The sequence below is a fragment of the Pseudokineococcus sp. 5B2Z-1 genome (genome assembly GCF_037482305.1).
Lineage (GTDB): Bacteria > Actinomycetota > Actinomycetes > Actinomycetales > Quadrisphaeraceae > Pseudokineococcus.
Genome location: NZ_JBBHZG010000002.1, coordinates 731859 through 789529, shown reverse-complemented (window position 1 = coordinate 789529; position 57671 = coordinate 731859). Strand labels below are relative to the sequence as shown.

General features: G+C 76.7%; 48 protein-coding genes, 1 tRNA gene and 2 pseudogenes (1 of these 51 only partly in view). 22 read left to right on the top strand and 29 right to left on the bottom strand.

Translation table 11 applies throughout. The features are described from left to right. From WDV85_RS07700 to WDV85_RS07690, 3 genes are all read right to left on the bottom strand, one after another. Positions 1-1671 carry the 5' portion of a PP2C family protein-serine/threonine phosphatase gene (locus tag WDV85_RS07700; protein ID WP_339570076.1) on the bottom strand. Its footprint begins 231 nt before the window's first position, so only the first 1671 of its 1902 coding nucleotides appear in the window; its start codon is at positions 1669-1671; its stop codon lies off the left edge, out of view. A 33-nt stretch (positions 1672-1704) separates the two neighbouring features. After that, positions 1705-2160, bottom strand: coding sequence for a MaoC family dehydratase (locus tag WDV85_RS07695; protein WP_339570075.1), 456 nt, complete (start codon positions 2158-2160; stop codon positions 1705-1707). A 153-nt stretch (positions 2161-2313) separates the two neighbouring features. Beyond that, entirely contained in the window at positions 2314-2868 is a 555-nt protein-coding gene (locus tag WDV85_RS07690) for a beta-class carbonic anhydrase (protein WP_445263214.1), read from the bottom strand. A gap of 45 nt (positions 2869-2913) precedes the next feature. On the opposite strand from WDV85_RS07690, the gene WDV85_RS07685 reads away from it, so the two are divergent. Then, positions 2914-3618 (top strand): HAD family hydrolase, encoded by a 705-nt coding sequence (locus WDV85_RS07685; RefSeq protein ID WP_339570074.1) that lies wholly within the window; start codon positions 2914-2916, stop codon positions 3616-3618. Between the two features lie 39 nt (positions 3619-3657). On the opposite strand, the gene WDV85_RS07680 is transcribed toward WDV85_RS07685, so the two are convergent. After that, positions 3658-4914, bottom strand: coding sequence for an acetyl-CoA C-acetyltransferase (locus WDV85_RS07680; RefSeq protein ID WP_339570073.1), 1257 nt, complete (start codon positions 4912-4914; stop codon positions 3658-3660). A gap of 72 nt (positions 4915-4986) precedes the next feature. After that, positions 4987-5376, bottom strand: coding sequence for a hypothetical protein (locus tag WDV85_RS07675; protein ID WP_339570072.1), 390 nt, complete (start codon positions 5374-5376; stop codon positions 4987-4989). Between the two features lie 99 nt (positions 5377-5475). Here WDV85_RS07675 and WDV85_RS17100 point away from each other — a divergent pair. Continuing rightward, positions 5476-5970: pseudogene (locus WDV85_RS17100) on the top strand (trimeric intracellular cation channel family protein); the annotation flags it as partial. A gap of 216 nt (positions 5971-6186) precedes the next feature. On the opposite strand, the gene WDV85_RS07670 reads toward WDV85_RS17100, so the two are convergent. The 8 genes from WDV85_RS07670 to WDV85_RS07635 all read right to left on the bottom strand — a co-directional run bounded on the left by WDV85_RS07670 (position 6187) and on the right by WDV85_RS07635 (position 14474). Beyond that, positions 6187-6708 (bottom strand): mycothiol transferase, encoded by a 522-nt coding sequence (locus WDV85_RS07670; RefSeq protein ID WP_339570071.1) that lies wholly within the window; start codon positions 6706-6708, stop codon positions 6187-6189. A 63-nt stretch (positions 6709-6771) separates the two neighbouring features. Then, the gene (locus WDV85_RS07665; protein WP_339570070.1) at positions 6772-6948 is read right to left on the bottom strand and encodes a hypothetical protein; all 177 of its coding nucleotides are present in this window, start codon (positions 6946-6948) and stop codon (positions 6772-6774) included. A gap of 158 nt (positions 6949-7106) precedes the next feature. Then, positions 7107-8135, bottom strand: coding sequence for a hypothetical protein (locus WDV85_RS07660; protein ID WP_339570069.1), 1029 nt, complete (start codon positions 8133-8135; stop codon positions 7107-7109). 92 nt (positions 8136-8227) lie between these two features. Beyond that, a complete protein-coding gene (locus WDV85_RS07655) occupies positions 8228-10075 on the bottom strand; it encodes a glycoside hydrolase family 13 protein (RefSeq protein ID WP_339570068.1) in 1848 nt (615 codons plus the stop codon). A gap of 90 nt (positions 10076-10165) precedes the next feature. Then, on the bottom strand, positions 10166-11110 hold the full coding sequence (locus WDV85_RS07650) for an exopolyphosphatase (protein WP_339570067.1): 945 nt from the start codon (positions 11108-11110) through the stop codon (positions 10166-10168). 175 nt (positions 11111-11285) lie between these two features. Continuing rightward, positions 11286-12179, bottom strand: coding sequence for an alpha/beta hydrolase (locus tag WDV85_RS07645; protein ID WP_339570066.1), 894 nt, complete (start codon positions 12177-12179; stop codon positions 11286-11288). 70 nt (positions 12180-12249) lie between these two features. Further along, entirely contained in the window at positions 12250-13011 is a 762-nt protein-coding gene (locus WDV85_RS07640; protein WP_339570065.1) for an SDR family oxidoreductase, read from the bottom strand. After that, entirely contained in the window at positions 13008-14474 is a 1467-nt protein-coding gene (locus tag WDV85_RS07635) for an FAD-dependent oxidoreductase (protein WP_339570064.1), read from the bottom strand. Before WDV85_RS07635 ends, WDV85_RS07640 begins: the two co-directional genes overlap by 4 nt. Positions 14475-14628: 154 nt before the next feature. Here WDV85_RS07635 and WDV85_RS07630 point away from each other — a divergent pair, with 154 nt between their 5' ends. The 3 genes from WDV85_RS07630 (at position 14629) to WDV85_RS07620 (ending at position 16905) form a co-directional block, all read left to right on the top strand. Continuing rightward, the gene (locus WDV85_RS07630; RefSeq protein WP_339570063.1) at positions 14629-14844 is read left to right on the top strand and encodes a hypothetical protein; all 216 of its coding nucleotides are present in this window, start codon (positions 14629-14631) and stop codon (positions 14842-14844) included. A 137-nt stretch (positions 14845-14981) separates the two neighbouring features. Beyond that, the gene (locus WDV85_RS07625) at positions 14982-15398 is read left to right on the top strand and encodes an ATP-binding protein (protein ID WP_339570062.1); all 417 of its coding nucleotides are present in this window, start codon (positions 14982-14984) and stop codon (positions 15396-15398) included. Between the two features lie 67 nt (positions 15399-15465). Then, positions 15466-16905 (top strand): MFS transporter, encoded by a 1440-nt coding sequence (locus WDV85_RS07620; RefSeq protein WP_339570061.1) that lies wholly within the window; start codon positions 15466-15468, stop codon positions 16903-16905. Positions 16906-16983: 78 nt separating this feature from the next. Here WDV85_RS07620 and WDV85_RS07615 read toward each other — a convergent pair whose 3' ends face one another. After that, the gene (locus WDV85_RS07615; protein ID WP_339570060.1) at positions 16984-18117 is read right to left on the bottom strand and encodes an alkene reductase; all 1134 of its coding nucleotides are present in this window, start codon (positions 18115-18117) and stop codon (positions 16984-16986) included. 189 nt (positions 18118-18306) lie between these two features. Here WDV85_RS07615 and WDV85_RS07610 point away from each other — a divergent pair, with 189 nt between their 5' ends. The 3 genes from WDV85_RS07610 (at position 18307) to WDV85_RS07600 (ending at position 21515) form a co-directional block, all read left to right on the top strand. Continuing rightward, a complete protein-coding gene (locus WDV85_RS07610; protein ID WP_339570059.1) occupies positions 18307-19092 on the top strand; it encodes an SDR family oxidoreductase in 786 nt (261 codons plus the stop codon). 32 nt (positions 19093-19124) lie between these two features. Then, the gene (locus WDV85_RS07605) at positions 19125-20171 is read left to right on the top strand and encodes a Gfo/Idh/MocA family protein (RefSeq protein ID WP_339570058.1); all 1047 of its coding nucleotides are present in this window, start codon (positions 19125-19127) and stop codon (positions 20169-20171) included. 126 nt (positions 20172-20297) lie between these two features. Further along, on the top strand, positions 20298-21515 hold the full coding sequence (locus tag WDV85_RS07600) for a phytanoyl-CoA dioxygenase family protein (protein WP_339570057.1): 1218 nt from the start codon (positions 20298-20300) through the stop codon (positions 21513-21515). Positions 21516-21522: 7 nt separating this feature from the next. Here WDV85_RS07600 and WDV85_RS07595 read toward each other — a convergent pair whose 3' ends face one another. The 6 genes from WDV85_RS07595 to WDV85_RS07570 all read right to left on the bottom strand — a co-directional run bounded on the left by WDV85_RS07595 (position 21523) and on the right by WDV85_RS07570 (position 29889). Then, positions 21523-22704, bottom strand: coding sequence for a uroporphyrinogen-III synthase (locus tag WDV85_RS07595; protein ID WP_339570056.1), 1182 nt, complete (start codon positions 22702-22704; stop codon positions 21523-21525). Between the two features lie 76 nt (positions 22705-22780). After that, positions 22781-23146, bottom strand: a complete 366-nt coding sequence (locus tag WDV85_RS07590; RefSeq protein ID WP_339570055.1) for a Rieske (2Fe-2S) protein — start codon at positions 23144-23146, stop codon at positions 22781-22783. Between the two features lie 5 nt (positions 23147-23151). Next, complete coding sequence (nirB, locus tag WDV85_RS07585; RefSeq protein ID WP_339570054.1) at positions 23152-25830, bottom strand: nitrite reductase large subunit NirB; 2679 nt, start codon at positions 25828-25830, stop codon at positions 23152-23154. Then, positions 25830-26177: a molybdopterin oxidoreductase gene (locus WDV85_RS07580; RefSeq protein ID WP_339570053.1), complete on the bottom strand. Its 348-nt coding sequence runs from the start codon at positions 26175-26177 to the stop codon at positions 25830-25832. Before WDV85_RS07580 ends, nirB begins: the two co-directional genes overlap by 1 nt. Continuing rightward, positions 26174-28516: a molybdopterin oxidoreductase family protein gene (locus WDV85_RS07575; RefSeq protein WP_339570052.1), complete on the bottom strand. Its 2343-nt coding sequence runs from the start codon at positions 28514-28516 to the stop codon at positions 26174-26176. The genes WDV85_RS07580 and WDV85_RS07575 overlap by 4 nt, the downstream gene beginning before the upstream one ends. 5 nt (positions 28517-28521) lie before the next feature. Continuing rightward, complete coding sequence (locus WDV85_RS07570; protein ID WP_339570051.1) at positions 28522-29889, bottom strand: MFS transporter; 1368 nt, start codon at positions 29887-29889, stop codon at positions 28522-28524. Between the two features lie 202 nt (positions 29890-30091). Here WDV85_RS07570 and WDV85_RS07565 point away from each other — a divergent pair, with 202 nt between their 5' ends. Together WDV85_RS07565 and WDV85_RS07560 are read left to right on the top strand one after the other, a co-directional pair. Continuing rightward, a complete protein-coding gene (locus tag WDV85_RS07565) occupies positions 30092-30712 on the top strand; it encodes a tetratricopeptide repeat protein (RefSeq protein ID WP_339570050.1) in 621 nt (206 codons plus the stop codon). Positions 30713-30839: 127 nt separating this feature from the next. Then, positions 30840-33281 carry an HNH endonuclease signature motif containing protein gene (locus tag WDV85_RS07560; RefSeq protein WP_339570049.1) on the top strand — a complete coding sequence of 814 codons (2442 nt, stop codon included), beginning with the start codon at positions 30840-30842 and terminating at the stop codon, positions 33279-33281. A 266-nt stretch (positions 33282-33547) separates the two neighbouring features. Here the strand turns inward: WDV85_RS07560 and WDV85_RS07555 are convergent, their stop codons facing one another. From WDV85_RS07555 to WDV85_RS07545, 3 genes are all read right to left on the bottom strand, one after another. After that, complete coding sequence (locus tag WDV85_RS07555; RefSeq protein WP_339570048.1) at positions 33548-34480, bottom strand: aldo/keto reductase; 933 nt, start codon at positions 34478-34480, stop codon at positions 33548-33550. A gap of 3 nt (positions 34481-34483) precedes the next feature. Then, positions 34484-35344 (bottom strand): aldo/keto reductase, encoded by an 861-nt coding sequence (locus WDV85_RS07550; protein ID WP_339570047.1) that lies wholly within the window; start codon positions 35342-35344, stop codon positions 34484-34486. A 67-nt stretch (positions 35345-35411) separates the two neighbouring features. Then, the gene (locus tag WDV85_RS07545) at positions 35412-36038 is read right to left on the bottom strand and encodes a TetR/AcrR family transcriptional regulator (protein WP_339570046.1); all 627 of its coding nucleotides are present in this window, start codon (positions 36036-36038) and stop codon (positions 35412-35414) included. A gap of 96 nt (positions 36039-36134) precedes the next feature. Here WDV85_RS07545 and WDV85_RS07540 point away from each other — a divergent pair, with 96 nt between their 5' ends. From WDV85_RS07540 to WDV85_RS07530, 3 genes are all read left to right on the top strand, one after another. Further along, positions 36135-37742 carry a flavin-containing monooxygenase gene (locus WDV85_RS07540; RefSeq protein ID WP_339570045.1) on the top strand — a complete coding sequence of 536 codons (1608 nt, stop codon included), beginning with the start codon at positions 36135-36137 and terminating at the stop codon, positions 37740-37742. Between the two features lie 80 nt (positions 37743-37822). Further along, positions 37823-38689 (top strand): 3-hydroxyacyl-CoA dehydrogenase, encoded by an 867-nt coding sequence (locus tag WDV85_RS07535; protein ID WP_339570044.1) that lies wholly within the window; start codon positions 37823-37825, stop codon positions 38687-38689. 69 nt (positions 38690-38758) lie between these two features. After that, positions 38759-39718 (top strand): alpha/beta hydrolase, encoded by a 960-nt coding sequence (locus WDV85_RS07530; RefSeq protein WP_339570043.1) that lies wholly within the window; start codon positions 38759-38761, stop codon positions 39716-39718. A 289-nt stretch (positions 39719-40007) separates the two neighbouring features. On the opposite strand, the gene WDV85_RS07525 is transcribed toward WDV85_RS07530, so the two are convergent. After that, positions 40008-40080: transfer RNA gene (locus WDV85_RS07525), tRNA-Thr, on the bottom strand. A 47-nt stretch (positions 40081-40127) separates the two neighbouring features. On the opposite strand from WDV85_RS07525, the gene WDV85_RS07520 reads away from it, so the two are divergent. Next, positions 40128-40580: an HIT family protein gene (locus tag WDV85_RS07520; RefSeq protein WP_339570042.1), complete on the top strand. Its 453-nt coding sequence runs from the start codon at positions 40128-40130 to the stop codon at positions 40578-40580. Positions 40581-40670: 90 nt separating this feature from the next. Here WDV85_RS07520 and WDV85_RS07515 read toward each other — a convergent pair whose 3' ends face one another. Then, the gene (locus tag WDV85_RS07515) at positions 40671-41237 is read right to left on the bottom strand and encodes a hypothetical protein (RefSeq protein ID WP_339570041.1); all 567 of its coding nucleotides are present in this window, start codon (positions 41235-41237) and stop codon (positions 40671-40673) included. A gap of 326 nt (positions 41238-41563) precedes the next feature. On the opposite strand from WDV85_RS07515, the gene WDV85_RS07510 reads away from it, so the two are divergent. Both WDV85_RS07510 and cynS read left to right on the top strand, forming a co-directional pair. Further along, positions 41564-42478 carry a formate/nitrite transporter family protein gene (locus tag WDV85_RS07510; protein ID WP_339570040.1) on the top strand — a complete coding sequence of 305 codons (915 nt, stop codon included), beginning with the start codon at positions 41564-41566 and terminating at the stop codon, positions 42476-42478. Between the two features lie 43 nt (positions 42479-42521). Next, positions 42522-42998, top strand: coding sequence for a cyanase (gene cynS, locus WDV85_RS07505; RefSeq protein ID WP_339570039.1), 477 nt, complete (start codon positions 42522-42524; stop codon positions 42996-42998). A gap of 57 nt (positions 42999-43055) precedes the next feature. On the opposite strand, the gene WDV85_RS07500 is transcribed toward cynS, so the two are convergent. Next, positions 43056-44570, bottom strand: a complete 1515-nt coding sequence (locus WDV85_RS07500) for a GntP family permease (protein ID WP_339570038.1) — start codon at positions 44568-44570, stop codon at positions 43056-43058. Positions 44571-44846: 276 nt separating this feature from the next. Here WDV85_RS07500 and WDV85_RS07495 point away from each other — a divergent pair, with 276 nt between their 5' ends. Continuing rightward, positions 44847-45617: an SDR family NAD(P)-dependent oxidoreductase gene (locus WDV85_RS07495; RefSeq protein ID WP_339570037.1), complete on the top strand. Its 771-nt coding sequence runs from the start codon at positions 44847-44849 to the stop codon at positions 45615-45617. A 59-nt stretch (positions 45618-45676) separates the two neighbouring features. Here WDV85_RS07495 and WDV85_RS17095 read toward each other — a convergent pair whose 3' ends face one another. Together WDV85_RS17095 and WDV85_RS17090 are read right to left on the bottom strand one after the other, a co-directional pair. Continuing rightward, positions 45677-46714 carry a glycoside hydrolase family 76 protein gene (locus WDV85_RS17095; RefSeq protein WP_445263261.1) on the bottom strand — a complete coding sequence of 346 codons (1038 nt, stop codon included), beginning with the start codon at positions 46712-46714 and terminating at the stop codon, positions 45677-45679. Positions 46715-47686: 972 nt separating this feature from the next. Then, positions 47687-50035, bottom strand: a pseudogene (locus WDV85_RS17090) (GH92 family glycosyl hydrolase); the annotation flags it as partial. A gap of 271 nt (positions 50036-50306) precedes the next feature. Between WDV85_RS17090 and WDV85_RS07485 the strand changes: the two are divergent. The 5 genes from WDV85_RS07485 (at position 50307) to WDV85_RS07465 (ending at position 56772) form a co-directional block, all read left to right on the top strand. After that, positions 50307-51242 (top strand): polysaccharide deacetylase family protein, encoded by a 936-nt coding sequence (locus tag WDV85_RS07485; protein WP_339570035.1) that lies wholly within the window; start codon positions 50307-50309, stop codon positions 51240-51242. Further along, the gene (locus tag WDV85_RS07480) at positions 51239-52576 is read left to right on the top strand and encodes an MFS transporter (protein ID WP_339570034.1); all 1338 of its coding nucleotides are present in this window, start codon (positions 51239-51241) and stop codon (positions 52574-52576) included. Before WDV85_RS07485 ends, WDV85_RS07480 begins: the two co-directional genes overlap by 4 nt. Then, positions 52573-53343 (top strand): SDR family NAD(P)-dependent oxidoreductase, encoded by a 771-nt coding sequence (locus tag WDV85_RS07475; protein ID WP_339570033.1) that lies wholly within the window; start codon positions 52573-52575, stop codon positions 53341-53343. Before WDV85_RS07480 ends, WDV85_RS07475 begins: the two co-directional genes overlap by 4 nt. Before the next feature lie 115 nt (positions 53344-53458). Continuing rightward, positions 53459-55702 (top strand): 2-dehydropantoate 2-reductase, encoded by a 2244-nt coding sequence (locus WDV85_RS07470; RefSeq protein WP_339570032.1) that lies wholly within the window; start codon positions 53459-53461, stop codon positions 55700-55702. Further along, the gene (locus WDV85_RS07465) at positions 55699-56772 is read left to right on the top strand and encodes an Lrp/AsnC family transcriptional regulator (protein WP_339570031.1); all 1074 of its coding nucleotides are present in this window, start codon (positions 55699-55701) and stop codon (positions 56770-56772) included. The genes WDV85_RS07470 and WDV85_RS07465 overlap by 4 nt, the downstream gene beginning before the upstream one ends. Positions 56773-56819: 47 nt before the next feature. Here the strand turns inward: WDV85_RS07465 and WDV85_RS07460 are convergent. After that, a partial coding sequence (locus WDV85_RS07460) for an NADP-dependent oxidoreductase (RefSeq protein ID WP_339570030.1) occupies positions 56820-57671 on the bottom strand: 852 nt, incomplete at its 5' end.

Here is a 57671-nt window from a genome sequence, read left to right as displayed (position 1 = left end):
GGGGTTGCGCTGCGTCGTCGGCCGGACGCCGAGGAGCAGGTCGTGGGTCGTCGCGGGGACCTCCGCGCGCCCGCCCGCGCGGAGCACGACGGGCGGGGGGTGGCCGGCGTTGGACCACACGAGCCGCCACCCCCGTGGCCCGAGGTCGTCGAGGCGACCGACCAGCGCGGTCGCCGTCGTGGCGAGGCCCAGGCCCGCCATCGCGGCGTCGGTCCGCGCGAGGACGGCGTCCGGCGGCTCGTCCGTCGTGTACGCGATCCCCCGCAGCAGGCTCCGCAGCTGGCCCATGGCGGCCGCGGCCTCGACGTCGTGGCCCATGACGTCGCCGATGACGACGACCGGCGAGCCCGTGGGCTGGACGAGGACGTCGTACCAGTCCCCGCCCACCTCGACGCGGCGCGCCGACGGCTCGTAGCGCACCGCCACCTCGAGCCGCTCCAGGCGCGGCGGCGGGGTGAGCATGCTGCGCTGCAGGCCCTCCGCGAGCCGCTTCTGCGCGCGGAAGAGGGCCGCGGCGTCGAGGGCGGCCCCGGCGCGGCGCGCCACCTCCGTCGCCGTCTCCACCTCGGCGGCGGTGTGCGCCCCGCGCTCGCCGGTCGTCACGAGGAGCATCGACCCGACGGTGCGCCCGCGGACGCCGAGCGGCAGCACGACGGTGCCGTGCGGCTCCAGCGCGCGGAAGGCCGCGGCGGTCGCCGCGTCGGGCAGGGCGGCCCGCAGCACCTCCTCCGTCATCCGCTCGACGACGAGCGGGCGCCGCGAGCGCACCGGGTCGCTCAGGGCCGCCCCCACGCCGCGGCCCCGGACGGTGGCGCGGCCCAGGGCGGCCACCTCGCCGGAGCGGGCGGGGTCGCGGTGGGCCGCGCCGCCCTCGCGCCAGCGACCGTGCTCGTCCACGAGCAGCACGAGGCACCAGTCGGCGAGCGCGGGGACGACGAGGCGCGCCAGCTCGCCCACCGAGCGGTCCACGGCGGCGGTCTCGAGCACCTCGGAGTCGGCCAGCGGGGCGTCCGCCCACGCCGTCGTCCCCTCGCCGCCGGTGCTCGTGGCGGCGGCGAGGACGCGCCCGACCTCGGAGAGGACGCCGAGGCGCGCCCGCGCGTCCTCGACGTCCGCGAGCGCCCGGTCGCGCTGCTCGTCGGCCGCCACGCGGGCGAGCGCCTGCGCGGCCAGGGCGCCGAGCGCCTCGAGGAGCACGGCGGCCTCGTCGGGCGGCGGAGCGGTCCACGTGGCCCGCAGAGCCCCCAGGACCGCTCCCCGCACCCGCAGCGGGACGGCGGCCACGGCGGCCCCCTCGGCGGCGACGCGGGGGAAGCGGCGGGCGACCTCGGCCGCGGTCACGGCGGCGACCACCCGGCCGGTGCGCGCGCTGGCGCACTCGGGCAGGTCGCCGTCCGGCGGCGGGGCGGCACCGAGGTCGAGGGTCTCCGGCGCGGCGCCGGGCGCCGACCACCGCAGCGCGGGCGCCTCCTCCCCCGGCCCGCCCAGCAGCACGGCCCCGCCGGTGGCCCCCGTCGTCCGCAGGCCGGCCCGCAGGACCCGCTGCACCACCTCGGCGCGGGTCGTCGCGCCGACCAGCGCGGTGGCGACGTCGAGCAGCGCCCACGACGGCGGCGGCCCGGCGGCGTCGGCGGGTCCCCCGGGGCGGTCCGGCCCGTACGGCGGCGTCATGGCGGGGACGGCTGCGTCACGGGCGCCGGCGCCTCAGGCCAGGTGCCGGAAGACGACGTCCGCTGCCAGCACGGGCCGCTCGCCGCCCTCGCGCTCCCCGAGCAGGGAGAGCACCACCTGCACCCCGCCGTCCACCTCGGTCGCCGCGGCGAGGGTGCCGGTGAGCCGCAGGCGGGACCCGACGGGCAGCGGGGCGGGGAAGCGGACGCGGTCGAGGCCGTAGTTGAGCACCATGGTGGAGCGCTCGACCCGCAGCAGGTCGTGGCTCAGCGGCACGACGAGCGACAGGGTCATGTAGCCGTGGACGATCGTCGCGCCGAAGGGGCCCGCGGCCGCCCGCTCGGCGTCGACGTGGATCCACTGCTCGTCGTGGGTGGCGCGGGCGAAGGCGTCGACCTCCGGCTGCACCACCTCGTGCCACCGGCTCGCGCCGAGGTCCTCCCCCACGTGCTGCAGGAGGTCGGCCGGGGTCTCCACGACGAGCGCCACGGGGACAGGTCTACCGCAGGGCCCCCCTCCCGCGCGCCCCTGCGGGCCAGACCGTGACCTGGCCGCCCCGCGCGGCCCAGCGGGTTGCCCCGACGGGGCGCAGGAGCGGCCCCGGGGCCGGGCCGGCGGGGGCGGTGGCCGGGCGCGCGGGGGTCAGGCCTCGGGGACGAGGACGTCGAGCCGGCCGGAGCGGACGTCGTAGACGCACCCGGCGACGGGCAGCCCCGCCGGCAGGTAGGGCGAGCTGCGGATGCGCTGGACGTCGTGCTCGAGGGTCGCCCGCTGGTCGGGGATGGTGCGGAACTCGAGGCTGCGGGTGTCGAGCCCGGCGCTCTCGGCGATGGTCGCGTGCACCTGCTCGTCGGTGGCCTTCGTCATGCGGCAGTCGGTGTGCGCGACGACGAGGACGCGCTCCACCCCGAGCAGGTGGGTGGCGAGGACGAGCGTGCGCAGCACGTCGCCCGTCACGCGGGCACCGGCGTTGCGGAGGATCTTGGCGTCGCCGGGCTGCAGGCCGAGCATGTCCAGCGGCGAGATGCGCGAGTCCATGCACATCACGAGGCCGAGGCCCCGAGCCGCGCGCCCGGCCATGCCGGTGTCCGTGTAGGTGCGTGCGTGCTCGGCGTTCGCGGCGAGCACGTCGTCGAAGGAGGTCACGGCAGGGCATCCCACCAGGTCGCGGCGCGGCGCGGGGCGGCGGCCCGGCATCCGGGCGGCTGGAGGGAGGCGGGGCGGGGCGGCAGGCTGCGCCCGGTGGCGCACCTCCTCGTCCTCCTCGACCTCGACGGCACGCTGCTCGACCACCGCGGGTCGGTCGAGCGCGCGCTGCGGGCCTGGACCGCCCGGCTGGCGCCCCCGCGGGCGCCCGCGGACCTGCTCGGGGCGTGGCTGGCCGCCGAGCGCCGGCACCTCCCCGCCTGGCGCGACGGGACGGCGTCCTTCGCCGAGCAGCGCCGTCGCCGGCTGCGCGACGTGCTGCCGCTGCTCGGGCTGCCCGTCGGCGGCGACGCCGCCCTCGACGCCGTCTTCGCGGGCTACCTCGAGGCGTACGAGGCGGCCTGGACGGCCTTCGACGACGTCGAGGACGCCCTGGCCGAGCTCGCCGGCGCCGGGCTGGCGACGGCCGTGCTGACCAACGGCGTCGAGGAGCAGCAGCGGGCGAAGCTGGCCCGGCTGGGGCTCTCCGGGCGCGTGGGCCCCCTGCTCACCGCGGAGGCCCTGGGCGTCGCCAAGCCGGACCCCCGCGTCTTCACCCTCGCGTGCGAGCGCCTCGGACGGTCTCCGGCGCAGGTCGTCTCGGTCGGCGACGACCACGCCCTCGACGTCCTGGCCGCCCGCGCGGCGGGCCTGCGGGCGGTCCACCTCGACCGCCTCGGTGAGGGTCCTCCCGGCGAGCGGGCGCGCACGACGACGCTGCGCGGGCTCGCCGCGCTCGTGCTCGACGCCGGGCCCGCGTAGTCCCGGCCCAGCCGTACGGACCGGAGGAGCGAGCGGGCCTCAGGACAGGCGCTCGACCACCATCGCCATGCCCTGGCCGCCGCCGACGCACATCGTCTCGAGGCCGAGGGTCCCGTCCCGCTCCTGCAGCCCGTGGACGAGCGTCGAGGTCATCCGCGCGCCCGTCATGCCGAAGGGGTGGCCGACGGCGATGGCCCCGCCGTGGACGTTGAGGCGGTCCTCGTCGACGCCCAGCTCGCGGGCGGCGGGCACCACCTGGGCCGCGAAGGCCTCGTTCAGCTCGACGAGGTCGAGGTCGCCCACCGAGAGGCCCGCGAGGGCGAGCGCGCGGCGGCTGGCCTCGACCGGACCCATGCCCATGACCTCGGGCGACAGCGCCGAGACGCCGGTCGAGACCACCCGCGCCAGCGGCGTGACGTCCAGCTCGCGCGCCCGGACGTCGCTCATGACGACGAGGGCGGCCGCACCGTCGTTGAGGGGGCAGCAGTTGCCGGCCGTGACGGTGCCGTCGGGGCGGAAGACGGGCTGGAGCCCGGCGAGCGCCTCCGCCGTCGTCCCGGGCCGCGGGGACTCGTCGGCGTCCATGACCGAGCCGTCCGGCAGCACGACGGGCGTGGTGTCGCGCGCCCAGAAGCCGGAGGCCGTGGCGGCGGCCGCGCGCTGCTGCGAGCGCAGCGCGTAGGCGTCCTGCTCCTCGCGGCTGACCCCCCAGCGCTGGGCGACGTTCTCGGCCGTGTGCCCCATGGCGACGTACGCGTCCGGCAGCAGGCCGTCCTCGCGGGGGTCGCGCCACGTCGGCGCGCCGCCGGCGGCCCGCTCGGCGGTGCGCGCCCGGGCCTCCTCGAACCGCGGGTTGGTCCACGGGTTCGCCCCGCCGGGCGTCGCCGCAGGGGCGTCGGCGGGGGGCGCGTCGCTCGAGCCGCGGCCGAAGCGGCTGACCACCTCGACGCCGGCCGAGACCACGACGTCGGCCTCTCCGGCGCGGATCGCGTGCATCGCCATCCGCGTCGTCTGCAGGCTCGAGGAGCAGTAGCGCGTCACCGTGGCGCCGGGGACCTCGTCGAGGCCGAGGAGGACGGCGACGACGCGGGCGAGGTTGAAGCCCTGCTCGCCGCCGGGCATGCCGCAGCCCACGAGGAGGTCGTCGACCGAGCGGGGGTCGAGCTGCGGCACCGCCTCCAGCGCCGCGCGCACCACCTGGGCGGTGAGGTCGTCGGCCCGCGTCCCCGCCAGGGCGCCCTTGCCGGCGCGGCCGATGGGAGAGCGGGCCAGGGAGACGATGACGGCGTCGGGCACTTCGGGCTCCTCGGCGGTGAGGACGGGTGGGGTGCTGGTGCTGGTGCTGCAGGGGCGCTCGAGGAGAGCTCCTCAGGAGGCGGGCTCGCAGGTGACGTCCGGCGCCACGTCGACCTCGATGTCACCCTCGGCGATGGACGACTCCTCGACGGCCTGCTCGCCCTGGGCCCACTCGGCCGTGGCGGCCTGCTCCTCGCTGCCCGCGCAGAGCACGGTGAGCATGTAGACCCCGTCGTCGGTGCGGTCCTCCTGCAGGTCCGCGACGAGGGACTGGACACCGAGCTCGACGGGCGTCTCCGGCACCTCGACGGTGATGTCGGTGCCGTCCTCCTCGACCACGTCGTACTCGGGGGCCTGGGAGATGATCTCGGGGTCGGTCTCCGTCCCCGTCTCGGTGGACGCGCTGCACGCGGCGAGCAGGAGGAGCAGCGGTGCGGCGGGAGCGAGGTGGCGGACGCGCATGCCAGGGACAGTGCCACGGCCTCCGCGGCGGCGCACCGCGGACCCGGGCGATCCCGGCGGCGACGACGCGCCCCGGCGGACGGCCCCTAGCCTCGCGGCGTGGACGCGACCGTGCTCTCGCTCGTCCTCGACCTGTCGGGCGTCTTCGTGTTCGCCCTCGCCGGCGCGCTGGCCGCCGTCCGCGCCCGCTTCGACGTCATCGGCCTCGTCGTCGTCGCGATGGTCTCCTCGATCGGCGGAGGGCTCGTGCGCGACGTCCTCCTGGGCACGGAACCGCCTCTGGCGCTCCAGGACTGGAGGTACCTGGCGGTGCCGACGGCGGCCGCGGGCCTCGCCTGGTGGCTGCACCCCCGGCTCGCCCGCCTGCGGCGCTCGGTGCGTGTGGCGGACGCCTTCGGCCTCGGCTTCTTCTCCGTCTCGGGGACGGCGACGGCCCTCGCGGCCGGCCTGGCGCCGCCGTCCGCATGCCTGCTCGGGGTGCTGACGGGCGTGGGCGGGGGCGTCATCCGCGACGTGCTGCTCCGCGAGGTGCCGCTCGTGCTCTCGGACGGGCAGTTCTACGCGCTGGCGGCCCTGGCCGGGGCGCTCCTCGTCGCCGTCACCTGGCACCTGCAGGTCTACGGGCTCGTGGCCGCCGGGGCCGGCGTCGCCCTCGTCGTGGCGCTGCGCCTGCTGACCCTGCGGCTGCGGTGGCGGCTGCCCGTCCCCGCCGACCGCCGGCCCGGACGGGCTGAGCGGGCTGAGCGGGCCGGGGGGGGGGGGGGGGGGGGGGGGGGGGGGGGGGGGGGCGGGGTGGTCCCGCGCCCGCCGTCAGCGGCCGAGGAGGCCCCGCACGTAGGAGGCCTGCCCGAGGTGCTGCAGGCAGTCGGAGGCGACGCTGGCCAGGCGCACGCCGTAGGTGACGGGCGGGTCCCACCCCTCGTCCACGACGCGGTCGAGGTCCTGCTCGCCCAGCCCGGCGACGACGGCGTCGGCGCGCTCCCCCACGGCGCGGGCGTAGCCGGCGAGGTCCTCCGCGCTCGCCCGGACGCGCGCGACCTCGTCGGCGGTGTGGCCGTAGCCGGTGTCCTCGCGGGGCAGGTCCAGCGCCAGCCGGTCGGCCCAGGCCTCCCCGCCGCCGTCCACCGGCGACGTCCAGACCTGCTCGAGCCCGGCGGCGTCCGCGAGGTGGTCGTCCATGACCCGCGCCTGGTGCCACACCAGCCAGGCGACGGTGTTCGCCCCCGGCTGCGGCGCCCGCGCCAGGTCCTCCTCGGAGAGACCGTCGACGACCGTGGGCGCGAGGGCGCTCGCGCGGCCCAGCACCTCCTGCAGCAGCTGGCTGACGTCCATGGCCGCCACGCTAGGCACGGCGCCGCGCGGGCGCCCGCGGGCGCCGAGGGCGGAGTCGGCAGGTCAGGGACGGGCGGCCGGGCCGACGGCCGCCAGGCGCTCGTCGAGGAGCCGGTCGATGACGTCGGCCAGCACCCGCGCGGCCCGCGGCCGGGCGAGCTGGTCCGCCCGCGCGTGGGCGATGAGCGCGTCGAGCACGTGGGGCTCACGGGGGCTCGGGATCCGGGCGGGAGAGGTCACGTCGGCCTCCGACGGGTGGGGCGGGGCCGTCCCCCGCGTGCACGCTGCGTCGACGGGCGCCAGGGCCGCCTGCAGCGCTCACCCGTCCGGCGCCCCCGGTCTCACCCGCTCGGACCAGCGCTCCGTCCCGACCAGCGCCTGCCGAGCCGCGGCAGGGGTCAGCGGGCGCGGACGGCGGCGTCCAGGCGCCGGCGCACGCTCGGCCAGGAGTCGCCGTGGGCGGCGACGAGCGCGGGCGTCGCCCAGCGCAGCACCCCGCCCTCCGACGACGCGTCGGTGCCGCCGACGAGCTCGACGTGGCCGCCCGGGCGGCGGTCGGCCCGCACGACGGGCGGCGCGCCCGAGCCGTCGAGCCGGGCCCCGCGACCGGCGGAGGACGCCATGGCCCACAGCTCGAGGGCGAGGCTCCCGGCGGTCTGCACGACGACGGCGTCGCCCCCGCGCCCGGTCGTCGCGGGAGCCCCGGCGCTGGGCCGCAGCGAGCGCTCGGGGCGCAGGCGACCCCCGACGTCGACGAGGACCTGGCGCCCCGCGGCGGGGACGGGCAGGCGCAGGTGCAGGCCGCGCAGCCGCACCGCGGACCCGGGCAGCACGTGCGCGGTCGCACCGAGGTGGAGCACCCCGACGGCGTCGAGCCCCAGCACCACCTCGACGGCCACCCCGAGCACCGGGTCCTCCGAGCTCACGACGAGCCGCTGCGTCCCGTCACCGGCGACGCCCAGCGACGCCGAGCGCCGCACGGGGGCCGGCTCCCGCTCCGCCGGGACCACGCGCAGGCCCCCACCGACCTCCGGGCCCCCGCCCGGGCCCGTGCCCCGGCCGACGTCCGGGTCGGGGTCCACGGCGGCGGGCCCCGTGGCGCCCGCCGGACCGGCGGCGAGGAGGACGGGCGAGCCCGGCGGGTGCCCGTCGGCGCGGTCGGAGGAGGCCGCGAGCGCCAGCGCCTCGGTCTCGTCGACGGACAGGTCCCCGAGGTCGCCGCCCCAGTGCAGGACCCGCGGCGCGCCGGGGGCGTCCGTGAGCAGCAGGAGGCTGGCACCCGCGGCGCGCAGGTGGACGACCGACGGGACGCCCCAGGGGTCGTCCACGCCGTCCGGGCCGCCCCGGGGGCCGCCCGCGCCCTCCGCTCCCGGGCGGCGCCCGTCGTCGCGCCCGCCGGCCGCGTCGCCGGGTGGCCTGCTCGCCATGCCCCGATGCTGCCAGCCGCGGCGCCCCGGGGCGCGGGGGTCCGCCGGACCGAGGGCCGAGCCGTCGTCCGGGTGGGGACCCGGCGCAGGGATCAGCCCCGGCGCAGGACGCGGGCCTCCCAGGGGGCGAGCACGGGGTCGGCGGCGACGTCGGCGTCGTCGCCCCCTCCGTCGCCGGGCACGGTGCCGAGGACGAGCTCGAGGTCGCGCCCGGGCCCGGCGACGGCCTCGGGGAGGAGGTCGGTCAGGTCCACCGGCGAGGACCCGACGTTGGCGACGACGAGCAGCTCGTCGGCCGCGGGCGCCCCGTCCGGGCCCTCCCCCTCGAGGCGGCGGGTGAAGGCGTACACCTGCTCGTGCTCGGGGACGAGCATCGTGAAGTCGCCGAGCGCGACCACGGGCCAGTCGTGGCGCAGCGCCACCAGGCGCCGGTAGTGCGCCAGCACCGACGTCGGGTCGTCGGCCTGGTCGGCGACGGTCCACCCGCGGGCGTGGTCGGGGTTGACGGCGATCCACGGCTCGCCGGTCGTGAAGCCCGCCGACGGCGAGGCGTCCCACTGCACGGGCGTCCGCGCGTTGTCCCGGCTGGAGACGGCCACCCGGGAGAGCACCTCGGCCGGGTCGCCGCCGTGGCCGACCTCCTCGGCGAGGTGGTTGACGCTCTCGATGTCGCGCAGCTGCTCGGCCGAGGCCCACGGGAAGTTCGCCATCCCGATCTCCTCGCCCTGGTAGACGTACGGCGTCCCCCGGTGCAGGTGCAGCAGCGTGCCCAGGCACCGCGCCGACGCCGCGCGGTGCTCCGGGGAGTCGTCGCCCCACCGCGACACGATCCGGGGCTGGTCGTGGTTGTTCCAGTACAGGCTGTTCCACCCCCGCTCGGCCAGGCCCGCCTGCCAGCGCCCGGAGGAGGCCTTGAGCGCGAGCAGGTCCAGGGGCACGGGGTGCCACTTGCTGCCGTCGTGGTCGAGGTCGACGTGCTCGAACTGGAAGACCATGTCGACCTCCGCGCTCGCGGGGTCGGTGAAGCGCTGCGCGTCGGCGACCGTGACGCCCGGCATCTCCCCCACCGTCAGCAGCGCCTCCGGGCGCCCGGCGAAGACCTCGGCGTGCATCTCGGCGAGGTACTCGTGGATGCGCGGCCCGCACAGGTAGTGCTCGCCGCCCCCGGCCAGGCCGGTGCGGGGGTCGGCGTCGCGCCCGTCCGGCAGCGAGCCGTCCGCCGCGACGTCCTTGCTCACCATGTTGATGACGTCCATGCGGAAGCCGTCGACCCCGCGGTCGAGCCACCACCGCATCATCTCGTGCACCGCCGCCCGCACGTCCGGGTTCTCCCAGTTGAGGTCCGGCTGCTTGCGGGAGAAGAGGTGCAGGTAGTACTCGCCGCTGGCCTCGTCGAGGCTCCACGCCGGGCCGGAGAACGCCGACCGCCAGTTCGTCGGCTCGGCGCCGGGGGCCCCGCCCTCCATGCCCTCGCGCGGGCCGCGCCACCAGTACCAGTCGCGCTTCGCGCTCGACGGCGAGGTGCGGGACTCGACGAACCACGGGTGCTCGTCGCTCGTGTGGTTGACCACGAGGTCCATGACGAGCTTCATGCCGCGCGCGTGCAGGGCGTCGGTCAGCTCCTCGAGGTCCTCGAGCGTCCCGAAGGTCGGGTCCACGGCCCGGTAGTCGCTGATGTCGTAGCCGTTGTCGTCCTGCGGCGAGGCGTAGACGGGCGAGAGCCAGACGACGTCGACGCCGAGGTCGACGAGGTGGTCCAGGCGCGAGGTGATGCCGCGCAGGTCCCCCACCCCGTCGCCGTCGGAGTCCGCGAAGGACCGCGGGTAGACCTGGTAGACGACCGCGCTGGCCCACCACGGCGCCGGACCGGGGCCCGGGCCGGCGCCGTCGGGGGCCGTCGTGACCCGGGGCCGCAGGGGACTGGCCGTCGTCGTGCTCATGGGCGCGGATCCTGCCAGCGGCTGACGTGCCGGGCGGAGGTGGCCGCCCGCCGCCGCCTCCGCCCCTCCGGAGCCGCTGCGCGCGCGGTGTCAGCCGGCGACGAGCGCCCCCCGCTCGGTCCCGACGGCGTCGACCACCTCGGCGAGCACGCGCTCGGCGTCCTCGTGCGCCACCTGGCAGGTGCCGGCCGCCTGGTGGCCGCCGCCGCCGTGGCGCAGGCAGACCGCGCCGACGTCGACTAACGAGGTGCGGTCGACGATCGACTTCCCCACCGCCAGCACGGTGTTGAGCTTCTCGCGGCCCCACAGCACGTGGACCGAGACCCGCGCCGTCGGGAAGAGGGCGTAGACGACGAAGCGGTTGCCGGCGTGGATGACGTCCTCGCCGCGCAGGTCGACGACGACGACGTCGCCGCGCTGGGTGCTGCAGCGGCGCAGCTGCTCCTCGAAGAGGGCCTGCTGGGAGCGGTACAGCTCGACGCGCTCGGCGACGTCGGGCAGGGCGAGGATCTCCTCGACGTCCTGGTGGGCGCTGCAGGCGTCGACGAGCTGCATCATCAGCTGGTAGTTGGACACGCGGAACTCGCGGAAGCGGCCGAGCCCGGTGCGGCTGTCCATGAGGACGTTGAGCAGCGTCCAGCCGCGGGGGTCGAGGACCTCGTCGATGCCGTAGGCCGCCGAGTCGGCGCGGTCGACGGCGTCCATGAGCTCGGGCGAGACGTCGGGGAAGCGCTCGGCGCCGCCGAAGTGGTCGTAGACGACGCGGGCCGCCGAGGGGGCGCCCGCGTCGATGACGTGGTTGGCGCGCTCGCCGTCCAGGCGCAGGGTCTCGGAGTGGTGGTGGTCGACGACGAGGTGCGCGCGGGGGGCGTACGGCAGGTTCGTCAGGACGTCGCGCTCGGTGATCTCGACGACGCCGTCCTGGACGTCCTTGGGGTGGACGAAGGTGATCTCGTCGACGAGGCCGATCTGGCGCAGCAGGACCGCGCAGACGAGGCCGTCGAAGTCGCTGCGGGTCACGAGGCGGTGCGGCACGGGGGCTCCTGCGGGGTCGGCGGGGCGCCCCGGGGCGCGGGGCGGTGGCTCGTCCTCTCCCGTCGGCGCCCGCGCCCGCGACTTGAGCGACGGCGCGTCCTCTCCTCCGCCCGCCCCGCCCTCGCGCGCCCCCGCCCGCGCCCCCTCCCCCGCGCCCCCTTCCCCGTGCGCCCGCCTACCCCTGCGCCGCGGCGCGCTGCTGCAGCCAGTCGACGACGAGGGCCGTCGTCGCGTCGCGGTCGGTCTCGTTGAAGACCTCGTGCCGGGCGCCGTGGCGCAGCTCGAGGGTGACGTCGCGCAGGCCGGCGTCGCGGTAGCGCTCCGCGAGGCGGCGGACGAGCGCCCCGCCGGGCCCGCCGACCGGGTCCTCGTCGCCGCTGACGACGAGGACGGGGAGGTCGTCGCGGACGCCGGCGAGCGCCTCGGGGTCCGACGTCCGGCCCGCCGTCGCGAGCACGCCCCCGAGGACGGCGTCCTCGGTGGCGAAGCCGCACAGGGGGTCGGCCACGTACGCGTCCACCTCGGCCTCGTCGCGGCTCAGCCACTCGAAGCCGGTGCGGGAGGGGAAGGGCGCGTTGAAGCCCTCGAGGCCGGCGTCCGGCGGCAGGGCGCTGACGACCTCCACGAGCCCGTCGACGGCGGTCGAGCCGGACAGCACCACCCCCGCCCACAGCTCGTCGTGGTCGAGGAGGGCGTTCTGCGCGGCCATCGAGCCCAGGGAGTGGCCGAGGAGGAAGCGCGGCAGGTCGGGGTGCTCGTCCCGCAGCAGCTCGCCGAGGCGCACGACGTCGCCCACGAAGCCCGCGGCGCCCGCCGCGCCGAAGGAGCCGAGCGGCACCTGCTCCGACGTCGAGGCGCCGTGCCCGCGGTGGTCGCACGCCACGACGACGAAGCCGGCGTCGACGAGCGCCCCGGCGAGGCGCGCGTAGCGGCGCCCGTGCTCGGCGAGCCCGTGCGCGACCTGCACGACGCCCCGCGCCGGGCCGTCCACGGGCTCCCAGCGGTAGGTCGCGACGGCCAGCCCGTCGGAGGGCGAGGCGAAGCTGCTCGTGCGGGGCTCGGCGGTCATGGCGTCCTCCGGGGGGCCGGTCCGGTCGGGTCGTCGGGCAGGTGGGGCGGGCGGCTCGGGGCGCGGCGGGTCACGCCGGCACCCACGCGTCGAGCAGCCAGCTGTCGAAGGTGGTGGGCGTCAGGACCGCTCCGGGGCCGGGCAGCAGCACCTCGCCGGCGGCCTCGACGCCGAAGGGCGTGCCGCGCCAGCTCGCGCGCAGCTCGAGGGGCTCGCGCCGCGCCGACAGGGTCCGCCGCGCCATGTCGACCAGGTCCTCGGTGCTCGGGCCCGCCACCTCGAGCAGGCCCCGCGGCGGGCCGACGGCGACGCGGGCGAGCTCGGCGGCGAGGTCGGCGACGGCGAGCGGCTGCACGAGCAGCGGGGGCACCACGGCGCCGTCCCCCTGGCGGGTGAGCGCGGCGACGTCGGCGCCGGCCTCGTGGGGCGGCGTCGCCCGGACGACGGTCGTGCGCAGCGGCGCGCGGCGCGCCCGCTCCTCCTGGGCGCGCTTGCCCGCCAGCAGCGGCGGGCCGGACAGGCGGTCGACGCCGACGGCCGAGAGCACCACGAGGTGCTGGGCGCCGCCGCGGGCGGCGGCGTCGCCGACGCGGTCGGCGGCCGCGGCGAAGAAGCCCTCGAGGTCGCGGGCCCGGCGGGTGGACAGCCACGACGGACCGCTCGCGTCGACGACCGCCGCGCAGCCCCGCAGCGCCCCGTCGAGGCCGCGGCCCGTGACGACGTCCGCGCCGGTGGAGCGCGCCGCGACGACGACGTCGTGCCCGCCCCGGCGCAGCGCCTCGACGAGGGGCCGCCCGACGCGCCCGGTGCCGCCGACGACCGCCACCCTCACGAGGGACCCCCTCCCGCCGGTCCCCCCGCGGCGCTCCCCGGCGCCCCCGCCTGCGACCTTCCCGCCACCCCGCCCTGCGCGGCGGCGAGCATGTCCTCGCGGCTGACGAGCTTGACCCGCGGGCGACCGGCGTCGGCACCGGCGCGCAGCTCCGCCGCGTCGACGCTGCGCCAGCCGTCGAGGTCGACGACGTGCAGCCCGCCGGCGCGCAGGCGCTCGACGAGGTCGAGGGGGTCGGCGGGCGGGGCCGCGGCCGCCGGCTCGCGGGCGACGTCCTCCAGGAGGCTCGCGACGGTGGCGCGCGCGTCCTTGCGGGTGTGGCCGACGAGGCCGACGGGCCCGGTCTTGAGCCACCCGACGACGTAGAGGCCGCGCTCGGGCTCGCCGTCGGAGGCGAGCACCCGGCCGTCCTCGTTCGGCACGACGCCGCGCCGGTCGTCGAAGGGGGCGCCGGGGAGGGGCCGGCTGCGGTAGCCGACGGCGCGGTACACCGCCTGCACCGGGAGGTCCTCGACGACGCCCGCCGCGCCCGCGTGCGCCCGGCGGGTGCGCAGACCCGTGACGCGGCCGGCGTCGCGGCCCAGCACCTCCACCGGGGTGCGGGCGAAGCGCAGGTGCACCCGGCGCGGGGCGCCGGTCGTGCCCCGCTCGGCGAACGAGGCGAGGGCGTCCACGACCTGCCGGGCGCGGCGGTCGCCGGCGAGGTGGTCGACGGCCTCGGGCGCCAGGACGAGGTCGGCGGGGTCGACGACGACGTCGACGCCGGGGACCGCGCCGAGCTCGCGCAGCTCCAGCGGCGAGAAGCGCGCGTGCTCGGGCCCCCGGCGGCCGACGACGTGGACGTCGGTGAGGCGGGAGGCCGCCAGGTCGGCGTGCACGGCGGCCGGGACCTCGGTGGCGAGGAGGTCCTCGGCCGGGCGGGCGAGCACGCGGGCGACGTCGAGCGCGACGTTGCCGACGCCGAGCACGGCCACCTCGCGGGCCGAGAGGTCCCAGTGGCGCGGGGCCTCGGGGTGCCCCTGGTACCAGGCCACGACCTCGCTCGCGCCCCAGCAGCCGGGCAGGTCGGCGCCCGGGAGGTCCAGCGGGGCGTCGGTGCTCGAGCCGGTGGCCAGCACGACGGCGTCGTAGGCCGCCCGCAGCTCCTCGAGGGTGACGTCGCGGCCCACCTCCACGTTGGCCACGAGCCGGACGTCGGGGTGGTCGAGGACCTCGGCCAGCGTCGCGGTGACCGCCTTCATGTCGGGGTGGTCCGGGGAGACGCCGTAGCGGACGAGGCCGAAGGGCACCGGCAGCCGCTCGAGGACGTCGACGCGCACCCCGCGGTCGAGACCGGCGGCTACGAGGGCGCCGGCGGTGTGCACGCCGGCCGGGCCAGAGCCCACGACCGCGACGCGCAGGGGCGGGCGGCGGGGCGCCGCCCCGTCGGGGACGTCGGTGGTGCGCGCGGCGTCGCTGCTCACCGCAGCGATGGTGCCACCGCTCGTCGCGCGAGGGCCGCGTCCGCGCCGTGCCGGCGCCACGAGACGGGGCGCGATCGGCTGTGATGGCCACTCACGCTGCGTGACGGCGGCGACGGGAGGGCCGCGACGCACTCAAGACGGGTGACACTGGGGCATGGCCACCCCCGCGCCCCGGCGCCACCTGAGGACGAGCCCCTTCGCCGAGCGCGTGGCGGCGCCGGTCGAGACGTACGCCGTCGACGACCGGGTCAACCACCAGGTGCACGGCCTCGGGCGCGTGGTGTCGACCGAGGGCGACGTCGCGGTCACCGTCCGCTTCGCGCAGGGTCCCGTGCGCGTCGGCAACGACCGGCGGCTCTCCAAGATCTGACCCGCCGCGCCCTCCGCCGGGCGCCCACCCGGCCGGACCAGCGCCCGGTCCGCCCCCATCCACGGCGCCGTCGGCCGCGAAGACCCCCTGCGAGCGGGGATGCTCGCCGGAGGGGACCGCGAGGTCGGGGGGACGCCGTGGCGCACGCAGCACCGGTCCGGGAGGTCGTCGTCCGCTGCCCGCCCGTGGACGTCCGCGGGGCGCGGCGCGTCGTCGTCGGCTGCTGCGGCGGTGCGGGCTGGCACGAGGACGTCGCCGACGTCGCCGAGCTGCTCGTCAGCGAGCTCGTCACCAACGCCCTGGTCCACGGCGGCGGCGCCGCGTCGATGGCCGTGGTCGTCGCCCCCGGCGGCGTCCGGGTCGAGGTGGCCGACGACCTGCCCGACGAGCTCGAGCCGGTGGCGCGGCCGGCGTCGGCGTCCGCCACCGGTGGCCGTGGCCTCGCCCTCGTGGAGGCGCTCGCCACCGCCTGGGGCGTCCGGCGGGCGCCCGGGGGCAAGGTCGTGTGGTTCCACCTCGACGCCCGCCCGGGCGAGGGCCACGCGCGGGGCTGAGGCGGGAGCCCCGGGGCGGCGCGGCGACGCGGGCGGGCGCCGCCCGCGGACCTCGTAGGGTCGGTGGGTGACGAGCGGTGCCGGGGGCCTCGGGGCCTACCTCGAGGTCCTGCGCACCGGCTCCGCCGTGCGCCCCTTCGCCGCGGCCGTGGTGGCCCGGCTGCCGATCTCCATGGCGCCCTTCGGAACCCTGCTGCTCGTCGAGGAGACGCGCGGGTCGTTCACCGCCGCCGGCCTCGTCACGGCCGGCTACGCCGTCGGCATCGGCGTCGGCTCGCCCCTGTGGGGCCGCCTCATCGACCGCCACGGCCAGGCGCGCGTCGTCGCCCCGACCGTGCTCGTCAGCGCCGCGCTCCTCGCCGCCTTCGCGCTCGCGGCCGAGGCCCTCGCCCCCCTCGCCCTGCTGCTCGTGCTCGTCGTCGCCGCCGGCGCCACCGCCCCGCCCGTCAGCGCGGCCATGCGGCTGTCGTGGCGAGCCGTCCTCCCGGAGCGGCTGTGGCGCACGGGCTACGCGCTCGACGCGTCGGCCGTGGAGGCCGTCTTCGTCGGCGGCCCGCTGCTGCTGTCGCTCCTGCTGCACCTGCCCCCCGCGGGGCCGCTGCTCGTCACGGCCCTCGTCCACGCCGTCGGCGGGCTGGCGTACGCCGCGACCGAGCCCGCCCGCCGGCCGCCGGAGCGCACCGCCGCTCTCGACGGCGCGCTGGCGACGCTGGTCGACGCCGACCCGCTGCGGCGCGCCTCGCGCGTGCTCACCCCGCCGCTCGTCGCCGTGCTCGTCGTCGGGCTGGCCATGGCGGTGGCCTTCGGCTTCGTGGACACCTCGATGGCCGCGACGGCGCGCGCCGTCCTCGGCGACGAGTCGCGGCTCGGGGTGCTGCTGGCCTCGATCGCCGGCGGCAGCGTCCTCGGCGGCCTGCTGTACGGCCTGCTGCCGCACTCCGGCGAGGAGCGCCGTCGCCTCCCGGCTCTGCTCGCGGCCTTCACCGCCGGGCTGGCGGGCGTGGCCGTCGTCGTCGGCGCCGGGGCGCCGCTGCCCCTGCTGCTGCCGGTCCTCTTCCTCACGGGCCTGTGCATCGCGCCCGCGCTCATCGTCCAGCAGGCGCTCGTGGACTCCGTCGCCCCCGACGGGCGACGCGGGGAGAGCCAGGCGTGGCTGGCCACGGCCACCGTGACCGGGGGCGCCGCCGGCACCGCCGCCGCCGGCCTGCTCGTGGACCTCGGCGGGCCGCCCCTGTCCCTGGCCGCCGGCTCCGCCGCGCTGGCCGTGGCGACGGCGCTGGCGCTCGGGGCCCAGCCGGGCTGGGCGCGCAGCGCGCGGCGCGCCGCGGCNTCCGCGCTCGTGGACGCGACCCACGCCGACGCCGTCGCCGTCGGCCGCGCGCTCATCGCCAACCCCGACCTCGTCGAGCGCTGGCGCGCGGGGGCCGACGAGAACGAGCCCGACCCCTCGACCTTCTACGGCACGACCGCCGAGGGCTACACGGACTACCCGCGCCTCACGGCCTGACGGGAGGCGCCTCGGACGACGTCCACGAGCGTGACCGTGCACGGTCACGCTCGTGGACGTCGTCCGAGGCGCCTCCCGTCAGGCCGTGAGGCGCGGGTAGTCCGTGTAGCCCTCGGCGGTCGTGCCGTAGAAGGTCGAGGGGTCGGGCTCGTTCTCGTCGGCCCCCGCGCGCCAGCGCTCGACGAGGTCGGGGTTGGCGATGAGCGCGCGGCCGACGGCGACGGCGTCGGCGTGGGTCGCGTCCACGAGCGCGGACGCCGACTCGCGCGTCGTCGGCGTGCTGAACCCGCGGTTCGCGACGAGCGGCATGCCGGAGCGGCGGCGCAGGTCCTGCGTGAGCTCGTCGGTGGGGTCGGCCCGCAGCACGCTGAGGTAGGCGAGGCCCAGCGGGGCGAGGCCGTCGACGAGTGCGCCGTAGGTCGCGGCGACGTCGTCGGCGTCCGCCTCGGGGATCCCCTGGACGCCGTGCGCCGGCGAGATGCGGATGCCGACGCGGCCCGGGCCCACCTCGGCGGCGACCGCCCGGGCGACCTCGACGACGAGCCGGGCGCGCGCCTGCGGGCTGCCGCCGTACGCGTCGGTGCGGTGGTTGGTGTCGGGCGCGAGGAACTCGTGGAGGAGGTAGCCGTTGGCGCTGTGCAGCTCGACGCCGTCCAGGCCGGCGTCGACGGCGCGGCGCGCGGCGGCCACGTGGTCGGCGACGACCTGCTGGACCTCCTCGGTCGTCAGCGCGTGCGGCTCGGCGTAGGCCAGCTTGCCCTGCGGGGTGTGCGCCTCCCCCTCGAGCACGACGGCGCTGGGGGCGACGACGCGGTCGGTGCCGGTCGTGGCCGGGTGCGCCACGCGCCCCGCGTGCATGACCTGCATGACGAGGAGCCCGCCCCGCGCGTGGACGGCGTCGGCGACGCGGCGCCAGCCGGCGGCCTGCTCGTCGGTGACGATCCCGGGCTGGCCCGGGTAGCCGCGGCCCTCCCGGGTCGGGTAGGTGCCCTCGGTGATGATGAGCCCCGCGCTGGCGCGCTGGGCGTAGTGCTCGACGAGGAGGTCGCCCGGCACGCCGTCCTCCCCCGCGCGGGTGCGCGTGAGCGGCGCCATGACGACGCGGTTGCGCAGGTGCAGGTCCCCCAGGGCCACCGGGGTGAAGAGCTGGCGGGGGTCGGTGCCGGAGGCGTCGTCGGCCGGTGCCTGCGGGAAGTCGGTGCGGGTGCTCACGGGGCTGCCTCTCGCGTCGCGGGCCGGGCCTCGCCCGGCGGTACGCCGGGGCAACCGCGCGCCGCGCCCCGCTGTTCCAGCGTTCAACCGGTCCGCCGGGTGGAGCCGGAGGTGCACCCGGACGCCGGGGCGGGGCAGCATCCGCGGCGACGCCGGCGCCCGGAGCCGGTCGCGGAGGGAGGAGCGCTCGTGGGGCTGCTGGACGGCAAGGTCGTGCTCGTGAGCGGCGGCACGCAGGGCGTGGGCGCCGGGGTCGCGCTGGCGGCGGCGCGCGAGGGGGCGGACGTCGTCGTCACGGGGCGCCGCCCGGACGTCGGCGCAGCGCTCCTGCCCCGGCTGCGGGCGGCGCTCGCCGACGGCCGGTCCGCCGAGTACGTGCGCGCCGACGTCGCGGACGTCGCGAGCGCGCGGGCGTCCGTGGCCGCCGTCGTCGAGCGCTTCGGGCGCGTCGACTGCCTGTGCAACGCCGCCGGCCTCACGAGCCGGGGCACGCTGCTCGGGACGACGCCCGAGCTCTTCGACGAGCACGTGGCCGTGAACCTCCGCGGCCCCTTCTTCACCATGCAGGCCGCGGTGGCCGACATGGTGCGCCGCGGGGCGCCCGGCACCGTCGTCAACGTGACGAGCACCTCGGCGCACGGCGGGCAGCCCTACCTGGCGCCGTACGTGGCGACGAAGGCGGGCCTCGTCGGCGCGACGCGCAACGCCGCGCACGCGCACCGGGCCGACCGGGTGCGGGTCAACGCGCTCAACATCGGCTGGACCGACACCGAGGGCGAGGACGCGACCCAGCGCGCCTTCCACGGGGCGGGCGACGACTGGCGCGAGCGCGCGGCGAGCGCCCTGCCGATGGGGCGGCTGGGGCGCGTCGACGAGATCGCCGACCTCGTCGTGCTCATGCTCTCCGACCGCAGCGGCGTCGTCACCGGCTCGGTCGTCGACTGGGACCAGAACGTCCTCGGCGGGTTGGACTGATCCCGCCGGCCCGGGAGGGACAGGATGACGCGGTGACCTCCTCGACCGGCGCCACCACGACCACCCCTCCCGCCGAGCCGCTGCGGATCGGCGTGCTGGGCGCCGCCCGCATCACGCAGGAGGCGCTCACCGACCCGGCGCGGCGCACGGGGCACCGGCTCGTCGCCGTCGCCGCGCGCGACCGGGCGCGCGCGCAGGGCCTGGCCGACGCCGCGGGCGTCGAGCGCGTGCACGGCTCCTACGAGGAGCTGCTCGCCGACGACGACGTCGAGGTCGTCTACGACCCGCTGCCCAACGCCCTGCACGGGACGTGGAACCTCGCGGCGGTGCGCGCGGGGCGGCACGTGCTCACGGAGAAGCCGTCGACCGCGTGCGCGGCCGACGCGCGCGCCGTCCGGGACGCCGCGGCCGCCGCGGGCGTCCACGTCGTCGAGGCCTTCCACCACCTGCACCACCCCGTGCACCGGCGCCTCGTCGAGCTGCTGACCTCGGGCGAGCTCGGGGACCTGCGGCGCGTCGAGGTGGACATGCTCGTCCCGGCACCGGGCGAGGACGACCCGCGCTGGTCGCTCGAGCTCGGCGGCGGCGCGCTCATGGACCTCGGCTGCTACGGCCTGCGGACGCTGCGGGAGCTCGGGCCGCTCGTCGGCGGCGAGCCGGTCGTCACGGGCGCCCGCGCCGTCGAGCACCCCGACCACCCGGGTGTCGACGCCGAGCTCGTCGCCGACCTCGCCCTGCCCTCCGGCGCGACGGCGGTCGTGCGCAGCCGCATGGGCGGCGACGAGGTCGTATTCTCCTGCCGCCTCGTCGGCAGCCGCGGCGAGGCCACGGCGCCCTGCTTCGTCAAGCCGCAGTGGGACGACCGGGTCGTCGTCCGCGTCGGCGACGACGAGCGCACCGAGCACCTCGGGACGCGCTCGTCCTACGACCACCAGCTCGACGCGCTGGCGCGGCTGCTGCGGGAGGGGCCCTCCGCGGAGGACCCCGACCTCGGCGCCGACGACGCCGTGGCGACGATGGAGCTCGTCGACGCCTGCTACGAGGCGGCGGGCCTCGGAGCGCGGCCGGCGGTGCTCTGACGCGGCGGACCCGCTCGGGGCTGCCGCTGACCGGCCCGGGCGCTCGCGGGCCCGGCGCGGGGCTACCGTCCTCCCGTCGCGTCGGGACGACGTCCCGGCCCGGGCCGCACGAGAGGACACCCCGCCATGAGCGCTCCCACCACCACCTCCTCCGGCGCCGCGTCGCCCGACCGCGCCCCGCGCCCGGTGTGGTTCACCGCGGACGACTGCCGCCTCGAGGACTTCCGGGCCCTCGTCGAGGTCGAGACCGACCTGGGCGCCTACCCGTACGCCGACGCCGTCGAGCAGGGCGTCCTCGTCTACGGGCCGCGGCTGGCCGAGCACGTGGGCACGCCGGAGGGCCGCCGCGACGTCCAGGCCGAGCTGGCGCGGGCGCTCTCGGAGGGGCCCGGCGTCGTCGTGCTCCGGGGCGCCGTCGCCCCGGACGTCGTCGACCGGGCCACCGAGGTCTTCACGGCGATGATCGCCGACCAGCACGCGTCCGGCGTCGCGGGCGGCGACCACTTCGCGAAGCCCGGCGCCAACGACCGCGTGTGGGGCGCGGCGGACAAGCTGGCCGTGCGCGACCCGGAGGTCTTCGCCGACTACTACGCGAGCGACGCCCTCGCGCTCGTCTGCGAGGCGTGGCTCGGCCGCGGCTACCAGGTGACGAGCCAGGTCAACGTCGTCAACCCCGGCGGGCAGGCGCAGACGGCGCACCGCGACTACCACCTCGGCTTCATGTCGCAGGAGCAGGCGCTGGCCTACCCCGCGCACGTGCACGCCCTGTCGCCGCTCATGACGCTGCAGGGCGCGGTCGCCCACTGCGACATGCCGGTCGAGACGGGACCGACGCTCTACCTCCCGCACTCCCACCAGCACCCCGCCGGCTACGTGGCGTTCCACCAGCCGGAGTTCCGGGCGTACTTCGACGACCACCGCGTGCAGCTGCCGCTGGAGAAGGGCGACGCGGCCTTCTTCAACCCGGCGGTCTTCCACGGCGCCGGCACGAACCGGACGACCGACGTCCGCCGGATGGCGAACCTGCTGCAGGTCTCCTCCGCCTTCGGCCGGGCGATGGAGTCGGTGGACCGCACGGCGATGAGCGAGGCCCTCTTCCCCGTGCTGGCGCGCCGCTGGGCCGAGGGCGAGGACGAGCGCGCCCTGCGCAACGTCGTCGCGGCGTCCTCGGAGGGCTACGCCTTCCCGACCAACCTCGACGCCGACCAGCCCGTCGGCGGGATGGCCCCGCAGAGCCAGGCCGGGCTCGTGCTCCAGGCCCTCGAGGAGGGCTGGGACGTCGAGCGGGTCACCGACGCGCTGCGCGCGCAGGACGACCGCCGTCCCTCGCGCCCCCGCGGCTGACAGGGCGTCAGGCCGCCTGGAGGCGGTAGCCGCGCTTGACGACGGTGCGGACGACGCCGTCGGGCAGGACGGCGCGCACCCGGGCGACCGCGACGTCGACGGCGTGGTCGTCGACGGCGGACGGCAGGGCCGCGAGGAGGTCGGAGCGCGGGACGACACCGCCGCCCGCCGCCGCCAGGCGGGCGAGGACGGCGAGGGGACCCGGCGCCATCTCGAGCGCGCGGCCGTCGAGCACGGCCGCGCGAGCGCGGACCACGAGCTCGCCGGCGGGCGTCGCCACGCGGGCCCGCGGCTCGGTGACGAGGTGGTCGGAGAGCTCCCGCATGAGGGCCCCGAGGCGCCAGCGGGCGGGCACGAGCGGCTCGACGCCGGCGGCGCGCAGCGGCGCGGCGGTGACGTCGCCGACGGCGCAGGCGAGGACGCCGCCCTCGCCGGCGCCGGGACGACCCGCCGCGAGGGCGGCGACGAGCTCCTCGCGCAGGCCCCGGGCCGCGGCGGCGTCGAGGAGCGCGACCGCCGCGGGGGCCGCGGTGAAGGTCACGGCGTCGAGGGACCGGGCGACGACGGCGTCGACGAGCCGGTCGACGGCGGCGGGGTCGCGCGGAGCGCGCCAGTGGTACGGCGTCACCGTCCGCACGAGGGCCCCGGCGTCGACGAGCGGCTGCAGCTCCCCGAGGTCGGCGGCGCCGTGCATCTGCACGAGGACGGAGCGACCCTCCACCCCCTCGGCGACGAGGTGCTCGACGGCCTCCGCCGTCTGCTCGCTGCTCGCCGTCCAGTGCTCGGGCAGCCCGGCCGCGCGCAGGGCGCCGCGGGCCTTCGGCCCCCGCGCCACGACGTGCGCGCCCTGCAGCGCCGCGAGGAGGTCGTCGGCGAGCCCCGCCGCGTCGGCCGCCTCGACCCACGCGCGCATGCCGATCCCGGTGGTGGCCAGCAGGACCCGCGGCGGGTCCGCGATCGCCGACCGCGTGCCGGCGAGCAGGTCGGCGTCCTCGGTCACCGGGACGATGCGCATCGTCGGCGCGTGGACGACCTGCGCGCCGCGGCGGGTGAAGGTGCCGATGAGCTCGTCCGACCGGCGGTCGCTCGTCACCCCGATGGTCACGCCCACGAGCTGGGTGCGGTCGAGCTCGCGCGAGGGGACGGCGGGCGCGCCCTCGGCGGTGGGGACGGGGTTCGTCGGGCTCATGGGACCTCCGGCGTCGGGGCGCGCCGGCCGGGGGCCGGCGCGCTCGGCGTGCCCGTCCATCATGGCCCGCCGCGTGCTACGTCAGCGGTGCGTGCCCCGGGTCCGGGGCGCCGCCGAGCACGACCCGCACGCGCCCGTCCTCCACGGAGGCCGCGTGCGCGGCGACGTCGCGCTGGCCGCTGCAGGAGCGGCCGGTGGCGAGCTCGAAGACGGTGAGGTGCAGGGGGCAGACGACGACGCGGTCGTCCATCTGCCCGTCGGCCAGCGGCCCGCCGGAGTGGGGGCACACCGCGTCGAGCGCGGACAGCCGCCCGTCGCGGTGGCGGAAGACGGCCACCTGCCGGCCGCCGACGACGACGGCGCGCCCCTCCCCCACGGCGAAGTCCTCCAGCGGCCCGACGTCGACGCCCGGCGCGCTCGTGGCGGTCGTCAGGCTCGTCACGGCACTCACCGGTCGGCCCCCGCCGCGACGGGGACCGCCGCCGAGCTGCTGTGCGCGTCGGGCTGCAGGCCGCCCGGCGCGCCCGTCGGCCGCGAGAGCACCAGGGGCAGGGGCACCAGCGGCAGCGCCGTGCGGAACTGCCCCGGCGTGCGGGGCTCGGCGCCCTCGGCCCACGGGTCGCGGTAAGCGCCCACGGACTTCTCGAGCGCGGCGTCCAGCCCGGCCACGAGGCCGTCGGAGTCCTCGAGGAGGACCTTCTGCAGCCGCTCCAAGCCCATCCGCGGCACGAAGTCGTACGTCCGCTCCAACCAGTTGCCCCACTCGCGGTAGAGCTGGACGAAGCGGCCGGTCACCGTCATCACCTCGGCGGGCGAGGACACGGTCGCCAGCAGGTCGCCCTTGCGGACGCTCGCGCCCGCGGCGCCGCCGACGTAGACCTCCCACCGGCCCGCGCCGACGGCGACGACGCCGACGTCCTTGACGTAGGCCTCGGCGCAGTTCCGCGGGCACCCGACGACGGCCATCTTCAGCTTGGCCGGGGTCTCGAGGCCCTGGAAGCGGGTCTCGAGGTCGATGCCCAACTGGGTCGAGTCACCGAGGCCGAAGCGGCAGAAGTCGGTGCCCACGCACGTCTTCACGGTGCGCATGGACTTGCCGTAGGCGTAGCCCGACGGCATGCCGAGGTCCTTCCACACCCCCGGCAGGTCCTCCTTCCTGATGCCGAGGAGGTCGATCCGCTGGCCGCCGGTCACCTTGATCATGCCGACGTCGTACTTCTCGGCCACGTCGGCGATCTTCCGGAGCTGCTCGACCGTCGTGACCCCGCCCTTCATCTGCGGGACGACGGAGAAGGTGCCGTCGCGCTGGATGTTCGCGTGGACGCGGTCGTTGATGAACCGCCCGCCGCGCTCGTCGACGAACTCGTCGGCCCAGAGGGTCCGCAGCAGCGACGTCAGCCCCATGGTGCTCTTGGCGTCGTGCTCGCCGTGCGGGGCGAGGGCCGCGAAGACGGCGGAGACGCTGAGGAGCCGCTGCTCGCGGATCGCCGCGACGAGCTCGTCCTTGCGCAGGGGGACGCCGGGGACGTACCAGTGCACCGACGGGTCCTCGGTCAGCCCACCCTCCGCGGCCAGCTCGACGAGCTGGCCGACGAGGCCCTTGCACGAGCCGCAGCCCTTGCCGGCGCGGGTGGCGTCCATGACGCCCTTGACGCTCGTGCAGCCGCCCGCGACGGCGCTGGTGATGGCGCCCTTCGTCACGCCGTTGCAGTTGCAGATCTGGGTGTCGTCAGGCAGGTCGGCGGCGCCCTGCTCCTGCCCCTGCTCGCCGCCGAGGTCGAAGAGCAGCCGCAGCCGCTCCTCGGGCAGCGGCAGCTGGCGGTCGAAGGCCTGCTGCAGCGCCGGCGTCTTGCGGACGTCGCCCACCAGCGTCGCCCCGACCAGTCGCCCGTCGCGGACGACGAGCGAGGAGTAGACGCCCTTGGAGGACTCGGAGTAGACGAGGAGCTCGTCCTCGGCGCGCTCGGGCTCCGAGAGGCCCATCGCCGCGACGTCCACGCCCGCGACCTTGAGCTTCGTGCACGTGCGCGAGCCGTGGTACTCGGCGCGGGGGTCCGCGCCGGTGAGCACGTCGGCCAGGACCGTCGCCTGCTCCCACAGCGGCGCGACGAGGCCGTAGACGACGCCGCGGTGCTGCACGCACTCACCGACCGCGTACACGCCGTCCGGCGCCCCGCCCGACGCGCTGCTGCTCCCCTCGGCGAGACCCGTGTCGACGCAGCGCATCTGGTCGTCCACGACGACCGCGCGCTCCACCGTCAGCCCGGCGCGCAGGGCGAGCTCGGCGTTGGGCGTGATCCCCGCGGTGAGCACGACCATGTCCGCCGGGACGTGGGTGCCGTCGGTGAGGACGACGCCCGTCGCGCGCTCCTCGCCCGTCACCGCGGTGGTGCGGGTCCCGGTGAGCACCGTCACGCCGAGCCCCTCGATCGACCGGCGGAGCACGGCGCCGCCGGCCGCGTCGAGCTGCTGGTTCATGAGGTGGGCGGCGGAGTGGACCACCGTCACCTCGAGCCCGTGCTTGCGCAGGCCGTACGCCGCCTCGAGGCCGAGCAGCCCGCCGCCGACGACGACGGCGCGCCGGTGGGCGCGGGCGTCAGCGAGCAGCTGCCGGGTGTCGTCGAGGCCGCGGAAGCCCTGGACCCCCGGCAGCAGGCTCCCGTCGGGGTGCCGGACGCCGTCCATGGGCGGGATGCGCGGCGAGCTGCCCGTGGCGAGGACGAGGACGTCGTAGGGCGTCGTGGCGCCGGTCGCGTCGACGACCTCCTTCGCGTGCACGTCCACGGAGGTGACGCGGACCCCGCAGCGCAGGTCGATCCCGTTGTCGGAGTACCACTCGCGGGGGTTGAGGACGATGCCGTCCTCGTCGTCCTCCCCCGCGAGGACGTGGCTGAGCATGATCCGGTTGTAGTTGCCGTAGGGCTCGTCGCCGAAGACGGTGATCTCGAACAGGTCACCGCCGCCGCGCTCGAGCAGCTCCTCGAGCGTGCGCGCGCCGGCCATGCCGTTGCCCACGACGACGAGGCGCCGCTTCCCGGGCGCGCCCCCGCGCCGGGGCGCCGGCACGTCGCCGAGCACCGGGCCGGCCGTCCCGGTGGTCGTCCCGGTCGTCCGCCGGGGCGCCATCAGACCTCCACCAGCCCGAGGTCGAGGACGACCGAGCCGCTCACGCCCTCGGGCGCGGCGAGCTGCAGCTCCAGCGTCTCGCCCGCCTCGACGTCCTCGACCACCCGCAGCGGCACGTGGACGTCCCCGCGCGCCCCGACCGGGAAGTAGCGCATGGGCACGCCGTCGCGCAGCAGCACGACGACGACGAGCTCCCCGCTCGAGTTGCCGCCGCGGAAGTAGAGGACCTGGGCGCGCACGCCGTCCGGGACGACGTACGCCAGCGAGGCGTCGAGGGCCGAGGGCTTCTCGAGCCCGGAGCCCGCGAAGGCGTGCACGCCCTGCAGGAAGCGGAAGGTGGAGCTCATGGGGTTCCCCCGTCGGTAGGGCTGGCTGAGGCGGTGGTACCGGCTGAGGCGGTGGTGCCGGCCGCGGCGGCGGTGCGGGTCGTGGCCGCGATGGAGGTGCCGGGCGGTGGCTCGGCCCAGAGGTCGAGGTCGTCGGGCCCGCCGACGCGCTCGAGCCGGACGGCGCAGGACTTGAACTCGGGCATCCGCGACGTCGGGTCGAGCCGGTGGTCGGTGAGGCTGTTGGCGCCCGAGAGCCCGGCCCAGTGGAAGGGGACGAAGACCGTGCCCCGCACGACCGCCTCGGTGACCCGCGCGCGGAAGACCGCTCTGCCACGACGGGTCTCGAGCGCGACGAGGTCCCCGTCGGCGACGCCGTGGCGGGCGGCGACGTCCGGGTGCAGCTCCGCCCGCGCGTCCGGGTCGGTGAGGAGCAGCTGGCGCACCCGGCGGGTCTGCGTGCCGGACTGGTACTGGCTCACGGTCCGGCCGGTGGTCAGCACGTAGGGGTGGGCGTGGTCGGGCTGCTCGGCGCGCGGCCGGAAGTCGACCGGTGCGAAGCGCGCCCGGCCGTCCGGCGTGGGGAAGCCGTCGAGGAACATCCGCGGCGTCCCGGGGTGCGGGGCGGCGCCGGGGTCGTCGTCGGCCGGCGCCGGGCACGGCCAGAAGACGCCCTGCTCGGCGTCGAGGCGCTCGTAGGTGATGCCCGAGTAGTCGGCGCGTCCTCCGGCGCTGGCGCGGCGCAGCTCGGCGAAGACCTCCTCCGGGTCGGTGGGGAAGCCCTGCTCGACGCCGAGCCGGTCGGCCAGCGCACGCAGGATCCCGAGGTCGTCGAGGACGCCCTCGGGCGGGTCGAGCGCTTTGCGGCGCAGGATGACCCGGCCCTCGAGGTTCGTCATCGTGCCGCCCTCCTCGGCCCACTGGGCCGTGGGCAGGACGACGTCGGCCAGCGCCGCCGTCTCGGAGAGGAAGAAGTCGACGACGACGAGGGCGTCGAGGGCGTCGAGCCGAGCACGGACCCGGTCCCGGTCGGGCGCGGAGACGGCGATGTTCGAGGCCAGCACGAGGAGCGTGCGGACGCCGCCGTCGGTGCCGCAGCGGTCGAGCATCTCGAAGGCCGACAGCCCCGGAGCGGGGAGGTCGTCGGGGTCGATCCCCCACACCGCGGCGACGTGGGACCGGGCGGCCGGGTCGGCGAGCATCCGGTACCCGGGCAGCTGATCGGCCTTGAGGCCGTGCTCGCGGCCGCCCTGCCCGTTGCCCTGGCCCGTGGTCGTGCCGAAGCCCGAGCCCGGTCGCCCCGGAAGGCCCAGCGCGAGCGCGAGGTTGGAGAAGCCGAGGACGGTGTCGGTGCCGCCGGCGTGCTGCTCGGCGCCGCGGGCGGAGAGCACGACCGCCCGCTCGGCGGCCGCCAGCAGGTGCACCGCCCGCTCGAGGTCGGCCACCGGCACCCCGGTGGTCCGCTCGACCCGGTCGGGCCACCACCGGTTCGCCGCGGTCGCCGCGGTCGCGTACCCGTTCGTGCGCTCGGCGACGTAGGCCTTGTCGACCAGCCCGTCGCGCCGGGCGACGTGGAGCATGCCCAGCGCGAGGGCCAGGTCGGTGCCGGGCACGGGGGCGAGGTGCAGGGTCGCGCCGGCCGCCGTCGGCGTGCGCCGGGGGTCGACGACGACGAGGGCGGCGCCGCGCGCGCGGGCGGCGTCGAGGTGCTGCATCGCCGGCGGCATCGTCGCGGCGGGGTTGCCGCCGACGAGCATGAGCGCGTCCGCCCCCGCCAGGTCCTCCAGCGGGAAGGGCAGGCCGCGGTCGACGCCGTAGGCCTGGTTGAGCGCCCCGGCGGCCGACGACATGCAGAACCGGCCGTTGTAGTCGACGGCCGACGTCCGCAGCACGACGCGTGCGAACTTGCCCAGGGCGTAGGCCTTCTCGTTCGTCATGCCGCCGCCGCCGAAGCAGCCGACGGCGTCGCGGCCGTGCCGCTCCTGGCTGTCGCGGACCGCGGCGACGACGCGGTCCAGCGCTTCCTCCCACGACGCCGGCCGCAGGGCGCTGCGGCGGTCGCCGGGCACCTCGCGCACGAGCGGGGTGAGCAGCCGGTCCGGGTGGTCGAGCAGCTCGGCCGCCGTCCACCCCTTCGAGCAGAGCCCGCCCTTGTTCGTCGGGAAGTCGTCGGGCTCGAGCTCGGCTGGCCGCTCCCCCGCCGTCAGGCGGATGCCGCACTGCAGGGAGCAGTAGGGGCAGTGGGTCCGCGTCGTGCGACGTCCCCCGCCGACCGGCCCGGCTCCGCCCACGAGGGGGAGCCGGGTCCGGCCGGCGGGCGCCGGCGGGGCGGCGGTGGCGGTGGCGGTGGTGGTGGTCATCACGGTCAGATGCGCTCCGTCGTCCCGAGCGCGCCCCGCCGCGCGTACACGGCCCAGGTGACGGCGATGCACAGGACGTAGAAGCCGACGAAGGCCCAGAGCGCCGGCTGCAGCGACCCGAAGGCGGTCGAGGACTCGGCGAAGCCGCGGTTGATGAGGAAGCCGCCGTAGGCGCCGACGCCCGCGGCGACGCCGATGCACGCCGCGGTGATCCGCCGCGCGTAGAGGCCGGCGTCGACGTCGCCGTCGACCACCCCGCGGCGGAAGACCGCCGGGATCATGCGGTAGACGGAGCCGTTGCCGACGCCGCTCGCCACGAACAGCACCATGAAGGCGAGGAAGAAGAGGGTGACGCTGGCCATCTGCAGCGCCACGACGGCACCGACGGCACCGAGCGCCAGGACGGCGAAGGCGACGATGGAGACCCTCGCGCCGCCGACGCGGTCGGAGAGGCGGCCGCCCCAGGGGCGGGCCAGGGAGCCGATGAGGGCGCCGAGGAAGGCGATGCCCAGCGTCACGTCGGGGAACTGGCTCTTGAGGAGCGTCGGGAAGGCCGCCGCGTACCCGATGAACGAGCCGAAGGTCCCGATGTAGAGCAGGGAGATCAACCAGGTGTGCTTGTCGCGGAGGGCGGCTCGCCAGGCGGCGTCGTCCGAGCGGGCGTCCGAGAGGTTGTCCATGAAGCGCCAGGCGCCGAGAGCGGCGAGCACCGCGAGCGGGATGATGAAGAGCGCGGGCCGGGCCGTGGTGGCGGCGACGCCCGCGACCACGACGAAGGGCACGACGGCCTGGATGACGGCCACGCCGATGTTGCCGCCCGCGGCGTTGAGCCCGAGGGCGGCGCCCTTCTCCCGCTGCGGGAAGAAGAAGTGGATGTTGCTCATCGACGACGCGAAGTTGCCGCCGCCGACCCCGGCCGTCGCCGCGATGAGGAGCATCGCCCAGAACGGCGTCCCGGGGTTGTGCGCGACGTAGGCGAGCCCGACGCAGGGCACGACGAGCAGCAGCGCCGAGATGATCGTCCAGTTCCGACCGCCGAAGCGGCCGACCGCGAAGGAGTACGGGAAGCGCAGCGTCGCGCCCACGAGCACGGGCACGGCCGTCAGCCAGAGCTGCTGGTCGAGCGCGATGGCGTACCCCGCGGCCACGAGCACCGGCGTCGCGATCGACCAGAGCTGCCACACGGTGAAGCCGAGGAACTCCGCGGCGATGGACCACCACAGGTTCCGGCGCGCCATGCGCCGGCCTCCGGCGGCCCACTGCGCCTGGTCCTCCGGGTCGAAGACGTCGACCCACCGTCCCGCCCGGGGGGCGTCGACGGTCCCCACGGGGCCGTGGGGCTCCCGCTCGGCCCTCTGCGTCTGCACGGCCATGCCGGTCTCCTCGTCCTCGGCCGACCGGGTGACGGGCGAGCGCCGGGCACCCGGCCCCGGCGCCAGTGGGGAGGACGCTAGGAACGCCGTGTTGCGTCGGCGTCGCGCTGTGTGACAGCCGCGGTAACTCGACCTCACAGTCCGGGAGCGGTCCCGTGAGGTGACCAACCGCGGTCCCCGCGGTGGCGACTACCGTCGAGCCGTGCGCCCTCCCGTCACGCTCGACGCCTTCTCCGAGGTGGCCCAGCAGGCCCTCGAGGCCGACGACCCGCTGGCCGCCGTGCCCACGCTGCTGGCCTGGGTCGAGGACCCGCACCCGGACGACGAGGTGAGCGTCCGCGAGCTGCTCTCCACGGCGGGGACCCTGCGAGCGGCGGGCGGCGACGTCGACGGCGGCGTCGCGCTCCTGCACCGGGCGATCGCGACCGACGGCCCCGGGGAGACGGACCCGCGGGGAGAGCTCTTCGGCCTCCTGCTGCGCGCCGGGAGGCAGGAGGAGGCCGACCGTCTCGCCCAGGAGCTGCGCCGTGAGCGCCCGACGCCGGCGGAGGCCCTCGGCGACGTCGCCCTGTCGCTGTGGGAGCACGGCCGGCTCGAGGACGCGCACCGCTGGTACACGCTGGCGGCCTCCCGCGTGCTCCGCGAGGCCGAGACCGCCCCGGCGACCGCGGGGATCGACGCGCTGCCCGGGCTGCTGGCGGACCGCGCCGAGCTCCGCGCGGAGCTCGACCTGCCCGCCGACGAGCTCGACGAGCTGGGCGGACAGCTGGACCTCGACGATGACGACCACGACGACCTGGGCGGTCTCGACCCCCGCACCTGAGCCTCGCGACGGGCCCGGCCGTGACCGCGGCCCCTCCCGGGTGCGCACAGGTGCGCACCCGGCCACACAGTCCACAGGGAGGGCGGTCGCCGACCCGTCGTCGGACCCCGCCCCTACTCTCGCACACATGTTCGAGGTCAGGGCGCTGGGCGACGGCGAGGACGCCGTGCCGCCGCCCGCGTCCGTCGACGCCGGTCCCGCCTCGGACGTCGACGCCTCCCCCCGTCCCGACACCCGCCCGGGCAGTAGGGGGGCCGGGGCCGCCCCTCCGGTCGGCAGGTCCGCCGGCGCGCCTGACGACGTGACCGGTGCTGCCGCGGGCCGGGACGGTGGTGCCGCCGAGCTGGTGGGTGAGGTCGGTCGGGTGCGGTCGGCGGTGCGGGCGGGCGCGCTGGGTCGGGTGCAGGCGGTCGTGGCGTTGGAGGCGGCGCGGTCGGTGGCGTGGGCGGGGCTGCTGCGGCAGGTCGCGGCGCTGGTGGACGAGGTGGGCGCGTCGGGTGGGCCGGCGGCACCGGTGGCCGACGCCGGTGACGGTGCTGGCGACGCCGGTGCCGGCGACCGCGGGGCGGGGGCGGTCGGTGTCGCGGTGCGGGGTGCGGGCTCCGACCCGGCACGGTCGCTGGGGCCGGGATCGGGGTCGGGGCGGGATGCGGGTGTGGCGTTCGAGGCCGCCGCGGCGGAGCTGGCGGTCGCGCTGGTGGTGCCGCTGCGGCGGGCGCAGGACCTGGTCGCCGAGGCCCTCGCGGTGACGACCCGCCTGCCGGTGACGTTGGCGGCGTTGGAGGCGGGGCGGATCGACCCGCAGCGCTCCCGCCTGGTCGCCGAGGAGACCCTCGCCCTGTCCCCGGTGCACGCGGCGACGGTCGACGCGGCCCTGGCCGGCGACCTGGGCCCGCTCGCCGTCCCGGCGCTGCGGGCGCGGGTGCGTCACCTGGTCGCGACGACCGACCCCGAGGCGGTGCGCCGGCGGGTGCGGCGCGCGACCTGCGCCCGCGGGGTGCGCCTGTTCCCGGTGGACGACGGGATGGCCCAGCTCGTGGCGACGGGCCCGGTGCTGGACCTGGCGTGCGTGTTCGAGCGCCTGACCACCACCGCCCGGGCCCGCGCCGGGGAGCACGGCAGGGTCGACCCGCACGCCGCGACCACCGCCGGCCTGGACCCCCTCGCCCTCAGCGACGGCGGGACGGGGCTGCCGGACCGGCGAGGCATCGACGCGCGCCGCTTCGACGCCCTCGTCGACCTCGCCACCACCACCGACCTCACCACCACCGACCCGTCCACCACCACCGACCTGGTCACCGGCGCTGGTGCCCGTGCGGGTGCTCGCGGCGGGGCTACGGCCACTGGGGACACAGCCAGGACCGGGCGCTCGGTCCCGGTGAGCAGCACGGTCACGACCCGGGCGCGCAGCCCCCACGGCCCGCACGTCACCGTGGCCCTGACCAGCCTGCTGGGCCTGGACGACGACCCCGCCCAGCACCCCACCCTCGGACCCCTCCCGGCCATGGCCGTCGCCGAGCTCCTCGCCGCCGGGCACCGCTTCCGCCGCGCCCTGACCGCCCCGGTCACCGGCCACCTCGTCGGCCTCGACGGCCACCTCCAGGCCCTCGACCCCACGCCCACCACCACGAGCCCCACCACCGCGACGCCGGCGAGGACTACGGCGCCGCCGCCCGACCCACCGCGCAAGGGCCCCCGGACCACACCCGCCCGACGCCACCGCGCGGCGGCGATCACCGTGCGCGTCGACACCCCCGACGGACCGGACGACCCCGCGCCACCGCCGACATCACCGGCACCCGACGTGACTCCCGCAGCCGCAGCCGCAGCCGCAGCGCCGTCGCCGCCGTCACTGTCTCCGCCGGGGCCGGTGAGGGGCTCCTCGGCGACCTCGCGGCACACCTCGCTGCGCCGCGCCGCCCGACGCTCCGCCTGCTCCTACGCCGCCGCCACCGGCGGACCCGGCCCCTACGCCCCCACCGACGCCTGCGCCCGCTGGGTCCGCACCCGCTCACCCCGCTGCCAGGCCCCCGGCTGCCGTACGCCCGCCACCCGCTGCGACCTCGACCACCGCACCCCCCGCGCCACCGGCGGCCCGACGTGTTCGTGCAACCTCGACGTCCTGTGTCGGCGCCACCACCTCGCCAAGCACCACTTCGGATGGAAGGCCGTGCCCATGACCGACGACGCCCGCGACCCCGCCCTGACCTGGACCACCCCGCTCGGTCAGGTCGTGGACGTGCCCGCCGAGCCTCTCCTGCCCCGCCCCGCACCCCGCACCACCGACGACGACACCGGGGAGCAGACGCTGGCCGACGACGCGGCCGCCGCCGCCCTCGAGGACCACCTCCTCGGCGGACCCCGCTACCCCCAGCGCGACAGCGCCGCCCACGACCTCGAGCGCCTGCACGCCGAGCTGGCACGGCAGCACGCCGTGGCTCGGTCGCAGCGGCACGACACCGCGCCGGACGACGACGGAGGCACGGCTGGTGGCCGCCCCGGTGACGACCCGGCGGGCGCCACGAGCGGAGCAGGCGGATGGGGCGACGACGGCACCCCTGACTACTGACGGCCGGGGGTTCGGCGAGGCCTCCGGGTATCCGCGTCAGCGGACCTCGATGCGCGCGAGGCCCTGGGTCGAGATGACGCTGGGGGTGGACGGCCAGGGGGGCACGCTGGAGAGAGGGCCGTGGTCCGCAGCAGTCGGCCTCGAGCCGGCCCGGCGGGCGAGCAGCCCGAACGGCGGGGCGGGGTGCGGGCTCCGGCGGGGGCCGAGGCGTGCTCCCGGGCCCCGCCGAGGGCGGGACGCGGGAGCACGGCCACAGGACGAGCTGGTCAGGGCACCGTGTACCCGGCCGCGCGGAAGAGCTCGTACCACTCGGCGCGCGTCAGCGGCAGGTCTGAGCCCTGCGCCACGGCGCGCACGCGCTCGGGGCTCGTCGTCCCCAGCACCACCTGCATCTGCGCGGGGTGCCGCGTGATCCAGGCCGTGGCCACGGCCAGCTTCGGCACGTCGTACTGGGCCGCGAGGCGGTCGAGCACCGCGTTGAGCTCGGGGTAGCGGTCGTCGTCGAGGAAGACGCCCGAGAAGAAGCCCGCCTGGAACGGCGACCACGCCTGCACGGTGATGTCCTTCAGCCGGCAGTAGTCGAGCGTGCCCGTGTCACGGGCGACCGACTGGTCGAGCGCCTGCATGTTCGAGGCGACGCCCTGGGCCACGAGCGGCGCGTGCGTGATGGACAGCTGCAGCTGGTTCGCCACCAGCGGCTGGCGCACCGACCGCTGGAGCAGCTCGACCTGCCCGGGCGTGTGGTTCGAGACGCCGAAGTGCAGCACCTTCCCGGAGCTCTGCAGCTCGTCGAAGGCGCGCGCCACCTCGTCGGGCTCGACGAGCGCGTCGGGGCGGTGCAGGAGCAGCACGTCGATGCGGTCGGTGCCGAGGGCCCGCAGGGAGCCCTCGACGGACTCGGTGATCCGCTCGTACGAGAAGTCGAAGTACGGCCCCTCGGGGACGATGCCGCACTTCGTCTGCACCGTGACGGCGTCGCGCTCGGACGGCGACAGCTGCACCGCCTCGGTGAAGCGCTCCTCGCACCGGTGCATCGACCCGCCGTAGACGTCGGCGTGGTCGAGGAAGGTGACGCCGGCGTCGCGGGCCGCGGCCCACCACTCCCGGATCTCCTCGTCGGTCTTGTCGGCCACGCGCATGACGCCGAGGACGACATTCGGGACCTGCAGGCCGGTCGTGCCCAGGGGGACGGTCCTCACGGCTCAGGCCTCCGACAGCCGGGCGACCTCGTCCGCGGACAGCTGCAGCTCGGCAGCCCGCGCAGAGTCGGTGGTGGACTGCGGGCGCGAGGAGCCCGGGATGGGGATGACGACGTCGGCGAGCGCCAGCTCCCACGCCAGGGTGACCTGGTGCGGGCTCACGCCGTGCGCGTCGGCGACGTCCTGGAACACCGAGTGCTCGCTGCCGAGGTCGGAGGCCTTCGCGATGCCGCCGAGCGGGCTCCACGGGAGGAAGGCGACGCCGAGGGAGGCGCAGTGCTGCAGCTCGCCGAGGCTGGAACGGAAGGCCGGCGAGAACTGGTTCTGCACGGACGCGAGGCGCCCGCCGAGGACGGCGTTCGCCTCGTCGATCTGGGCGACGTCGGCGTTGGAGATGCCGGCCATCTGGATGACGCCCTCGTCGAGGAGCTCGACGAGCGCGCCGATCGAGTCCGCGTAGGGGACGTCCGGGTCCGGGCGGTGGAACTGGTAGAGGCCGACGGCCTCCACGCCGAGGCGCCGGGCGGACTCCTTGGCGGCCGCCTTGAGGTGCTCGGGGCGCCCGTCCTGCGTCCACGAGCCGTCGCCGGGGCGCAGGTGGCCGCCCTTGGTGGCGACGAGGACGCCCGAGGTGTCGCCGCCGTAGCTGCGCAGGGCCTCGGCCACGAGCTCTTCGTTGTGGCCGACCTCCCCCGCGTCGCGGTGGTAGGCGTCGGCGGTGTCGACGAGGGTCACGCCCGCGTCGAGCGCGGCGTGGATCGTGGCGACGCTGCGGTCGCGGTCGGGTCGCCCCTCGATGGACATCGGCATGGCGCCGAGCCCGATCGCGGAGACGGAGCGGGGTCCGAGGGTCCTGGTCTGCATGGCTCCGACCCTGGCCCCCGCGCGGCCGGACCGCCACCGCGCGGTGGCGCCTGCGGCGGGACGCCGGTCAGGGGTCGGGCGTGCCGTACACGGCGGTGCACCACAGGTCGGTCAGGGCGTCGAGCACCGAGCCCGGCGGCAGCGACGGCTCCTCCCCCCCGAGGGACGCGGCGATCGCGCGCTCGTTCATCGTGTTGAGCAGCACGCTCGTGGCGCGCGGGTCGACGACCGCGCCGGCCCGTCCGCGCCGCTGCTCCGCCGTGATGGTCGCCGTCGTCAGGTCGACCCACCCGGCCAGGCGGCGCGACCACTCCTCGCGCAGCTCCGGCACGGTGGCGCGCGCCTCGGCCAGCGACAGGGAGACGGCCCGGTGCGCGCCGAAGACGTCGACGAAGACAGCCAGGCACGAGCGCCACCAGTCGCGGGACGGCGCGTCGGGCAGCGGGAGGGCCGCGAGCCGCGCGTCGACCTCGGCGACCATGCGGTCGAGCAGCTCGAGCAGCACGGCCTGCTTGGACCCGAAGTAGAAGTAGAAGGCGCTCCGCGACAGGCCGGCGGCCGCGGCCACCTCGTCGATCGAGATCTCCGCCAGGGGCCGCGTCCGCAGCAGGTCCTCGACGGCGTCGACGATGGCGCGCTGGCGGTCCTCGCCCGAGGGGCGGGGGGCCCGGCGGGCCCGCTGGGGCGTGCTCACCCCCCCGAGCGTAGGCGGCGGCCTCGTGGGTTCGACCCCGATCGACGCCGTGTCGATGCTCTCGACAGCCTGTTGAGGTCGTCGTAGCCTCCCCGCATGGGGTCGACGACGACCGGCACCGCCGGCAGCACCGCGCGCACCACCGACCACGAGCCGGAGCACCTCGACGTCGTCGTCGTGGGCGCCGGCCTCTCGGGCGTCGGCGCGGCGGCGACGCTGCTGCGGCGCCACCCCGACCTCGACCTCGCCGTGCTGGAGTCGCGCGACGTCATCGGCGGCACGTGGGACCTGTTCCGCTACCCCGGCGTCCGCTCCGACTCGGACATGTACACGCTCGGGTACGCCGCGCGCCCCTGGGCCGGCGAGAAGGCGCTGGCCGACGGCGACGACATCCGCACCTACGTGCAGGAGACCGCGGCGGAGACCGGTGTGGCGCAGCGCGTCCGGTACCGGCAGCGGGTCGTCTCCGCGTCCTGGCGCAGCGAGGACTCCCGGTGGGTCCTCACCGTCCTGCACCGCACCCCCGGCGAGGGCGGCGCGGGCGCCGAGTGGCGCGAGGGCGAGGACGGGGCGACGTCGACGATCACCTGCTCCTTCCTCCTCGCCTGCACCGGCTACTACCGCTACGACGAGGGCCACCGACCCGAGATCCCCGGGCTCGAGGACTTCGCGGGCGACGTCGTGCACCCCCAGCACTGGCCCGCCGACCTCGACGTCGAGGGCCGGCGGGTCGTCGTCGTCGGCAGCGGCGCCACCGCCGTGACGCTCGTGCCCGCGCTGGCGCGCCGCGGCGCGCAGGTGACGATGCTGCAGCGCTCGCCCACCTACGTGGCGGCGGTGCCCTCGCGCGACCGGCTGGCGGTGCGGCTGCGCGGCCGCGTGCCCGAGCCCGTCGCCCAGAAGGCGGTGCGCGCCAAGCACATCGCCGGCTCGATGCTGCTCTACCAGTACGCGCGGCGGCGCCCCGCCGCCATGCGCGCCCTGCTCGAGCGCTCGGCGGCCGAGAAGCTGCCCGAGGGCTACGACGTCGCCACGCACTTCCGGCCCCGCTACGAGCCCTGGGACCAGCGGCTGTGCGCGGCGCCGGGCGGTGACCTCTTCCGCGCCATCTCCTCGGGGGCCGCGGAGGTCGTCACCGACGCGATCGAGCGGGTCGACGCCGAGGGCGTCCGCCTGGCCTCCGGCGGCCGCGTCGACGCCGACGTCCTCGTGACGGCGACCGGACTGTCCGTGCTCGTCCTCGGGGGCATGCGGCTCGACGTCGACGGCCGCCCCGTCGAGCCCGGGGGCCGTCTCGCGTGGAAGGGCATGATGCTCGAGGGGCTCCCGAACCTCGCGTACACGATCGGCTACGTGAACTCGTCGTGGACGCTGCGCGCCGACCTCGTGGCGGGCGCCGTCGCCGACCTCCTCGGGACGATGCGGCGCCGCGGCGCGGGCGCCGTCGTGGCGCAGGCCCCGGCCGGCACGGAGGGCTCGCGCCCCGTCATCGACCTCGCGGCCGGCTACGTGCGCCGCGGACTCGCGCAGCTGCCGCGCCAGAGCGAGCGGGCGCCGTGGCGCGTGCACCAGAACTACCTGCTGGACCTGGTCTCCCTGCGGCTCGACCGCCGCGGCCGCGACCTGCGGTTCCTCCCCGCGGGCGCCCGGCCCGACGGCTCCCCCGCCGCCGGCGCACCACCCGAGGTCGTCCCGGCCGCCTGATCCGGCCCTCCTGACCGGTGGCCCCACCACCACCGGCCCCACCGCCCACCCGGCCCCCACCGCACGACGACAGGAGCCCCATGCCCGCCTCCACGCCCGCGACGCCCTACGCCCGCGTCACCGTCCTCGGGCTCGGCGTCCTCGGCGCGCAGATCGCGCTCCAGACGGCCGCGCACGGCGTCGACGTCACCGCCTACGACGTGGACGACGACGCGCTGAGCGCCGGCCGCGAACGCCTCGAGCGCTTCGCGGGCGCCGCGGCGCACGACCTGCCGGACCTCGCCGACGCCTACGGGGCCGCCCCGGGGCGCATCCGCCTCACGAGCGACCTCGCCGACGCGGTGGGCGCCGCCGACCTCGTCGTGGAGGCCGTGCCCGAGCGCCTCGAGCTCAAGCGCGACGTCTGGGCGCGCGTCGGGGCGGCCGCGCCGCCGTCCGCCGTCCTCGCGACGAACTCCTCGAGCCTGCTGCCCAGCGCCATGGCGGACGCGACCGGTCGGCCCGAGCGCTTCCTCGCGCTGCACTTCGCCAACCGCATCTGGGCCCAGAACACCGCCGAGGTGATGGGCCACGCGGGCACCGACCCGGCCGTCGCCGACCAGGTGGAGGTCTTCGCCGCCGCCATCGGCATGGAGCCGATCCGCCTGCACCGCGAGCAGCCCGCCTACGTCCTCAACTCGCTCCTCATCCCGCTCCTCGGCGCGGCGGCCGAGCTGCTCCTCAAGGGCGTGGCCGACGTCGAGACGATCGACCGCACCTGGCGGACGGCCACCGGGGCGCCGGCCGGGCCCTTCCAGGTCTACGACGTCGTCGGCCTGCGGACGGCGCACGCCATCGCCAGCGCCGACCCGGCCTCGCAGGCCTGGGCCGACTACCTGCAGGAGCACTACCTCGACCGGGGGCGCTTCGGCGTCGAGTCCGGCGAGGGCTTCTACACCTACCGCTGACCCCGCCGCCGACCGCTCCGCCGCACTGCACGCCACCGACACCCGACGCGCGACCCCTCGGAGGACGCCATGCCCCTCGACCCCGGCACCGCCGCGATGCTCGCCGAGCTCGAGCGCCTCGGACGCCCCGGTCCCGCCGACTCCGACGTCCCCGGGGCGCGGGCGGGGCTGCGCGCCTTCGCGGGCGTCGGTCGCACCGACCCGGCGGCGCTGCCGCCGGTGGCGTCCGTGGTCGACGGCGAGGCGGGCGGCGTCCGCACCCGGACCTACCGCCCGGTGGGGCTCGAGCCGGGCACGCCCGCGCCGACCGTCGTGTTCCTCCACGGCGGGGGCTTCGTCGTCGGCGACCTCGACACGCACGACGTCCCGTGCCGTCTCCTGGCGGCCGACCTCGGCGCCGTCGTCGTGAGCGTCGACTACGGCCTCGCGCCCGAGCACCCTTTCCCAGAGGGCCTCGAGGACTGCTGGCGGGCGCTGCGCGCCGTCGCCGACGACGTGGGCGACCTCGGCGGCGACGCGGCGCGCATCGTCGTCGCCGGCGACAGCGCCGGCGGCAACCTGGCCGCGGTCGGCGCGCTCCGGGCCCGCGACGAGGGCGTGCCGCTGGCCGCCCAGCTGCTGCTGTACCCGGTGGTGGACCCGGCCGGCGACCACCCCTCGCGCGAGGAGAACGCGGAGGGCTACTTCCTCACCGCCCGCGACATGACGTGGTTCACCGGCCACTACCTGGGCGTCGACCCGACGACGGAGGAGGGCGCCCGCGCCGCCGCCGAGGTCGCCCGCGACGTCCGCGTCTCGCCGCTGGGCGCCGACCTCGCCGGCGTCGCCCCGGCCGTCGTCGTCACCGCGGAGTACGACCCGCTGCGCGACGAGGGGGTCGCCTATGCGCGGGCCCTCGAGGCCGCCGGCGTCCGCGTCTCCCACCGGACGGTGCCGGGGCTCGTCCACGGCTTCTACGGGACCCCGCTGCCGGCGGCGCTGCGGGCGACCCACGAGGCGCACGCCGCGCTCGCCGAGCTGCTGCGCTGAGGGGAGGGGTCTGGCGGCCCTCACCCCCGGACGTCGTAGCCCTTCTCCGTCTCGAGGCGCCCCGGGAGAGGACTTCGTCGCCTTCTGCCGCGCCAGGGCGCCGCGTCGGAGGACTTCGTAGCCCTTGTGCGGAGCCAGCAGCGGGGGCGGACCCGCAACCGCCCGATGACACGTCGGGGGCGCACGGCAGACCCCACCTCGGGGAGCCAGCAGCGGGACTCGAACCCGCAACCGCCCGATGACACGTCGGGGGCGCACGGCAGAGCTCACCTCGGAGCCCACCTCGGGGAGCCAGCAGCGGGACTCGAACCCGCAACCGCCCGATTACAAGTCGGGTGCGCTACCAGTTGCGCCATGCTGGCGGTCGGCGCCGCGGCGGCGCCGAGGGCGAGGGTAGCGAGGAGGCGTCGTGCCCCAGGCCTTCAGCCCGCGAGGGTCGGAGGCGGCGTGCGCCTTCTGCGCCGTCGTCGCCGGGGACGCGCCGGCCGAGGTGGTGCACCGCGACGACCGGCTCGTCGCCTTCCTCGACGCCCAGCCGCTGTTCCCCGGCCACGTGCTCCTCGTGCCCGCGCAGCACGTGCAGACCTACGACGAGCTGCCGGCCGACCTGGCGGGGCACTGGCTCGCGACGGGGCAGGCGCTGCAGCGGGCGGTCGAGGCGGCCACTGGTGCCGAGGGAGCGCTGCTGCTCGTCAACAACGTCGTGAGCCAGAGCGTCCCGCACCTGCACCAGCACGTCGTGCCGCGCTCGCGCGGCGACGGCCTGCGCTTCTTCCTCGGCCCCCGCCACCGGTACGCGCCCGGCGAGGCGGCGCAGGTGGCCGCCCGCCTCCGCGACCACCTCGCGGCGGCCCGGACCTGACGGGGGCGCGCAGCCGACGGGACCCGCGGGGCTGACGGGGCGCCCGTGGCGGACGGCGCGCCCGGTGCCGACGGGGTGCGCGGACGGCCCTCAGGGCTGCGTGCGCCGTCGCACGCGCTCGGGCAGGTCGACGGCGAGGTCGGGCCAGTCCGCGACGGGTCGGGGCCGCGACCCGGGGTGCCGCCGGTCGGGCCGGCCGTGCGGGTGGTCGGCCCAGCGCGAGACGCCGTCGTCGGCGACGACGACCTCGCAGCGGTCACCCACCTCGGCGACGTCGACGTGGACCACCGGCTCGCACACGGCCCAGACGCCGCCGCCGGCCGCGACCGCGGCCCCGTCCGCGAGGCGGGCCTCCTCCCCGCCGCGCAGCCGGACGGCGCCCGTCGCCTCGTCGACCCACCCGAGGCGCTCCCCCGCCGCCCGCAGCGTCGCGTCGGGCCACAGCACGTAGCGACCGAGGTCCCAGCCCGTCCCGACGACGACGAGCGCGTCGTCGCGCAGCAGCCGGCGCCGCCGGGCGAGGTGCGTGACGTCGTGCGGCACGCCCGCCGCCGTGAGCGCGGCGACGGCGTCGCGGCACAGGGCGTCGACGCGGGCGCGCGAGGCGTCCGTGCGGGCGGTCGCCGCGGGCGGCGTCGCTCCCGCACGGCGTCGCACCCGCCGTGGTCGGCGCCCGCTGCCCCGCACCGCGCCACCGTCGCCCCCCACGCCACCGTCGACCCCCACGTCACGGTCAGCCCTCACGTCACCGTCAGCCCCCATGTCCCCAGGATGCGCCACCGCCCCCTGAGGTCGCAGGGCCCCGGGCACGGGCGTCGAGCACCGGTCCCGCCCAGCAGGCCGCTTCCTCTCAGCGCCCGCCCGCGGCCGTGAGGTCCTCGAGCGCTCGGCGTAACGGTCCGGAAACCACGGGCGCGGGCCGTGCCCCGATGGTCGGGGGACGCGCTCGCCGGACCCCCGCACGCGGACCCCCAGGAGGCCCCATGTCCTACGTCAGCCCGCCCGACTTCGTCACCAAGATGGTGGACGCCGGGCACGCCAAGGTCCTCATGAGCACGCGGGACACCCTCATCCGCGCGTACATGGCGGGAGCGATCCTCGCCCTCGCGGCCGCCTTCGCCGTCACGGTCACGGTCCAGACGGGGCAGGCCATCATCGGGGCCCTGCTGTTTCCCGTGGGCTTCTCGCTGCTCTACCTCATGGGCTTCGACCTGCTCACGGGCGTCTTCACGCTCGTCCCGCTGGCGCTCCTCGACAAGCGCCCCGGCGTCACCGTCCGCTCGATGCTGCGGAACTGGGGGCTCGTCTTCCTCGGCAACCTCGGGGGCGCCGTCACGGTGGCGCTCATGATGGGCGTCATCGTGACGACGGGCTTCGCCGTCGAGCCGAACGAGGTCGGCCAGCGCCTCGGGGAGATCGGCGAGGCGCGCACCGTCGGCTACGCCGAGTTCGGCGCCGCCGGGATGCTGACGCTCTTCATCCGCGCCGTGCTGTGCAACTGGATGGTCTCCACCGGCGTCGTCGCGGCCATGATGTCGACGAGCGTCTCGGGCAAGGTCATCGCCATGTGGATGCCCATCCTGCTGTTCTTCTACATGGGCTTCGAGCACTCGATCGTCAACATGTTCCTCTTCCCCTCCGGCCTGCTGCTCGGCGGCGACTTCTCGCTCGGCGACTACCTCGTCTGGAACGAGATCCCCACGGTCCTCGGCAACCTCGTCGGCGGCCTCACCTTCGTCGGGCTCACGCTCTACGCCACGCACGGCCGAACCCGCACGAGCCGCCGCGCCCAGCAGGTGGCCGACGCCCAGCTGGCCGGGGCGGACCAGGCCGCGAGGGCGACCGTCGCCGCGCCCACGAGCGAGGCCCCCGTCCCCGCCGCCGCCGGCAGCCGCTGAGCACCGCCCCACCCCCTCCCGCGCCCGACCGACAGGAGCCCGCATGACCACGACGACGCCCGCCCCGACCACGACCCCGCTCATGAGCCGGCGCGACGCCGCGGCGCTCGTGCGCACCGCCCGCGTGCGGCAGGGCCTCACCTGGGCCGCGATCGCCCAGGCCCTCGACGCGCCCCTGGTGTGGACCACGGCGGCGCTGCTCGGGCAGCACCCCATGAGCGCCGAGCAGGCCGAGACCGCCTGCGCCCTGCTCGGCCTCGAGGACGCCGTGGCCGAGGCGCTGCAGCAGCAGCCGGCGCGCGGCATCGACCCCGAGCTGCTGCAGGACCCGACGATCTACCGCTTCTCCGAGGCGCTGGCCGTCTACGGCCCGGCGCTGAAGGAGCTCGTCCACGAGGAGTTCGGCGACGGCATCATGAGCGCCATCAACTTCAAGGTCGACATCGCCCGGCGGGCGCACCCGGACGGCGACCGCGTCGTCATCACCTTCGACGGCAAGTTCCTCGACTACCGCTGGTGAGCGCTCCCTCCGGCCCTCCGCACGGGAGGAGGGCCGGAGGCTGCCGCCCCCGGGCCGTCAGAGGACGGCGCCCGCGACGAGCACCAGGGGGATCGAGCCGGCCCACACCGCCGTCGTGATGCCGGACCACCCCTGCAGCGCCGCCGTGCCCTCGAGGCCGGTGAAGCGCGTGACGACCCAGAAGTAGGAGTCGTTGAAGTAGCTGAGCACCATCGAGCCCGCGCAGCAGGCGAGCGCGGCGGCCAGGGGCGCGAGTCCGAGGTCATCCACGAGCGGGGCCGACACGGACGCCGCCGTGATCATGGCGACGGTGCCGGACCCCTGCGCCAGCCGGACGAGCGTCGCGATGAGGAAGGGCACGAGCACCCCGGGCAGGGCGAGCGAGGCGACGGCGTCCGCGAGCTCCTGGCCGACGCCCGAGTCGCGCAGCACCTGGCCGAGCGCCCCGCCGGCGCCGGTGATGAGGATGATGAGCCCGGCCGAGGCGGCGGCCTGGGCGAGCCAGCCGCTCACCTGGTCGCGCGTCGTCCACCGCGGCAGCAGCCCGTAGACGGCGATGACCACGCCGATGATGAGCGCCACCACCGGGTTGCCGAGGAAGGCCAGGACCGCGACCGGGCCGGACGGGTCGTACCCCTCGTCGCCCGAGAGCACGCCCTGCGCGTTGCGGTCGACGGCGGTGGCCACGGTGTTGGCGACGATGAGGGCCAGCGGCACGAGCAGCGGCAGGAAGGCGCGCAGCGTGCCCACGCGGTGCGGCCCGGCGCCGGCGGGCGGCTCGCCGAGCGCGGCGGCCGGGTCCTCCTCCGCCGCCGCGTCGTCCCGCTCGCCCATGCGTCGGCCGCTCGCCGCGCCCCTCGGCTCGTCCTCCTCGAGCACCGCCGTGCCCGCGCCGGCACCGGCACCGGCACCGGCAGCCCGTCCGTAGACGGCCTCGCGCACCTCCGAGGTGACGCGGCCCTCGAGGCGCGGGCCGACCCATCGCGCGTACGCGACGACGACGGGCAGCAGGACGAGCGTGAAGACGAGGCCGACGAGGATGAAGCCGCCGAGGTCGGCCCCGACGATCCCCGCGACGGCGAGGGGGCCCGGCGTCGGCGGCACGAGGTGGTGGGTGAGCGTCATGCCGCACCCGAGCGCGAGGGCCAGGGTCACGTAGCCGCCCCGCCGCCGGCGGGCGATGGAGCGCGCCAGCGGGTTCATGATCACGTAGCCGGAGTCGCAGAAGACGGGGATGGAGACGAGCGCCCCGGTGCCGCCCATGGCCCAGGGCTCGCGCCCGCGGCCGAGGGCCCGGACGAAGGCCTTCGCGAGCGCGTCCGCAGCGCCCGAGACCTCGAGGATCTTGCCGACCGCGACGCCGAGGCCGATGACGATCCCGATGGACCCGAGCGTGCTGCCGAAGCCGGCGACGATCGAGTCGAGGGTGTCCGTGGGCGCCGAGCCGGCCACGGTGCCGGTGAGGAGGGCGGCCACGAGCAGCGCCACGAAGGCGTCGAGCCGCGTCCGCAGGACGAGCACGACGATCGTCGCGATGCCGAGCACGAGGGCGAGGAGCAGCTGCAGGTCCACGAGCGGCCTCCTGGTGGACGTCGTCGTCCCGGCGGGTGCGCCGTCGCGCCCGCCCGTGCGCCGGGATGCCCGGTGCGTGCGCGATGCCTACCGTCTGCCGCACCCCGGGGCCACCCGAGAGACGGCCCGGGGCACCCAGGACGACGCCGGCGTCGCCCGGGGGGCGCAGCCACGCCTCCCCGCGACGCCGCACGCCGACGACGCAGCCCCCCGACGACGCAGCCCCCCGACGACGCAGCACCCCGACGACGCAGCACCGAGCAGCAGGAGGCCCCCGTGAGCACCCCGCCCTTCCCCGACCAGCGCACCGCCGTCGTCACGGGCGCGGGCTCGCCCCGCGGCATCGGGCGCGCCCTGGCCGCCCGCCTCGCGCGCGAGGGCTGGGCGGTCGCCGTGATGGACCTCGACGAGGGCGCCGTCGCCGACGTCGCGGCCGGCATCACCGAGGCGGGGGGTCGCGCCCTCGGGGTGGGCGTCGACGTCTCCGACCCCGCCTCGGTGGACGCCGCGGCCGCCCGCGTGGAGGCCGAGCTGCCCCCCGTCGTCGGCCTGGCCAACATCGCCGGGATCAGCTCCCCGACGGCCTTCTTCGACACGACGCCGCAGGAGTGGGACCGCGTCATGGCGGTCAACGCCCGCGGCGTCTTCCTCGCCACCCAGCGCTTCGGCCGCGGGATGGCCGACCGCGGCCTGGGGCGCGTCGTGTCGATCTCCTCGGTGTCCGCGCAGCGCGGCGGCGGCACCTTCTCGAAGTCCGCCTACAGCGCCTCGAAGGGCGCCGTCGTCAGCCTCATGCGGGCGGTCGCGCGCGAGCTGAGCCCCCTCGGCGTCACGGCCAACTGCGTGAGCCCCGGGCCCGTCGACACCGACATCATGGGCGGCCCCCTCGACGACGAGCGGCGCGCCGACATGGCCGCCGCCGGCCTCGTCGGGCGCGTGGGCACGGTCGACGACGTCGCCGCGCTCATGGCCTTCCTCCTCGGCCCGGACGCGGGCAACATCACCGGCGCCACCTACGACGTCAACGGCGGCCTGCACATGTCCTGACGCACGACCGCCCGCCCCCGAGCGGCGGGGGCGGGCGGCAGGACCTGCGGGGGCCGGGCTCAGTACAGGAGCCGCACCCGCTCCTGCGGCCAGGCCAGGACGGCGAGCACCTGGGTGACCGCGGCCTGGTCCAGCAGCTCCGTGGCGCCGTCGTCGCCGGCGTACAGGCCGGTCGACGCGTCGAGGTCGCCGTCGTGCTGGCGCTGCGCCCACGCGGTGACCGCGTCGCGGTAGCGGGTGCCGCCCGTCGTCGCCTCGAGGAGCAGCAGGTTCTTCGCCCAGATGGCGACGAAGGCGCGGGGCTGGTCGTCCAGGCGCCCCTCGACGACGTAGTGCTGGTAGGAGGCCTCGGCGACCTCCTGCGCGTGGTCGAGGTACCGCTGCTCCCCCGTCGCCTCGAAGAGGAGCGCGTAGGTGCCCACGGGGACACCCTGGTTGTAGGCCCACCGGGTCTGCTCGACCGTCCCGTCGAGGGACAGGTGGTCCGCGTACAGCCCGTCGTCCCCCAGCAGGTGCTCGTCGGTCCACCCGGCCATCCGCAGCGCCCAGTCCAGGTACCGCGGCTCCCCGGTGATCATGTGGAGCCGCACCGCCAGCTGGGCCGCCGGCATCGTCGAGACGGTGTTCCGGTCGCGGTTCCCGGCTTGCTGCGTCCAGAAGACGCCGCCCGGCGCCGCGTGCGTCGGGTCGTCGTCCCAGCCCGAGACGGCGAGCTCGAAGACCTGCTGCGCCCGCTCCAGCGCCGCCTCGTCGCCGGTCATGAGGTGCTGCTGCACCATCGCGAGCCCGACCCACAGGTTGTCGTCGTAGAAGAGGTCCCCGCCGTCGCCGTACGGGGCGTGCGGGTAGGAGTCGTAGCCGGGCAGCCCCGTCGCGCTGCCGGAGGCGTCCCAGTAGAGCTCCTGCGCCTCCCCGTGCCGCACGAGGTCGTCGGCGTACGCCTCGCCGGCCTCCCCCGGCAGCCCGGTGAGGTCGAGCGCCGCGACGTGCGCCTGGGAGAACGGCCACTCGAACGAGTACGGCCGGTCCCCGGCGCGCGCCGGCACGCGCTCGGCGTACAGGCCGGACCGGTCGCCCGCGAGCAGGTGCTCCTGCATCGCCGCGTACGCCTCCTGCGCGTCCGCGGCCGGGTCCACGGGCTCCCCGGCGGCCGCGGGGGTGCGGGCGCTGATCGCCATGACCTTGATGCGACTCTCGTCGGGCAGCCGCAGCGACACGGCCTCGCGGGCGGGGTCGAGCGCCAGGACGTCGTGCCACACGTGCACCGTGAGGCCGTCCCCACCCCCGTCGCGGTAGTACCGCCCCTGCGCCACCAGGGCCGTCTCCTCACCCAGCCGCGGCCCGCTGGCGGCCCAGTCGGTGGCGGTGAGGCGCGCCGTCGACGTCGACCCGTCGGCGTAGGTGACGACGGCGTCGCCGGCGTGGTCGCCGTTGTGGGCCGACAGCAGGACGTCGAGGGCGGCGTACGAGCCCGGCTCGAGGGCGACCTCCTGGCCGCGGGCGGCGACGAAGTTCGGTGCGGTCCCGGTGGTCTCGGGCAGGACGTAGGTGCGACCGCCCACGAGCTGCTCGCCGGGGGCGGGCAGCTCCTCGGCGGGGAAGCTCCAGCCGCCGCCGTCGAAGTCGCCCTCGGCGCGGGCGTCCGACGTCGCGACGCCGTCGACGTCGTAGGCGCCGGAGAGGTCGACCGGGCACGACCCGCCCGGCTCGCCGCAGCGCGGCACGACCGTGACGACCGCCGTGCGCTCGACGACGTCGCCGGCGCGGTCGCGCGCCCGCAGGCGCACGTCGTAGGAGCCCGGCGCCGTCCCCGCCGGCACGACGACCTGCAGCGGCAGCTCCTGCGTCGTCGGCAGCCCCGCGGAGCGGACCCGCAGGACGTCGCGGTCGAGCTCGGCCAGCAGCGGCTCGTCCGCCGCCAGGTCGAGGCGCACCGTCGGGCGGCCCGGGTCGGTGACGACGAGCGTCGCCGTGAGGTCGACGACCTGGTCCTCGTCGCTGCCGAGGAGGTCGGTGCGCCCGGGCACGAGGCCGGCCGCGAGGTCGCTGCGGCGCACGCGACCGTCCACGAGCGGCTCGGGGGCGAGGTCGACGTCGGTGCCCCAGCGCGAGGGCTCGGGGCCCACCCGGAAGGCCACGTCGCGGCCGGCGCGGATGTCGTCGCCCGTGATCCACGTGCGCGGCGACGTCCGGCCGCCGACCCGCACGGACTGCACGTAGCGGTCGGTCTCCGACGTGCCGGGCGCGGTGATGGTGAAGGAGCCCTCCGGGTACCACTCCGGGTCGAGGGTGAGGTCCACCCGGTCGAAGATCGGCGTCGACAGCGACCACACCTCGGTGCCGGGCACCGAGGGGTAGACGCCCATGGCGGACAGGACCTGCCACGACGACATCGTCCCGAGGTCGTCGTTGCCGGTGATGCCCTGCGGGCCGTCGGTGAAGAGGGTCAGCGCGGCGTGGACGACGTCGGTCGTCTTCCACGGCTGGCCCGTCCAGCCGTAGACGTACGGCGCGTGGAGGTCGGGCTCGTTCTGGGGGTTGTAGGTGCTGAACCCGTAGTAGTCGTACGCGCTGCCGACCCACACCTCACGGGCGGTGCGCTCGGGGTCCTCCAGCAGCTGGTCGTAGGCGAAGAAGCCGTCCAGCCGGGCGTTGGCGGCGTCCTCGCCGCCGAGCAGGTCCACGAGCTGCTGGAGGTCCTGCTGGACCAGCCACGTGTACTGCGACGAGGTGCCCTCGTGGAAGCCGACGGCGTCCGCCGGGTCCTCCGGGCCGACGAAGAGGCCCTGGGCGTCCCGGGCGCGGAACGAGCCGGTGCGCGGGTCGAAGAGGTTCCGGAAGCTCTGCCCCCGCAGGGCGAGCCGGCGGGCGTCGTCCTCGTGGCCGAGCGCGGCGGCCATCGTCGAGAGCGTCGCGTCGGCCAGCGCGTACTCGAGCGTCGCCGAGGCGCCGTGCTGGAGGTCGTAGTCGCCGGGCTTCCCCGAGAGCTGCGGCTCGTGCGGCACGTAGCCGTGCTCGAGGTAGTGCTCGTTGCCCGCACGGCCGTTGTACTGGCTGCCGGCCGGCGGCACGCCGTCGGCGTTCTCGAGCAGGGCCTCGTAGGCCTCCTCCTCGTGGCCCGCCAGCAGGCCCTGGCGCCAGGCGGAGACGAGGAAGGGCGTCACCGGGTCCCCGGTCATGATGTTCGTCTCGACCGTGGCGTAGGCCCACCGCGGCAGCCAGCCGCCCTGGTCCTCCACCGCGAGGAGGGACAGCGCCATGTCGCGCGACTCCTGCGGGGCGAGCAGGGACAGCAGCTGCTGCTGGGTCCGGTAGGTGTCCCACAGCGAGAAGGTCTGGTAGTAGGTGAAGCCGTCGGCCTCGTGGACCTGCTGGTCCCAGCCCGTGTAGCGGCCGTCGACGTCGGTGGCGACGCTCGGCGTCAGCAGGGAGCGGTAGAGCGAGGAGTAGAAGGTCCGGCGCTGCTCGGGCGTCCCGCCCTCGGTGCGCACCTGGCCCAGGCGCTGCTCCCACGTCGCGTCGGCCGCGGCGCGGACCTCGTCGAAGCTCCGGCCGCCCTCGGCCGCCAGGTTGGCGCGCGCGCCGTCGGCGTCGACCCACGACAGCGCCGTCGTCTGCTCGACGGTGCGGTCCTCGCGGGCGTCGAAGCGCACGTAGGCGCCCTGGCGGTCGGTGCCCGACGTCGCGGTGCTGCCCGCGGTGACCTCGTCGCCCGACCAGGTGCCCACCTCGGCGAAGGGGCGGTCGAAGGTGGTGGTGAAGTGCATCGTGTACGGCCGGGTGCCCTGGCAGAAGCCGCTGCCGACAACGGTCGTCTCGATGGTGCGGTCCCCCACGACCCGCACGTGGCTGGACTCGACCCGGTGCAGCGCCTGGCCGGCGTTGACGAGGACCGTCGCCTCGTCCGTCTCCGGGAAGGTGTAGCGCGAGACGCCGGTGCGCGTCGTCGCCGTCAGCTCCGCCGTGATCGTCCCCGCGGGCGCCTCGAGCGGCACGGTGTAGTAGCCGGGCGAGGCGCTCTCGCCGTCGTGGGAGAAGGGCAGCGCGTACTGCGCGTAGTCCGTCGAGGTCACCTCGCCGGTCGTGGGCAGCACGGGGAGGTCGCCGCCCAGGCCGCAGCCGACGCCGGAGATGTGCGTCGCGCTGAAGCCGCGGATGCGGTCGCGCGTGTAGTCGTACCCCGTCGTGTGCCCGTCGTCGGGCGACAGCTGCACCATCCCGAAGGGCAGGGACGCCCCGGGGAAGGTGTTGCCCTCGTCCTGGGTCCCGATGAAGGGGTTGACGAGGTCGGTGAGCGACCCGTCGTCCGGTGGCGGTGGCGGTGGCGCCGGGGCGGCCGAGGCGCCCGGCGCGACGAGGAGGCCGGCCACGAGCGCGGCGGCGGCGGTGAGCAGGGCGGGGCGGCGGGCGTTCAGCACGGCGGGGCTCCCTGGGCGTCGGTGACCAGCAGGGCCGGCTCCGAGGACGAAGCGGGCTAAAAGAGCGAACCGCTGTGTGACATCGATGTCAAGATCTCCTTCCCCGGCACTGGCCACCGCCCGTCGGCGCGAGACGCGGAGCCCCACCCACCCGTGGTGGCACAAGCGTGCGCAACCACCCCCCTTGGCGGGATGTCCAATCGCCTCTACGGTCTTCGACAGGACATCGCTGCACGTGGGGCGACAGGTGAGAGCCGGCAGAGGAGGGGTCGTGGGCGACGAGGAGCCGTGGCAGTGGGACGAGGCGACGTGGCGCGGCCACGTCGAACGGGTGCGCGCCGGGAGGCGGCTCTCCCCCCCGTGGCCGGGCGGGGCGCGGGTCGCCGTCGCCCTGTCCTTCGACTCCGACCACGAGACGATCCCCCTGCGCGACGGCGAGACCCGCCCCGGGCGCCTGTCGCAGGGGCAGTACGGGGCGCGCGTCGGCGCCCCCCGCGTCCTGGACCTGCTCGAGCGGCACCGCGCACCGGCGTCCTTCTTCGTCCCCGCGGTGTCAGCGCTGCTGCACCCCGAAGAGGTCCGTGACGTGGCTGCAGCGGGGCACGAGGTGGCCGCCCACGGCTGGATCCACGAGCGCAACGCGCTCCTTGGACGCGAGGACGAACGCGCGCTCCTGCTGCGCAGCCTGGACGCTCTCGAGCACCTCGCCGGTGCGCGACCCACGGGCATGCGCACGCCCTCCTGGGACTTCTCCGACGCCACGCTCGACCTGGCCCTCGAGGCCGGCCTCGCGTACGACTCCTCGCTGATGGCGGACGACGAGTGCTACGAGATCGAGCAGGACGGGTGCCCGACGGGGATGGTGGAGGTCCCCGTGGAGTGGATCCGTGACGACGCGCCCTACTTCACGATGGAGCGCTTCGCCGCCGTGCGGCCGCACACCCCGCCACGGGCGGTGCTGGCCATGTGGGTCGACGAGTACGAGGCCGCCCGCGCGAGCGGCGGACTCTTCCAGCTGACCATGCACCCCCACGTCATCGGCCACCGGTCGCGCCTCGTCCTCCTGGAGGAGCTGCTGACCCGGATCACGACGGACGACGACGTGTGGATCGCCACTCACGCCGAGGTGGCCGCTCACGCGGCGACCGCCCTCGACGAGCCCACCGGCCGAGCCGGCCGCCCCGAGACCCCGGAGATGCGCGCATGAGCGCCACGAGCCGCCCCGCCCCGCGCACCGGTACCTCCGAGCGCGAGCCCCTCTCCCGCCGCCAGCGCAAGGCCCTGGTGGCCGGCGCCATCGGCAACGCTGTCGAGTGGGTCGACTGGGCCGTGTACGGAACCTTCTCGGCGGTCTTCGCCGGGCAGTTCTTCCCCTCCGAAGACCCTGCGGCCGCTCTGCTCGCCACGCTGGCCGTCTTCGCCGTCGGCTTCGTCATGCGCCCGGTGGGGGGCGCGGTGCTCGGCGCCTACGCCGACCGGCACGGTCGCAAGGCGGGGCTCACCCTCACCATCAGCCTCATGGCGGGGTCGGCCGCCGTCATCGCCGTCGTCCCGTCCTACGCGGTGATCGGCCTCGCGGCCCCCATCGTCCTGCTGCTCGCCCGACTCGTGCAGGGATTCTCAGCCGGCGGCGAGTTCGGGACGTCCTCGGCCTTCCTCGTCGAGTCCGCCGCACGGGGTGGGCGGGCCTTCGCCGGTTCCTGGCAGCAGGTCTCCGTCGGAGCGGGCGTGCTCGTCGCCTCTCTCATGGGCGTCCTGCTGACGAACACCCTCTCCGAGGAGTCGCTGGCGAGCTGGGGCTGGCGCATCGCCTTCGGTGTGGGCGCCCTCCTCGGTCTCGTCGGGCTGTGGCTGCGCATCTCCGTGGAGGAGACCGACGCCTTCACCGCCTCCCGCGCCGCAGAGGAGGCCGCCGCGGACGGGTCGCCGCGGCGCGGGGCTCTCCTCGGGATGCTCCGCGACCACCCGCGGGCGGCGCTGCGCGTCGTCGGCATCACGGTGGCCGGCACCCTCACCTACTACATCTGGGTCAGCTACATGCCGGGCTTCGCCCACAGCGCCTCCGGCATCCCGCTCTCCGACGCCTTCCTGGCCAACACCATCGCGGTGGCCGTCTTCCTCGTGCTGCTGCCCTTCGGCGGTCGCCTCTCGGACCGCGTCGGGCGCAAGCCGACGATGCTCGCCTTCGCGGTCGGGTTCCTCGTCGTCGCCTGGCCGGCCTTCCGGTTGCTGCAGAGCTCCGACGGCTTCTGGACGCTGCTCGCCGTCGAGCTCGTGGGCGTCGTCCTCCTCGTGGGCTACTCCGCCAACTGCGCCGCCGTGATGGCCGAGCAGTTCCCGGCCCGTGTGCGCACGACGGGCATCGGCCTGCCCTACGCGCTCGCCGTCGCCGTCTTCGGTGGGACAGCGCCCTACATCACGACCTGGCTCACGACGAGCGGACGCGGGGACCTCATCTGGGTGTACGTCGCCGCCGCGGCGCTGGTGGGTGTCGTCGTGTACGCGACGATGCCCGAGACCAAGGACGAGGAGATGGCGTGAGGCACGCGCTCGTCACCGGTGCCGCGTCCGGCCTGGGCCGCGCCGTCGCCGAGCGGCTCTCGCGCGACGGGTGGGCGGTCACCGGGGCGGACGTCCGAGGCCCGGCGCTGGAGGAGGCGCTCGCGGGGCTGCCCTCCTCCCGGGCGGAGGTCGCGGACCTGTCGACCGTCGAGGGACCGACGGACCTCCTCGAGGCCGTGTGGCGCCGGGCGCCGCTCGACGCGCTCGTCAACGCCGCGGGCGTCTACCCCTCCCGGCCCTTCCTCGAGATGGACGCCGCCGCCTGGGACGCCGTCATGGCCGTGGACCTGCGGGCGCCCATGCTGCTGACGCGGGCCTTCGCGGCGGCAGCGGTCGAGGCCGGGCGCGAGGGTGTCGTCGTCAACATCTCATCCGGGGCAGCGCTGCGCTCGCGTCCGGGCGCAGCGCACTACGCGGCGGCCAAGGCGGCCCTCGAGGTGCTCACGCGCTCCGCGGCGCTCGAGCTCGGACCGCACGGCCTGCGCGTCGTCGCGGTGGCCCCCGGCTTCGTCGCGGTCGAGAGCGAGGTCAACCCCGTGGCGCCGGAGTACGCCGAGGCGGTGTCCGCGGTGCCGCTGCCTCGTCCCGGCGCACCGGAGGACGTGGCCGGCGCCGTGGCGTTCCTCCTCTCGCAGGACGCGTCGTGGATCACCGGCACGGTCCTCAGGGTGGACGGAGGCTCCTCGACCGGCGCGACGTCGCTGCCCCTCCTGTGGCCCCCCGAGGGCACGGGGGCTCGCCCGTGAACGGGTGGGCGTCCGCAGCGGGACGCCGCCCGACGTGTCGGAGCACGACGACGGACCGGGGCACAGGAAGACCAGCGAGGAGGACGATGTGGGAGCGGACGCAGGAGGCAGCACGGTGAGGGGCCGGGCGACGGGCGAGGACGACCGAGCCGGTGGGGGCGAGGGCTACACCGTCGTGGGCGCAGGGGCCATCGGCGGCACCCTCGCCTGGCACCTCGCCCGGGCGGGGCACCGCGTCCTCCTCGTCGACGCGGACGCCGACCACGTGGCGGCCGTCGCCCGCGACGGTCTGGTCCTCGAGCGGGAGGGCCGGCGGGAGGCGGTGCGCGTCCCCGTGACGACCCCGGACGGGGTGCCCGAGGGCGCCGGCCTCGGCGCCGTGCTCCTCGCCGTCAAGGCGCAGGCGACGGACGGGGCCGCGAGGTGGCTGGCTCCGCGCCTCGCCGACGACGGCTTCGTCGTCAGCCTGCAGAACGGGCTCAACGAGGAGGTGATCGCCGCACGGGTGGGCGTCGAGCGCACGGTCGGAGCCTTCGTCGACCTCTTCGCCGACGTCGTCGAGCCCGGCGTCGTCCGCGACGGCGGCGTCGGCGCCCTCGTGGTCGGAGAGGTCGACGGCAGCCGCAGCGCGCGCGTCCACCGCGTCGTCGAGGACCTGAGGGCCTGGGGCGACGCCCGTGAGACCGAGGACGTGTCCGGCTTCCTGTGGGCCAAGCTCGCCTTCGGGGCCGTCCTCACCGCGACGGCGCTGGCGGACGCCCCGATGGCGGGCCTCGTCGACCGCCACCGGCCGACGGCGCACGGCCTCGTGCGCGAGGTGCTCGCCGTCGCCCGCGCCGTCGGCGTCGCACCGGCTCCCTTCGACGCCTTCGACCCCGCCGCCTACGAGGACGGTGACGAGGACGCGGCGGACGCGGCCACGGACGCCCTCGTCGCCTGGCTGGCCACGCAGAGCAAGGACCGCAGCGGCATCTGGCGAGACATCGCCGTGCGACGGCGCCCGTCGGAGGTGACGACGCACTACCCGCCGGTGCTGGCCGCCGCCCGGGCGCACCACCTGCCCGTCCCGCTCCTCGAGGCGCTGCTCGCCCAGCTGGCCGAGGTGGAGGTCGATCCGACGACCATGGCGGAGGTGCGCCTGGAGCGCCTCGACGCGGCTGCCGCCGAGACCTCGACCGGCGAGACCGCGGTGCCGGACGGCACCGGCGCGCAGCTCCGCGCCTGGCTCGAGGAGCACCTCGAAGAGGCGCTCGAGGACCTGCGCGCCTACGTGGAGGTCGAGACGCCCAGCCGCGACCGCGTAGCGCTCGACGCGGGCCTGGAGCTGGTCGAGCGGTGGCTCGACCAGCGGCTGGGTCCGCCACCCGCCCCGGCACGCCGGGTGGACGGGGGCGAGCACGGCGAAGTCGTGGTGCGCGACATCGCAGGCTCCGGCGACGGACCGCCGGTCGTGCTGCTCGCGCACTACGACACCGTCTGGCCGAAGGGGACGATCGCGGGGATGCCCTTCTCCGTCCACGACGGCGTCGTCCGCGGTCCTGGCGTCTTCGACATGAAGTCGGGCCTCGTGCAGCTGGTCTGGGCCGTTCTCGCCCTGCGCCACCTGGGCCTGCCGCACCCGCGGCTGCGCCTGCTGCTCAACGGCGACGAGGAGGTCGGGTCGCCGGCGAGCCGCCCGGTCATCGAGGAGGAGGCCCGAAGCGCGCGCGAGGTCCTCGTGCTCGAGGCCAGCGCCGGTGGCGCCCTCAAGACGGCCCGCAAGGGGGTCGGTCTCTTCGAGGTCCACCTCACCGGGATCGAGGGGCACGCCGGCCTCGACCCGACCGCCGGGGCCAGCGCCATCAGCGCTCTCGCCCGCGTCATCACCCAGGTGGACGCCGTCACCGACCTGGACGCCGGCACGTCGCTCAACGTCGGGGTCGTCGCCGGAGGCACGGGTTCCAACGTCACCGCCGGCCGCGCCTGGGGGCGGTTGGACGTCCGCGTGACCGGGGCCGACGAGCAGGAGCGCGTTGAGCGCGCCCTGGAGGCGCTCGACCCGGGCGACCCGCGGGTGTCCCTCGAGGTACGGGGCGGCTGGAACCGCCCGGTGATGGAGCGCACGCCGGGCGGCGCCGCGCTGTTCGAGCGGGCGAGGGGGCTCGCGGCGCGTGAGCTCGGCCTCGACCTGCGCGAGACCTCGGTCGGCGGTGCCAGCGACGGCAACTTCGCCAGCGCAGCCGGGGCGGTCGTCCTCGACGGGCTCGGCGCGGTCGGCGACGGCGCTCACGCGCGCCACGAGCACGCGACGACGGACGGCCTCGTCGAGCGCACCGCCCTGCTCGCCCTGCTGCTCGCCTCGGGGGCGGAGACCGCGTGAGCGCACCACCGCCCGGGGCGCAGCGGCACGCCGGTGGGGCGCTGACGCCGGCCGGCGCGGACGAGGAGCCGCTCGAGGAGGCTGACCTCGACCTCGTGGCCGCCCTGCAGGTCTCGCCCCGGGCCAGCCTGGCCGTCCTCGGTGACGTCCTGCACGCCTCGCCGACCACGGTGGGGCGGCGCATCGCACGACTCCAGGCGCGCGGGCTGCTCCGGGTGGTGGGACAGGTCGACTGGTCGTTGATCTCGAGCAGCCACCCCCACCACGTCTGGGTCACGACAGCACCCGGGGCCGCCCGCGACGTCGGCGAGCGGCTCGCCCGCCTGCCCGAGGCGCAGTTCGCGGCCCTCACGACGGGAAGGTCCGACGTCCACCTCACCGTCCAGGCGCGGTCGCGCCGCGAGGCCGGACACCTGCTGACCGAGACTGTCCCCCGCACGGCCGGCGTCGTCGCCACGCACAGCGAGCTCGTGCTGCGTGCGCGCTCGAAGGCCGACGAGTGGCGCCTCCCGCGCCTCGGCGCCGACCAGGTGGCGGCGCTGCGGGCCGAGGTCGTCGACGCCGACGGCCCGCTGCGCGCCCTCGGGCCGCTGGAGCGCTCCGCCGTCCGGCTGCTCCACGTCGACGCGAGGCTGTCGACCGCCGAGGTGAGCAGGGCGCTCTCCGTCAGCCGCTCGACGGCGCACCGGACGGTCACCGGTCTGCTGCGACGAGGGGCCGTCCGGCCTCGCGTCGAGGTCGAGCCGAGCGCGCTCGGCTTCGCGCTCGAGGTCATCGTGGCCCTGCAGGTCCGACCGGGGAGCACCGCCGCGGTGACCGACGCGCTCGCCCGCCACCGCTCGGCCCGCTACGTGTCCGTGGTCGCCGGGTCGTCCTCCGTCATCCACCAGGGCGTCTTCCGCCACGAGGAGGACCTGGCGTCCTTCCTCGAGGAGGAGCTCTCTGAGCTCCCGGGCATCGGCGACGTCGTCGTCTCGGTGGTCGTCGACGTGCTCCAACGCTACTGGACTCCGCGGCGGGACGGGCGCATCACGGGGACCTCACGCGCCCTCGACTGGCTCGACTCCTGACGACGCCGCGCGCGGGCGCGGCGCGGCCATGCCGCGCCTCGACCCCGTCAGCGGGGCGTGACGAGGAGCTTGCCGCGCACGTGGCCGCCGGCGCTCTCCGCGTAGGCGGCGACGGCGTCCTCCAGCGGGTAGGTGCGGGCCACCGGCACGAGCACGACGCCCTGCGCCGCGAGGTCGACGGCCTCGCGGAGCCGGCGCGCGCGCTGGTCGTCGCCCGTGCTCACGACGACGCCGAGGTCGCCGGCGGAGAAGTCGGCGATGGTGACGACGCGTCCCGGGTCGCCCACCAGCTCGACGAGGTCGCGCGCCGACCCCTGGCCGGCGGCGTCGAGCGCGGCGTCGACGCCCTGGGGCGCGAGGGCGCGCACCCGCTCGACGAGGCCCTCGCCGTAGGTGGTGGGGACGGCCCCGAGCTGCCGCAGGAAGTCCTGGTTGGCCTCCGACGCCGTCGCGACGACGGTCGCCCCGCGGGACAGGGCGATCTGCGTGGTGGCGATGCCGACGGCGCCGGACCCGCCGTCGACGAGCAGGGTCTGCCCCTCGCGGACGTCGAGCAGCTCGAGCACGCGCAGCGCCGTCTCCCCCGGCACCGGCAGCGTGGCGGCCTGCTCCGTCGTCACGTCCTCGGGCAGCCGGGCGAAGTCCTCGAGGACGGCGTGCTCGGCCAGCGCGCCGGACGCGGCCCAGCCGACGACGCGGTCGCCCACCGCGACGTCGTCGACACCGTCGCCGACCTCGTCGACCACGCCCGCGACGTCCATGCCGGGCGTCCTCGCGCCGCCCGGCACGGGGTCGCCCGGGGAGGCGCCCGCCATGGCGCCGCGGACGGCCTTCCAGTCGACCGGGTTGACGCCCGCGGCGCCGACGACGACGCGGACGGCGCCCGGCCCGGCGTGGGG

Coding starts and splice junctions, on each gene's coding strand:
- WDV85_RS07690 (WP_445263214.1), bottom strand. CDS start 2,868: ATGCCGGGCCGCCGCCCCGCGCCGCGCCGCGACCTGGTGGGATGCCCT.
- WDV85_RS07675 (WP_339570072.1), bottom strand. CDS start 5,376: ATGCGCGTCCGCCACCTCGCTCCCGCCGCACCGCTGCTCCTCCTGCTC.
- WDV85_RS07670 (WP_339570071.1), bottom strand. CDS start 6,708: ATGGACGTCAGCCAGCTGCTGCAGGAGGTGCTGGGCCGCGCGAGCGCC.
- WDV85_RS07660 (WP_339570069.1), bottom strand. CDS start 8,135: ATGGCGAGCAGGCCACCCGGCGACGCGGCCGGCGGGCGCGACGACGGG.
- WDV85_RS07655 (WP_339570068.1), bottom strand. CDS start 10,075: ATGAGCACGACGACGGCCAGTCCCCTGCGGCCCCGGGTCACGACGGCC.
- WDV85_RS07645 (WP_339570066.1), bottom strand. CDS start 12,179: ATGACCGCCGAGCCCCGCACGAGCAGCTTCGCCTCGCCCTCCGACGGG.
- WDV85_RS07630 (WP_339570063.1), top strand. CDS start 14,629: ATGGCCACCCCCGCGCCCCGGCGCCACCTGAGGACGAGCCCCTTCGCC.
- WDV85_RS07600 (WP_339570057.1), top strand. CDS start 20,298: ATGAGCGCTCCCACCACCACCTCCTCCGGCGCCGCGTCGCCCGACCGC.
- WDV85_RS07595 (WP_339570056.1), bottom strand. CDS start 22,704: ATGAGCCCGACGAACCCCGTCCCCACCGCCGAGGGCGCGCCCGCCGTC.
- nirB (WP_339570054.1), bottom strand. CDS start 25,830: ATGGCGCCCCGGCGGACGACCGGGACGACCACCGGGACGGCCGGCCCG.
- WDV85_RS07580 (WP_339570053.1), bottom strand. CDS start 26,177: ATGAGCTCCACCTTCCGCTTCCTGCAGGGCGTGCACGCCTTCGCGGGC.
- WDV85_RS07575 (WP_339570052.1), bottom strand. CDS start 28,516: ATGACCACCACCACCGCCACCGCCACCGCCGCCCCGCCGGCGCCCGCC.
- WDV85_RS07570 (WP_339570051.1), bottom strand. CDS start 29,889: ATGGCCGTGCAGACGCAGAGGGCCGAGCGGGAGCCCCACGGCCCCGTG.
- WDV85_RS07560 (WP_339570049.1), top strand. CDS start 30,840: ATGTTCGAGGTCAGGGCGCTGGGCGACGGCGAGGACGCCGTGCCGCCG.
- WDV85_RS07550 (WP_339570047.1), bottom strand. CDS start 35,344: ATGCAGACCAGGACCCTCGGACCCCGCTCCGTCTCCGCGATCGGGCTC.
- WDV85_RS07540 (WP_339570045.1), top strand. CDS start 36,135: ATGGGGTCGACGACGACCGGCACCGCCGGCAGCACCGCGCGCACCACC.
- WDV85_RS07535 (WP_339570044.1), top strand. CDS start 37,823: ATGCCCGCCTCCACGCCCGCGACGCCCTACGCCCGCGTCACCGTCCTC.
- WDV85_RS07530 (WP_339570043.1), top strand. CDS start 38,759: ATGCCCCTCGACCCCGGCACCGCCGCGATGCTCGCCGAGCTCGAGCGC.
- WDV85_RS07510 (WP_339570040.1), top strand. CDS start 41,564: ATGTCCTACGTCAGCCCGCCCGACTTCGTCACCAAGATGGTGGACGCC.
- cynS (WP_339570039.1), top strand. CDS start 42,522: ATGACCACGACGACGCCCGCCCCGACCACGACCCCGCTCATGAGCCGG.
- WDV85_RS17095 (WP_445263261.1), bottom strand. CDS start 46,714: ATGCAGGAGCACCTGCTCGCGGGCGACCGGTCCGGCCTGTACGCCGAG.
- WDV85_RS07480 (WP_339570034.1), top strand. CDS start 51,239: ATGAGCGCCACGAGCCGCCCCGCCCCGCGCACCGGTACCTCCGAGCGC.